Annotated in this window: 50 protein-coding genes (2 of these 50 running past the window's edge); 33 read left to right on the plus strand and 17 right to left on the minus strand. The window is 60.8% G+C overall.

Features of this window, described 5'->3' with window-relative positions:
- Window positions 1–2781, minus strand: the 5' portion of a protein-coding gene (locus tag E4656_RS12885) for a methylmalonyl-CoA mutase family protein (protein WP_135483701.1). 549 nt of this gene lie to the left of the window's left edge; the window shows 2781 of its 3330 coding nt (coding positions 1–2781); its start codon is at window positions 2779–2781; its stop codon lies off the left edge, out of view.
- 374 nt (window positions 2782–3155) lie between these two features.
- Here E4656_RS12885 and E4656_RS12890 point away from each other — a divergent pair, with 374 nt between their 5' ends.
- Complete coding sequence (locus E4656_RS12890) at window positions 3156–3989, plus strand: LEA/WHy family protein (protein ID WP_167856058.1); 834 nt, start codon at window positions 3156–3158, stop codon at window positions 3987–3989.
- Between the two features lie 7 nt (window positions 3990–3996).
- Here E4656_RS12890 and E4656_RS12895 read toward each other — a convergent pair whose 3' ends face one another.
- Both E4656_RS12895 and aceA read right to left on the minus strand, forming a co-directional pair.
- A complete protein-coding gene (locus tag E4656_RS12895) occupies window positions 3997–4206 on the minus strand; it encodes a CPXCG motif-containing cysteine-rich protein (RefSeq protein ID WP_135483703.1) in 210 nt (69 codons plus the stop codon).
- Between the two features lie 161 nt (window positions 4207–4367).
- Window positions 4368–5723: an isocitrate lyase gene (gene aceA / locus E4656_RS12900; protein WP_135483704.1), complete on the minus strand. Its 1356-nt coding sequence runs from the start codon at window positions 5721–5723 to the stop codon at window positions 4368–4370.
- Between the two features lie 163 nt (window positions 5724–5886).
- On the opposite strand from aceA, the gene E4656_RS12905 reads away from it, so the two are divergent.
- Window positions 5887–6843 (plus strand): LysR family transcriptional regulator, encoded by a 957-nt coding sequence (locus tag E4656_RS12905; protein ID WP_135483705.1) that lies wholly within the window; start codon window positions 5887–5889, stop codon window positions 6841–6843.
- Window positions 6844–6879: 36 nt separating this feature from the next.
- Here the strand turns inward: E4656_RS12905 and E4656_RS12910 are convergent, their stop codons facing one another.
- Window positions 6880–9042, minus strand: a complete 2163-nt coding sequence (locus tag E4656_RS12910; RefSeq protein WP_135483706.1) for a malate synthase G — start codon at window positions 9040–9042, stop codon at window positions 6880–6882.
- Window positions 9043–9211: 169 nt separating this feature from the next.
- Here E4656_RS12910 and aceK point away from each other — a divergent pair, with 169 nt between their 5' ends.
- Window positions 9212–10999 carry a bifunctional isocitrate dehydrogenase kinase/phosphatase gene (gene aceK, locus E4656_RS12915; protein WP_135483707.1) on the plus strand — a complete coding sequence of 596 codons (1788 nt, stop codon included), beginning with the start codon at window positions 9212–9214 and terminating at the stop codon, window positions 10997–10999.
- Window positions 11000–11258: 259 nt separating this feature from the next.
- On the opposite strand, the gene E4656_RS12920 is transcribed toward aceK, so the two are convergent.
- Window positions 11259–13742 carry a glycogen/starch/alpha-glucan phosphorylase gene (locus E4656_RS12920; protein WP_135483708.1) on the minus strand — a complete coding sequence of 828 codons (2484 nt, stop codon included), beginning with the start codon at window positions 13740–13742 and terminating at the stop codon, window positions 11259–11261.
- A gap of 447 nt (window positions 13743–14189) precedes the next feature.
- Between E4656_RS12920 and ung the strand changes: the two genes are divergently transcribed.
- Together ung and E4656_RS12930 are read left to right on the plus strand one after the other, a co-directional pair.
- Window positions 14190–14873, plus strand: a complete 684-nt coding sequence (gene ung / locus E4656_RS12925; protein ID WP_135483709.1) for a uracil-DNA glycosylase — start codon at window positions 14190–14192, stop codon at window positions 14871–14873.
- Window positions 14874–15150: 277 nt separating this feature from the next.
- A complete protein-coding gene (locus E4656_RS12930; RefSeq protein ID WP_135483710.1) occupies window positions 15151–15735 on the plus strand; it encodes a hypothetical protein in 585 nt (194 codons plus the stop codon).
- Between the two features lie 40 nt (window positions 15736–15775).
- Here the strand turns inward: E4656_RS12930 and E4656_RS12935 are convergent, their stop codons facing one another.
- Both E4656_RS12935 and E4656_RS12940 read right to left on the minus strand, forming a co-directional pair.
- A complete protein-coding gene (locus E4656_RS12935) occupies window positions 15776–16183 on the minus strand; it encodes a VOC family protein (RefSeq protein WP_135483711.1) in 408 nt (135 codons plus the stop codon).
- A 29-nt stretch (window positions 16184–16212) separates the two neighbouring features.
- Window positions 16213–16845 (minus strand): FMN-dependent NADH-azoreductase, encoded by a 633-nt coding sequence (locus E4656_RS12940; RefSeq protein ID WP_135483712.1) that lies wholly within the window; start codon window positions 16843–16845, stop codon window positions 16213–16215.
- A 145-nt stretch (window positions 16846–16990) separates the two neighbouring features.
- Here E4656_RS12940 and E4656_RS12945 point away from each other — a divergent pair, with 145 nt between their 5' ends.
- From E4656_RS12945 to phoR, 14 genes are all read left to right on the plus strand, one after another.
- Window positions 16991–17914, plus strand: a complete 924-nt coding sequence (locus tag E4656_RS12945; RefSeq protein WP_135483713.1) for a LysR substrate-binding domain-containing protein — start codon at window positions 16991–16993, stop codon at window positions 17912–17914.
- 453 nt (window positions 17915–18367) lie between these two features.
- Window positions 18368–20104: a 2-isopropylmalate synthase gene (gene leuA / locus E4656_RS12950; RefSeq protein ID WP_135483714.1), complete on the plus strand. Its 1737-nt coding sequence runs from the start codon at window positions 18368–18370 to the stop codon at window positions 20102–20104.
- Between the two features lie 104 nt (window positions 20105–20208).
- Window positions 20209–20523 (plus strand): c-type cytochrome, encoded by a 315-nt coding sequence (locus E4656_RS12955; protein WP_135483715.1) that lies wholly within the window; start codon window positions 20209–20211, stop codon window positions 20521–20523.
- A gap of 21 nt (window positions 20524–20544) precedes the next feature.
- Window positions 20545–21861, plus strand: a complete 1317-nt coding sequence (locus E4656_RS12960) for an NAD(P)/FAD-dependent oxidoreductase (protein ID WP_135483716.1) — start codon at window positions 20545–20547, stop codon at window positions 21859–21861.
- Entirely contained in the window at window positions 21861–22904 is a 1044-nt protein-coding gene (locus E4656_RS12965; protein ID WP_135483717.1) for a YeeE/YedE family protein, read from the plus strand. Before E4656_RS12960 ends, E4656_RS12965 begins: the two co-directional genes overlap by 1 nt.
- 130 nt (window positions 22905–23034) lie before the next feature.
- Window positions 23035–23817 carry a thiosulfate oxidation carrier protein SoxY gene (locus tag E4656_RS12970; protein ID WP_167856059.1) on the plus strand — a complete coding sequence of 261 codons (783 nt, stop codon included), beginning with the start codon at window positions 23035–23037 and terminating at the stop codon, window positions 23815–23817.
- A gap of 22 nt (window positions 23818–23839) precedes the next feature.
- Window positions 23840–24718 (plus strand): pirin family protein, encoded by an 879-nt coding sequence (locus E4656_RS12975; RefSeq protein ID WP_135483719.1) that lies wholly within the window; start codon window positions 23840–23842, stop codon window positions 24716–24718.
- 128 nt (window positions 24719–24846) lie between these two features.
- Complete coding sequence (locus tag E4656_RS12980) at window positions 24847–25824, plus strand: PstS family phosphate ABC transporter substrate-binding protein (protein ID WP_135483720.1); 978 nt, start codon at window positions 24847–24849, stop codon at window positions 25822–25824.
- Between the two features lie 406 nt (window positions 25825–26230).
- A complete protein-coding gene (locus tag E4656_RS12985; RefSeq protein ID WP_240753986.1) occupies window positions 26231–28537 on the plus strand; it encodes an ABC transporter permease subunit in 2307 nt (768 codons plus the stop codon).
- Window positions 28538–28552: 15 nt separating this feature from the next.
- Window positions 28553–30229, plus strand: coding sequence for a phosphate ABC transporter permease PstA (gene pstA, locus E4656_RS12990; protein WP_135483721.1), 1677 nt, complete (start codon window positions 28553–28555; stop codon window positions 30227–30229).
- Window positions 30230–30270: 41 nt separating this feature from the next.
- On the plus strand, window positions 30271–31116 hold the full coding sequence (gene pstB, locus E4656_RS12995; RefSeq protein ID WP_135483722.1) for a phosphate ABC transporter ATP-binding protein PstB: 846 nt from the start codon (window positions 30271–30273) through the stop codon (window positions 31114–31116).
- Between the two features lie 203 nt (window positions 31117–31319).
- Complete coding sequence (gene phoU / locus E4656_RS13000; RefSeq protein ID WP_135483723.1) at window positions 31320–32042, plus strand: phosphate signaling complex protein PhoU; 723 nt, start codon at window positions 31320–31322, stop codon at window positions 32040–32042.
- 592 nt (window positions 32043–32634) lie between these two features.
- The gene (gene phoB, locus E4656_RS13005; RefSeq protein ID WP_135483724.1) at window positions 32635–33342 is read left to right on the plus strand and encodes a phosphate regulon transcriptional regulator PhoB; all 708 of its coding nucleotides are present in this window, start codon (window positions 32635–32637) and stop codon (window positions 33340–33342) included.
- Entirely contained in the window at window positions 33332–34645 is a 1314-nt protein-coding gene (gene phoR, locus E4656_RS13010) for a phosphate regulon sensor histidine kinase PhoR (protein ID WP_135483725.1), read from the plus strand. The genes phoB and phoR overlap by 11 nt, the downstream gene beginning before the upstream one ends.
- Before the next feature lie 21 nt (window positions 34646–34666).
- Here the strand turns inward: phoR and E4656_RS13015 are convergent, their stop codons facing one another.
- Window positions 34667–35158: a DUF4442 domain-containing protein gene (locus E4656_RS13015; protein ID WP_135483726.1), complete on the minus strand. Its 492-nt coding sequence runs from the start codon at window positions 35156–35158 to the stop codon at window positions 34667–34669.
- 220 nt (window positions 35159–35378) lie between these two features.
- On the opposite strand from E4656_RS13015, the gene E4656_RS13020 reads away from it, so the two are divergent.
- Complete coding sequence (locus E4656_RS13020) at window positions 35379–36509, plus strand: acyltransferase family protein (RefSeq protein WP_240753987.1); 1131 nt, start codon at window positions 35379–35381, stop codon at window positions 36507–36509.
- An 8-nt stretch (window positions 36510–36517) separates the two neighbouring features.
- On the plus strand, window positions 36518–37564 hold the full coding sequence (locus E4656_RS13025) for a serine hydrolase (RefSeq protein ID WP_135483727.1): 1047 nt from the start codon (window positions 36518–36520) through the stop codon (window positions 37562–37564).
- Window positions 37565–37576: 12 nt separating this feature from the next.
- Here E4656_RS13025 and E4656_RS13030 read toward each other — a convergent pair whose 3' ends face one another.
- Window positions 37577–38458: a DMT family transporter gene (locus E4656_RS13030; RefSeq protein ID WP_135483728.1), complete on the minus strand. Its 882-nt coding sequence runs from the start codon at window positions 38456–38458 to the stop codon at window positions 37577–37579.
- A 189-nt stretch (window positions 38459–38647) separates the two neighbouring features.
- Here E4656_RS13030 and E4656_RS13035 point away from each other — a divergent pair, with 189 nt between their 5' ends.
- From E4656_RS13035 to E4656_RS13060, 6 genes are all read left to right on the plus strand, one after another.
- Window positions 38648–40333 (plus strand): ATP-binding protein, encoded by a 1686-nt coding sequence (locus E4656_RS13035; protein ID WP_135483729.1) that lies wholly within the window; start codon window positions 38648–38650, stop codon window positions 40331–40333.
- Window positions 40330–41031: a response regulator gene (locus tag E4656_RS13040; RefSeq protein WP_135483730.1), complete on the plus strand. Its 702-nt coding sequence runs from the start codon at window positions 40330–40332 to the stop codon at window positions 41029–41031. The genes E4656_RS13035 and E4656_RS13040 overlap by 4 nt, the downstream gene beginning before the upstream one ends.
- A 197-nt stretch (window positions 41032–41228) precedes the next feature.
- Window positions 41229–42215, plus strand: coding sequence for a tripartite tricarboxylate transporter substrate-binding protein (locus E4656_RS13045; RefSeq protein WP_135483731.1), 987 nt, complete (start codon window positions 41229–41231; stop codon window positions 42213–42215).
- A gap of 90 nt (window positions 42216–42305) precedes the next feature.
- The gene (locus E4656_RS13050; protein ID WP_135483732.1) at window positions 42306–42800 is read left to right on the plus strand and encodes a tripartite tricarboxylate transporter TctB family protein; all 495 of its coding nucleotides are present in this window, start codon (window positions 42306–42308) and stop codon (window positions 42798–42800) included.
- 48 nt (window positions 42801–42848) lie between these two features.
- A complete protein-coding gene (locus tag E4656_RS13055) occupies window positions 42849–44423 on the plus strand; it encodes a tripartite tricarboxylate transporter permease (RefSeq protein WP_135483733.1) in 1575 nt (524 codons plus the stop codon).
- A gap of 6 nt (window positions 44424–44429) precedes the next feature.
- Window positions 44430–45509 (plus strand): AbrB family transcriptional regulator, encoded by a 1080-nt coding sequence (locus E4656_RS13060; RefSeq protein WP_135483734.1) that lies wholly within the window; start codon window positions 44430–44432, stop codon window positions 45507–45509.
- Between the two features lie 38 nt (window positions 45510–45547).
- Here the strand turns inward: E4656_RS13060 and E4656_RS13065 are convergent, their stop codons facing one another.
- The 5 genes from E4656_RS13065 to E4656_RS13085 all read right to left on the minus strand — a co-directional run bounded on the left by E4656_RS13065 (window position 45548) and on the right by E4656_RS13085 (window position 50636).
- Window positions 45548–46753, minus strand: a complete 1206-nt coding sequence (locus E4656_RS13065) for a branched-chain amino acid ABC transporter permease (RefSeq protein ID WP_135483735.1) — start codon at window positions 46751–46753, stop codon at window positions 45548–45550.
- A gap of 12 nt (window positions 46754–46765) precedes the next feature.
- Complete coding sequence (locus E4656_RS13070) at window positions 46766–47821, minus strand: branched-chain amino acid ABC transporter permease (protein WP_135483736.1); 1056 nt, start codon at window positions 47819–47821, stop codon at window positions 46766–46768.
- A gap of 12 nt (window positions 47822–47833) precedes the next feature.
- The gene (locus E4656_RS13075) at window positions 47834–48559 is read right to left on the minus strand and encodes an ABC transporter ATP-binding protein (protein WP_135483737.1); all 726 of its coding nucleotides are present in this window, start codon (window positions 48557–48559) and stop codon (window positions 47834–47836) included.
- A complete protein-coding gene (locus E4656_RS13080) occupies window positions 48556–49344 on the minus strand; it encodes an ABC transporter ATP-binding protein (RefSeq protein WP_135483738.1) in 789 nt (262 codons plus the stop codon). Before E4656_RS13080 ends, E4656_RS13075 begins: the two co-directional genes overlap by 4 nt.
- A gap of 74 nt (window positions 49345–49418) precedes the next feature.
- The gene (locus E4656_RS13085; RefSeq protein WP_135483739.1) at window positions 49419–50636 is read right to left on the minus strand and encodes a substrate-binding domain-containing protein; all 1218 of its coding nucleotides are present in this window, start codon (window positions 50634–50636) and stop codon (window positions 49419–49421) included.
- Between the two features lie 159 nt (window positions 50637–50795).
- Here E4656_RS13085 and E4656_RS13090 point away from each other — a divergent pair, with 159 nt between their 5' ends.
- The 6 genes from E4656_RS13090 to E4656_RS13115 are packed head-to-tail and all read left to right on the plus strand — an operon-like array spanning window position 50796 to window position 55537.
- A complete protein-coding gene (locus E4656_RS13090) occupies window positions 50796–51431 on the plus strand; it encodes a TetR/AcrR family transcriptional regulator (RefSeq protein ID WP_135483740.1) in 636 nt (211 codons plus the stop codon).
- On the plus strand, window positions 51428–52246 hold the full coding sequence (locus E4656_RS13095) for an enoyl-CoA hydratase/isomerase family protein (protein ID WP_135483741.1): 819 nt from the start codon (window positions 51428–51430) through the stop codon (window positions 52244–52246). The genes E4656_RS13090 and E4656_RS13095 overlap by 4 nt, the downstream gene beginning before the upstream one ends.
- Window positions 52233–53759, plus strand: coding sequence for an AMP-binding protein (locus E4656_RS13100; RefSeq protein WP_135483742.1), 1527 nt, complete (start codon window positions 52233–52235; stop codon window positions 53757–53759). The genes E4656_RS13095 and E4656_RS13100 overlap by 14 nt, the downstream gene beginning before the upstream one ends.
- Entirely contained in the window at window positions 53756–54190 is a 435-nt protein-coding gene (locus tag E4656_RS13105) for a MaoC family dehydratase (RefSeq protein WP_135483743.1), read from the plus strand. The genes E4656_RS13100 and E4656_RS13105 overlap by 4 nt, the downstream gene beginning before the upstream one ends.
- Window positions 54187–54570 carry a hotdog family protein gene (locus tag E4656_RS13110; protein ID WP_135483744.1) on the plus strand — a complete coding sequence of 128 codons (384 nt, stop codon included), beginning with the start codon at window positions 54187–54189 and terminating at the stop codon, window positions 54568–54570. The genes E4656_RS13105 and E4656_RS13110 overlap by 4 nt, the downstream gene beginning before the upstream one ends.
- A gap of 22 nt (window positions 54571–54592) precedes the next feature.
- Window positions 54593–55537, plus strand: coding sequence for an alpha/beta hydrolase (locus E4656_RS13115; protein ID WP_135483745.1), 945 nt, complete (start codon window positions 54593–54595; stop codon window positions 55535–55537).
- A gap of 7 nt (window positions 55538–55544) precedes the next feature.
- Here the strand turns inward: E4656_RS13115 and E4656_RS13120 are convergent, their stop codons facing one another.
- The 3 genes from E4656_RS13120 to E4656_RS13130 all read right to left on the minus strand — a co-directional run.
- Window positions 55545–56717: a nickel/cobalt transporter gene (locus E4656_RS13120; protein WP_135483746.1), complete on the minus strand. Its 1173-nt coding sequence runs from the start codon at window positions 56715–56717 to the stop codon at window positions 55545–55547.
- The gene (locus tag E4656_RS13125) at window positions 56708–57364 is read right to left on the minus strand and encodes a DUF1007 family protein (protein ID WP_135483747.1); all 657 of its coding nucleotides are present in this window, start codon (window positions 57362–57364) and stop codon (window positions 56708–56710) included. Before E4656_RS13125 ends, E4656_RS13120 begins: the two co-directional genes overlap by 10 nt.
- Before the next feature lie 121 nt (window positions 57365–57485).
- Window positions 57486–57671 carry the 3' end of a sterol desaturase family protein gene (locus E4656_RS13130; RefSeq protein WP_135483748.1) on the minus strand. 696 nt of this gene lie beyond the right edge of the window, so only the last 186 of its 882 coding nucleotides appear in the window; its start codon lies beyond the right edge, outside the window; it ends in the stop codon at window positions 57486–57488.

The raw sequence follows: 57671 nt of genomic DNA on the forward strand, positions 1-57671 counted from the left end.
GGTGGGCGTGGTGATGGCCTCGTCGAAGGCATTGGTGTGCAGGCTGTTGCAGTTGTCGAACAGCGCATAGAGGGCCTGCAGCGTGGTGCGGATATCGTTGAACTGGATTTCCTGCGCGTGCAGCGAGCGCCCGGAAGTCTGGATGTGGTACTTCAGCATCTGTGACCGAGCGTCGGCGCCATAGCGGTATTTCATTGCCCGTGCCCAGATGCGGCGGGCCACGCGGCCGATCACGGCATATTCCGGGTCCATGCCGTTGCTGAAGAAGAAGCTCAGGTTGGGCGCAAAGCGGTTGATGTCCATGCCGCGGGCGCGATAGTACTCGACCAGCGTAAAGCCGTTGGCCAGCGTGAACGCCAGTTGAGTGATGGGGTTCGCGCCGGCCTCGGCAATGTGGTAACCGCTGACGCTGACGCTGTAGAAGTTGCGCACGCCGTGGTTGATGAACCAGTCCTGCACATCGCCCATCAGGTGCAGGGCGAACTCGGTGGAGAAGATGCAGGTGTTCTGCGCCTGATCCTCCTTCAGAATGTCGGCCTGCACAGTGCCGCGCACCTGCTTCAGTGTCTCGGTCGAGATGCGTTGGTAGGTCTCGGCATCCACCAGTTGGTCACCGGTCACGCCGAGCAGCCCCAACCCGAGGCCGTCGTGGCCCTCCGGCAGTTCCCCCTGATAGGTCACGGGCTGGTCGCCGACCAGCCGGCGGATGGTTTTCTCGGCTTGCGGCCATTCGCCGGACGCCTTCAGATGCCTTTCCACCTGCTGGTCTATGGCAGTGTTCAGGAACATGGCCAGAATCATCGGCGCCGGGCCGTTGATGGTCATCGACACCGAGGTCGTGGGCGCACACAGATCGAAGCCCGAATACAGCTTCTTCATGTCGTCCAGAGTGGCGATGGAGACGCCGCTGTTGCCCACCTTGCCGTAGATGTCGGGGCGCTCGGCCGGGTCCTCGCCATAGAGGGTGACGGAGTCGAAAGCGGTGGACAGCCGTGCCGCCGGCTGCCCCCTCGACAGGTAGTGAAAGCGGCGGTTGGTGCGCTCCGGCGGGCCCTCGCCGGCGAACATCCGGGTCGGGTCCTCGCCGCTGCGCCGATAGGGGTAGACGCCGGCGGTGTAGGGAAAGTGGCCGGGCAGATTTTCCTGGCCGCTGAACCAGACCCGTTCGCCCCAGTCCCGGGTCTGGTTGGCGGCGACTTTCGGGATGCGGTTGCCGCTCAGTGTCTCGCGGTAGTTGTCGCCGCTGATGGTCTTGTCACGCACCTGGTACTCGAAGGTGTCGGCCTGTACCGCCTGCATGCGGTCGTCCCAGGTGCTCAGGGCCTCGCGGGCCTCGGGCTGGAGTTGGTTCAGGGCGTCATTGTAGCGCCGGGCCAGTGCCTGCTGGCCCGCGGGCAGGGCGGACGGGTCTGCCGGCTGCAGCGATTCGAGTTCGGCACCCAGCAGGTGCAGGCTTTCGAACAGGTACTGCACCTGGCGCGCCTGTTCGGCCTGCTGGCGCAGGTCATCACGGATGCCTCGTCCCTGTTCGGCAATTTCGGCCAGGTAGCGCTGCTGCTGGCCGGGAATCAGCACATGCGCCTGCGGATCACCCTCGGGCAGATCGCCCGGCCAGTCACGGCCGCTGTGTTCGGCCACCAGCCGGCAGATGCCGTTGAACACCCGGTTCACACCCGGGTCGGAGAAGTGGCTGGCAATGGTGGCATAGACGGGGATCTGTTCATCCGGGCGCTCGAAGTCCACCCGGTTGCGGCGCCACTGCTTGCGCACGTCGCGCAGGGCATCCTGGGCACCCTTGCGGTCGAACTTGTTGATGGCGATCCAGTCGGCCAGGTCGATCATGTCGATCTTTTCCAGTTGACTGGCGGCACCGTATTCGGGGGTCATGACATAGCCCGGTATGTCCACCAGATCGACAATGGTGCTGTCGGACTGGCCGATGCCAGCGGTTTCGACAAATACCAGGTCAAAGTTCTGCTGGCACAGGGTGGTGATGGCGTCACTCAGTTCTTCGCTGGTGGACAGGTGCTGGCGCCGGGTGGCCATGCTGCGGAAAAACACGTTGGGCAGGCGCAGGCAGTTCATGCGGATGCGGTCGCCGAGCAGCGCGCCACCGGTGCGCCGGCGTGTGGGGTCGACGGCCAGCACGGCAAAGCGGCGGTCAGGAAAACTGGTGGCAAAGCGCAGCACCAGTTCGTCGGTCAGGCTGGACTTGCCGGCGCCGCCGGTGCCGGCAAGCCCGATGGTGGGCACCGGGCGGTCACTGCTGGTCGGTTCTTCCAGCCCCTGTTCGATGCGTGACAGCAGGCGCGCCTTCTGCAGGTCTTCATGGGCGTCGGCGGCCAGTGTGTCCGAACGCTGGCGGCGTTTCTGTTCTATGCGTTCGACGGCATCGTCGATCATACCTGGCAGACCCAGTTTCAGGCCGTCATTGGGGTGGTAGATGCGGTCCACGCCGTAGTCTTCCAGCGCGCTGATCTCTTCGGGGGTGATGGTGCCGCCGCCACCGCCGATGACGGCGATATGGTCGGCACCGGCACTTTGCAGGCGGTCGACCAGATAGCGGAAGTATTCGTTGTGGCCACCCTGGTAGGAGCTGAGGGCGATGCCGTCGGCGTCTTCCTGCAGGGCGGCCTTGACGATGTCATCGACACTGCGGTTGTGGCCGAGGTGGATGACTTCGCAGCCGCGCGCCTGGATCAGGCGGCGCATGACGTTGATGGCGGCGTCGTGGCCGTCGAAGAGGCTGGCGGCGGTGACGATGCGCAGTGGATCACTCATGGTGCAAACCCTTGTGAGTGCCAGCAGTGCCCGAGCCAGTGTTCCGGCGCCTGTGATCAGTCCGATGGTTGCGCGAACGGCGTGAACCCGTCCCTGGGGCCTTCGACCGCAGCATCCCTGCTGCGGACGATCGCTTAACCATCGAACTGATCCGGCGCCTCCGACAGTGCTCAGGCTGGCACAGATCATTGTTAGTGTAGGCAATATGGATTCACGCTAATTGACGTTAACGTAAACGTCAATTGGTGGCGTAATGATGATTGGCGCACGCTGTAAACAAGTCTTTATAGACGGGGCCGGGGAAAGTGCCTAGTCTTTGCTCAATACAGGAATGGGCAGGGAGTACCAGCATGGTGTGGAGCAGGATATCGAGCGTGGCAGGGGCCGCAGTGCTGCTGGGGCTGGGCAGTTGTGCCTGGCTCCAGGAAACCACCTGGCAGGATCCGGAGTTTCGGGTGCTGAGTTCGCAACTGGTTGGCCTGACGCCGACCGATGCGCGTCTGGAGACGCGGTTTGAAGTCAGCAATCCCAATGCGTTCAGCATTGCGCTGGGGGCGCTGGACTATCAGTTGTCGGTCAACGACGCTGCGGTGCTGGACGGCCGGCAGGATGAGGGAGCGTCACTGGCGGCCGGTGCGGCCACCGAGGTGATGCTGCCGCTGCGGCTGGATTTTGCCGAAGCCATGGAGCTCGTTTCCGGCCTGCGTGGCCGGGAGTCTCTGGAGTACCGGGTGGATGCGGGCATGACAGTGAATATTCCGGTGGCCGGGCAGCGGCGGGTGCCAGCGTCGATCTCGGGCGAGGTGCCGATTCCCCGCCTGCCCAGTATCCGGGCCTCCAACCTGCGGCTGGATCGGCTGACACTGAGCAGCGCCGACCTGCTGCTGACTCTGGAAGTCGACAACCCCAATATTTTCGAGTTGGTGATCGATCGCTTTTCCTATGAATTTGCACTCAACAACCAGCGCGTGGCCGGCGGTGACGGGCGTCAGCGCGTGCGTCTGCAGGAGCAGGGCCGCGGTCTGATCGAGCTGCCGCTGTCGATTTCACTGACCGAGGTGGGGCGCAATCTCAGTCAGGCCCTGATCGACGGGGAGCCCCTGGACTATGGGCTGTCGTTCGAGACCGATCTGCAGACCGGTCTGCCGGAAATGGGGCGCTTTCCCTTCAGTGCGGTGGAGGAAGGGGTGGTCAACCTGCGGCGCTGAGCCGGGGTCAGTCGCCCGGGCTGTGCACGTCGTCTTCGCGCCGTGCTGCCACATAGGGGGCATGCATGGGGTCGAGATGCACCGCCAGCACCATGGGCTGACAGCAGGTCTGGCAGTCTTCGGTGTATTCCTGCTCGGGAATGGAGGGGTCCAATACCAGAGTTTGCAGGGCATCACAGTAGGGACAGTGAACCTGTGCGGTGTCGGTGTAGTGCATGTTCCGCCTCCGGAAGCCGGTACTGACTGTAGTGAAGCTAGATCGGGCCTGCGGGCAGGTCAAGTGGGACGTCGACGTTACGCCGACAAAAAAGGGGCAGCCAGGCTGCCCCAATAGTGGCGGGAGTGACGGGAATCTCCGGCCCGTTCAGCGCCGCGAGATCAGGCCTCGCGGGCGAACTGGGCTTCCTCGGTAGAGCCGGTCATGGCAGTTACGGATGACTTGCCGCCCTGAATGACGGTGGTCACATCATCGAAATAGCCGGCGCCGACTTCCTGCTGGTGCGAGGCAAAGGTGTAGCCCCGATCGGCAGCTGCAAATTCGCGTTCCTGCACCATTTCCACGTAGTGTTTTATGCCCTCGCCCTGAGCATAGTGCCAGGCCAGATCGAACATGTTGTACCACATGTTGTGAATACCGGCGAGGGTGATGAACTGGTAGCGGTAGCCCATATCCGAAAGCTCCTGCTGGAACCTGGCAATGGTGGCGTCATCCAGATTCTTCTTCCAGTTGAACGACGGCGAGCAGTTGTAGGCCAGCAGCTTGTCGGGGAACTGAGCATGAATGGCTTCGGCAAACCGGCGGGCTTCATCCAGGTCCGGGGTGGCGGTTTCGCACCAGATCAGATCGGCGTAGGGCGCATAGGCCAGACCGCGCGCAATGGCCTGCTCGATGCCGGCATTGACCCGGTAGAAGCCTTCTGCGGTGCGTTCACCCTGAATGAAGGGCTGGTCATAGGGGTCGCAGTCGGAGGTGATCAGGTCGGCTGCGTTGGCATCGGTGCGCGCCAGCACTATGGTGGGCACGCCCATCACATCGGCTGCCAGGCGGGCCGATACCAGCTTCTGCACCGCTTCCTGCGTCGGTACCAGCACCTTGCCACCCATATGGCCGCACTTCTTGACCGAAGCCAGTTGGTCTTCGAAGTGCACGCCGGCAGCGCCGTTGCTGATCATGTTCTTCATCAGTTCATAGGCGTTCAGTACGCCGCCAAAGCCCGCTTCCGCATCGGCCACAACCGGCAGGAAGTAGTCGATGGCGTCTTCTTCCTTCATCTTGCCGTCGCAGATGTTCTTCCACTGGATCTCGTCGGCGCGCTTGAAGGTGTTGTTGATGCGACGCACCACTGTGGGTACCGAGTCATAGGCATACAGCGACTGGTCCGGGTACATGGTCTCGGAGCTGTTGTTGTCTGCCGCGACCTGCCAGCCCGACAGGTAGATGGCTTCGATGCCGGCCTTGGCCTGCTGCATGGCCTGGCCGCCGGTCAGCGCGCCCATGCAGTTGACATAGCCCTTTTTGGCCTGGCCCTTGTAGACCAGATCCCACAGCTTTTCCGCACCACGGCGGGCCAGGGTGTGTTCGGTTTGCACGCTGCCGCGCAGGCGTACCACGTCGGCCGCGCTGTAGGGCCGTTCGACGCCTTTCCAGCGTGGGTTTTCGGCCCAGTCCTGTTGCAGGCGCTTGATCTCGAGTTCGCGCTGAGCGCGGGCAGTCTGGCTGGTTGAGTGTGTCATGTGGAATGCCTCGTTGTTGTTGTCGGTCAACGGTCAGTGTGATCTGCCGTCGGTTGTTGACTGGGACAGCCTCAATGGCTGCCGTCTTCGTTGTATGCTTGCCACGGTACGCTCGGCCCGCTAGTGTCGGAAATTGTCCTTTGCTATGTTCGGTATAACGCCGATGAATATTTCCCGTCACGATCTGAACCTGCTGGTCTATCTGGATGTTCTGCTGCGCGAAAAGAATGTCACGCGGGCGGCAGATCGTCTGAGTATCAGCCAGCCGGCCATGAGCAATGGCCTGAAACGCCTGCGCGAGATGTTCAAGGACCCGCTGCTGGTGCGCACGTCCAGAGGCATGGAACCGACCGCGCGGGCGCTCAGTCTGCAGCCGGTCATCCACGAAATCCTGATGCAGCTGGAATCGACGCTGCAGACGGACGAGGCGTTCTCTCCCGGTACCGAATCCCGCATCTTCCGCATCATGGCCAGCGACTATGCCGCCACCACGCTGCTGCCCGAACTGCTCAGCCGCATCCAGCAGAAGGCACCCCGCCTGATTCTGGACATCATGACGCCCAGCGATGTGGACTTTCGCGATGTGGAAGATGGCCGTATCGACATGGCGATCAACATGTTCGATGACCTGCCGCTGTCGTTCTATCAGAAGAACCTGTGGCAGGACCGGTTCTGCTGCGTGCTGCATTCCGGGCATCCGGCGGTGGAGAAGTTCGATCTGCAGAGCTATCTGACCTCGGACCATGTATGGGTCAACAAAACCGGTTACGGCGTCGGGGTGGGCATCAATCTGGCGGATGTGCAGAACATGGGCTGGGTGGACCGCAGCCTGGAGCAACTGGGCTATCGGCGCCACATCAAGCTGTTTGCGCGCGACTATCATGTGGCCATGCACATGGCCACCAGTGCCGGTCTGATTGCCACGGTGCCGGTGCGTATTGCCGAGCTGTATCGCAACTGGCCGGAACTGACTCTGCTCAAGCCGCCGTTCAAGATTCCCGAAGCCGAGCTGAAGATGGTCTGGAGCCCGCTGCTGCACCACGACCGCGCCCATATCTGGATGCGGCAACAGGTCACCGAAGCGGTGGAGAGCCTGCGGGCCAGTGGGCTGTCACCCTGAACGCAAAAGGCGCCCTGTGGGCGCCTTTTGCGTTGATCAACTGTCTGCTTTCAGTTCCAGACGGCGCCGGTGCAACACCGGCTCCGTGTAGCCGCTGGGCTGCTGGCGACCGGAGAAGACCAGCTCGCAGGCAGCCTGGAAGGCCACGGAACCGTCATGGTCGGCGGCCATGGGCTGATAATCCGGGTCGCCGGCATTCTGGGCATCCACCACAGCGGCCATGCGGCGCAGCGTCGCCATGACCTGTGCCTCGGTGCACAGGCCGTGATGCAGCCAGTTGGCGATATGTTGGCTGGAAATGCGCAGCGTGGCCCGGTCTTCCATCAGGCCGACATTGTCGATGTCCGGCACCTTGGAGCAGCCTACACCCTGATCGACCCAGCGCACCACATAGCCGAGTATGCCCTGGGCATTGTTGTCCAGTTCCTGCTGAATCTCCTCGGCACTCAGTTCGCGGTCCAGCAGCGGAATGGTCAGAATGTCGCCGAGATCGGCCCGGGGGCGCGACTGCAGTTCGTTCTGCACAGCCGCTACATTGATCTGGTGGTAGTGGGTGGCATGCAGGGTGGCGGCGGTGGGTGAGGGCACCCAGGCGCAGTTGGCACCGGCCTGCGGATGCCCGGCCTTGGTCGCCATCATCTCGGCCATTTCGTCCGGCTTGGGCCACATGCCCTTGCCGATCTGGGCATGGCCCTGCAGACCACAGGCCAGGCCGATATCCACATTCCAGTTTTCATAGGCGGTGATCCACGGCTGGCTCTTCATGTCCGCCTTGCGGGCCATGGGGCCGGCTTCCATGGAGGTGTGGATCTCGTCACCGGTGCGGTCCAGAAAGCCGGTGTTGATGAAGATGACCCGCTCCCGGGCCCGTTCGATACAGGCCTTCAGGTTGACCGTGGTACGACGTTCTTCATCCATGATGCCGATCTTCAGGGTGTTGGCCGGCAGCTCAAGCATCTGTTCGATGCGGGCGAACAGGTCCACCGCGAAGGTGACTTCATCCGGGCCGTGCATCTTGGGTTTGACGATGTACAGCGAGCCGGCACGGCTGTTGCGCAGCCGGTTCAGGCGCCTGAGGTCATGCAGCGCGGCCAGGGTGGTGACCACACCATCCAGAATGCCTTCGGGAATCTCCCGGCCCCGGTACAGCACGGCCGGGTTGGTCATCAGGTGGCCGACATTGCGCACCAGCATCAGTGAACGGCCGGGCAGGGTCAGTTCGCTGCCATCCGGCGCGGTATAGGTGCGGTCCTCATTGAGGTGCCGGGTTACCGTGCGCCCGCCCTTGCTGAACGAGGCCGTCAGGTTGCCTTTCATCAGGCCCAGCCAGTTGCGGTAGACCTCGACCTTTTCTTCCGCATCCACGGCGGCTACCGAGTCTTCGCAATCCTGAATGGTGGTCAGTGCGGATTCGAGCACGATATCCTTGACGCCGGCAGCATCGCGGGCGCCGATGGCGTCTTCGGGGTCAATCAGGATTTCTGCATGCAGGCCGTGGTGGCGCAGCAGTAAGGCTGCGGGCTGGTCGGTCGCACCCTGGTAACCGCGAAACTGCTCCGGCGCCTGCAGACCACTCTGCTCGCCATTGTCCAGGCGGATGACCAGTTGGCCATCTGCCACCTGATAAGCGGTGGCCTCGGCATGTGACCCCGAGGCCAGCGGGAAGTGGCGGTCCAGAAAGTCCCGCGCCCAGGCCACCACCCGGTCGCCGCGCACCGGGTTGTAGGTGGTGCTCTTGTCGGCGCTGTTGTCCTCGGCAATCACATCGGTGCCGTAGAGCGCGTCATAGAGGCTGCCCCAGCGCGCATTGGCCGCATTCAGGGCAAAGCGGGCGTTGCGCACCGGCACCACCAACTGAGGCCCGGCCAGGGTGGCGATCTCCGGGTCGACCTGAGTTGTGTTGACGGCGAAATCGTCGCCTTCCGGCTCCAGATAGCCGATCTCGGTGAGAAACGCCCGGTAGGTCGCGGCGTCAATGCTGCCCCGGTGCTGGCGGTGCCAGCCGTCGATCTGGCGCTGCAGATCTTCGCGCCGGGCCAGCAGTGCCTGGTTGCGGGGGACAAAGTCATTCAGCAATTGCGTCAGGTCGGACCAGAGCTGCTCCGGTTCCACGCCGGTGTCCGGAATGATCTCCTGTACCAGCAGGTCATGCAGTTGGGTGGCGATCTCGAGATCACCCTTTTGAATGCGGTCGGTCATGATGGAAACACCCCTTCTTGTTTGTGATGCAGCCTACCGGCAGCGACCGGGTTGAGGCCAATTGTCATGCCGCATACTGGCTATAAACGGGGTGAATGATATCCCGTCTGTCATCACGGATGGGCGGTGGTACACTGCGATCAAACAGCCATGAGCAGACGGGTGCATCATGTCCCGCTTCAATACGTCACCATCCCCTGACCCTGCCGCTGAAGGATCGGAGCCGCTGGAGCGCCAGATCGCCCGGCAGATGCTGGCCGGGTTCGACCACCACTACGAGCGTTTTCGCGCCATCACCGAGCAGGCCCAGACCCGTTTCGAGCAGGCGGACTGGAAGGCGGCACAGGCGGATCACAGAGCCCGCATCAACCTGTATGACGACAGCGTCAATCAGGCCGTGGCGGCCTTGCAGCAGGCGCATCCGTGCATGGATCAGGTGGATACCGAGCTCTGGCGCCGGGTCAAGAAGCAGTTCCGGCGCCTGATGATGCAGCACCAGCAGCCGGAGCTGGCCGAATCGTTCTACAACTCGGTGTTCTGCCAGCTGTTCGAGCGCCAGTACTACCACAACGAATTCATCTTTGTGGAATCCTATGCGGATGATCTGTTGGCAGTACGCGACAGTCATGCCTATACCAGCTATTACCCGCGCATGGACGGCTTCGAGGCCAATATCGACGCCATCCTGAACAGTTTTTCGCTGCAGCAGCCCTTTGCAGACCTGGGGCGGGATATCGAGCGGCTGCGCGACAGCTTCTACAAGCAGTCGGCGGTGGACATCCGACCCGAGGACAACCTGCGCATCGATATTCTCGACAAGCTGTTTCTGCGCAACAAGGCGGCCTATGTGGTCGGCCGCATCGTCAGCAAGGAGGCCACCCAGCCCTGTGTGGTGCCCCTGCTGATCAACGAGAACAATCAGGTCTATATCGATGCGCTGCTGATGGACCCCTCAGATGTCAGCATCGTGTTCGGTTTTGCGCGCAGCTATTTCATGGTGGATGCGGCCGAGCCCTCGGCCTATGTGCGTTTTCTCAGTGAAATCATGCCGCACAAGCGCAAGTCGGAACTCTACAACGCGCTGGGGCTGCACAAGCACGGCAAGACCGTGTTCTACCGGGATCTGCTGCATCACATGCAGGAGACCGCCGACCAGTTCGTGGTCGCGCCCGGGATCGAGGGCATGGTGATGGCCGTGTTCACGCTGCCGTCCTACCCCTATGTGTTCAAGATCATCAAGGACAGGTTTGCGCCCAGCAAGTACAACACCAAGGCCGGTGTGAAGGAAAAGTATCAACTGGTCAAGCAGCATGACCGCGCCGGGCGCATGGCCGACACCCTGGAATATCGGCACGTCGCCCTGCCACGGCATCGTTTCTCGCCGGCCCTGATCGACCACCTGCTGGAGGTGGCGCCGGCCGAGGTCAGCATCGAGGGCGATGACGTGATCATCGGCCACCTCTATATCGAGCGCCGCATGACTCCGCTCAACATCTATCTGGACCAGGCCACGCCGGACCAGGCCCGTGCCGCCATGCTGGACTACGGCCTGGCAATCCGGGAAATAGCCGGTACCAACCTGTTCCCCGGCGACATGCTGCACAAGAACTTCGGTGTGACCCGGGTGCATCGGGTCATCTTCTACGACTATGACGAAGTGTGCTATCTCGACGAATGCAAATTCCGCCGCATCCCCGAAGCCACCACGCCGGAACAGGAAATGGCCAGTGAGCCCTGGTACTCGGTGGGGCCCAACGACGTGTTCCCGGAAGAATTCGGGCCCTTTCTGCTGGGCGGCAACCCGGCGCGCGAAGCCTTCATGGAAGTCCATGGTGAGCTGCTGACCCCGGAGTACTGGCAGGGGCTGCAGCAGCGCCTGGCCGCCGGCCATCTGGAAGATGTTTTCCCCTATCATGAAAACAAGCGCTTCTGCGTGCAGTACGGCGGGTATCTCTAGATGCGCGACAGCGTCAGGCCCTGTTTCAGGTGAAAGACGCACAAAAAAAGCGGCCACTGCCGAAGCAGGGCCGCTAAATTTCGATTTCAGAGGTGCGCCATCCCTGGCGAAGAGCCTGATGCAGTGCGGCAAGGGCACAGCAGGCCAGACCCGTTTACCAACCGCGTGTCCTTGTGCGATCAGGCATCACGACAAGACCCAAGTTAATCTAAATGAGAATTATTTGCAACATTAAAGTTGAACTTTTTTGCTGCAGTCCTCACGCATTGTCTCTGGGGTAGGGTTTCAGCTTCCAGATGCGGTCCACATAGTCCTGAATGGATCGGTCCGAGTTGAACTTGCCCATGGTGGCCGTGTTGATGATGGCGCTGCGCGCCCAGGCCTTCCGGTCACGGTATCGGGCATCCACTTTCAACTGGGCTTCGGCATAACTGCGGAAGTCGGCCAGTACCAGGAAGGGGTCGCCGCCATCGAGCAGGCTGTGCTTGATGGAAGACAGGGCGCCTGGCTGCCCGGGGGTGAAATAGTCCGTATCCAGCCAGTCCACGACGGCCTTGAGCTCGGCATCATTGAGATAGTAGTCGTAGGGATTGTAGCCCCGGCTGTTCAGGGCCTTTACCTCGTCCACGGTCAGCCCGAAGATGAAGACATTGTCTTCTCCGGCCTCTTCGGCAATCTCGATGTTGGCGCCATCCAGAGTGCCGATGGTCAGCGCGCCGTTCAGGGCCAGCTTCATGTTGCCGGTGCCTGAGGCCTCCTTGCCGGCAGTCGAGATCTGTTCCGATACATCGGCTGCCGGAATCATCTTCTCGGCCAGGCTGACCCGGTAATTGGGCAGCATGACCACCTTCAGCTTGCCGCCGACGCGTTCATCGTTGTTGATGCGGTCTGCCACCTTGTTGATGGCAAAGATGATGTCCTTGGCCAGGCGATAGCCGGGCGCTGCCTTGGCACCGAAAATGAACACGCGCGGCACCATGTCATGGTCCGGGTTCTCCAGCAGGCGTCGGTACAGGGCCAGTATGTGCAGCAGGTTCAGGTGCTGGCGCTTGTATTCGTGCAGGCGCTTGATCTGGATGTCGAAGATGGCGCCAGGGTCCACTTCGATGCCGGTCAGGGCCTTGATGACATCGGCCAGCTCTTCCTTGTTCTCGTGCTTGATCTTCATGAACGCATTCTGGAAGCGGGCATCATCGGCCAGATCGGTCAGCTTCTGCAGCTTGTCGAGCCGTACCGGCCAGTCCTTGCTGGCATGGCGGTCAATCAGCTCGGCCAGGCGCGGATTGCAGGCCTTGAGCCACCGGCGCGGGGTGATGCCGTTGGTGACGTTGGTCAGCTTGTGCGGCCACAGGGCATGGAAGTCGGGGAAGAGGTCCGACTTCACCAGTTCGGAGTGCACCTCGGCCACCCCGTTGACCCGGTGCGAGCCGATCACCGACAGGTGTCCCATGCGAACCATGCGGCGGGCACCCTCCTCAATAATGGACAGGCGGCTCTTGACGCCATCATCACCCGGCCACTTCTGTTCCACCTCTTCGGTCAGGAAGTGGTGGTTGATCTCGTAGATGAGTTCCAGATGACGCGGCAGCACCTTCTCGAACAGATGCAGGTCCCACTTTTCCAGCGCTTCCGGCAACAGGGTGTGGTTGGTATAGGAGAACACCTGATGGCACAGCTGCCAGGCATGGTTCCAGTCCATGTCCTTGTCGTCGATCAGAATCCGCATCAGTTCGGGAATGGCCACCGCCGGGTGGGTGTCGTTGAGCTGGATGGCCACCAGCTTCGGGAACTGCGTCCAGTCATCGCCGTGTGCACGCTGGTAGCGGCGCACGATATCGGCCAGTGAGGCGGCACTGAAGAAGTACTGCTGGATCAGGCGCAGTTCCTTGCCGGCTTCTGTTTCGTCGTTCGGATACAGCACCTTGGAAATCGCCTCGGCTTCCGCCTGTTCGATCTGGGCATCCACATAGCCGCCGGCGTTGAACACATCCCAGTCGAAGAAATCGGTGGCGCGGCTTTCCCACAGGCGCAGGATATTCACATTGGCGCCGTTGTAGCCCACCACCGGGATATCCCAGGGTACGGCCTTGATATTGCGCCCCGGATGCCAGACCTTGCGCGCGCGACCGTCTTCATAGACGGTTTCCACATAGCCATACAGCTTGATCTGCTGCACCGATTCCGGACGGCAGACTTCCCAGGGGTTGCCGTATTCGCGCCAGTCGTCCGGACGTTCGATCTGGCGGCCATTGCGAAAATGCTGTTCGAACAGACCGTGTTCATAGTGGATGCCATAACCCACGGCCGGGTAGTTCAGCGTGGCCAGGGAGTCCAGAAAGCAGGCCGCCAGCCGCCCCAGGCCGCCATTGCCCAACGCCATGTCGGGTTCCTGTTCCAGTATGTCGGTCAGGTTCTGACCCAGTGCCGCCAGGGCCTTGTCGGTGGTCTCGAACAGATGCAGGTTGTGCAGGTTGTTCGACAACAGCCGGCCCATCAGAAACTCCATGGACAGATAGTTCACGGCCCTTGTGTCATAGCGGGAGTGGGTCTTCTGGGTGTCGGTAAGCCCGGCCATGACAAACTCGTTGATGGCGGCGGCGGTGGCTTCCCACCAGGCCAGCGCTGAGGCTTTTTCCGGGTAGGTGCCCTGGGTGGTGTGCAGGTGATGCAGAATCTTCTGTTGCAGCGCCTTGGATGTGGCCGGTGCCTTGCGCGAACTGGCCGAACGGGTCTGGGTTGTCATGACGGTATCCTTGAATATTCGGAGGACAATAACCTGATGGTAGTCAAACGACAGCTCCATAGAGGGTGGACGACGGTATTAAGGGGGTGGAAAATGGGGTGGAAAATTGGAAATAGGCACTGGTCCAGTTGCCGCCGGAAGTGGGTGCCGGGTGATCAGACACGCAAAATGCGTCGTATCAGGCCCGTCCCTGGGCCTGACCCTTCGGGCTCGCTGCGCTCATGCAAAATTGCTCCCGGCAATTTTGTCCCTGACAGCTCGACTGCGGCCATCCCTGGCCCGCAGACGGTCAGCTCACCCGGCACCCACTTCCGGCGGCTTCACGAACGGTACCTCGTCTGCCTGTTGTCTACCGTCGACTAATGACTTTTAACTTCCGACTTCCGAAGTCTCTGCTCGCCCAGTAGACTCTGTGCGATCAGATGAGACAGACACAGTGAGCCCGCCATGCCCCACATCGCCGATCAGTTCCCTGCCGCCTGGCGTCCTCTGGCCGAGGATTTTCTGCGCTCGGAGCAGGCGCAGCATCTGTCCGCCTTTCTGGATCAGGAGGTGGCGGCGGGGCAGACCCTGTTTCCGCCAGCAGAGCAGCGCTTTGCGGCGTTGGAGGCGGTAGCACCGGAGCAGGTGCGGGTGGTGATTCTCGGGCAGGACCCTTACCACGGTCCGGGTCAGGCCATGGGGCTGTGCTTTTCGGTGCCGCAGGGCGTGCGGGTGCCGCCGTCATTGCAGAACATCTACAAGGAACTGGCCGATGATATCGGTTTCCGGATTCCCGATCATGGAGACCTGACGCACTGGGCCGAGCAGGGCGTCCTGCTGCTCAACAGTGTGCTGTCGGTGCGGGCCGGCGATGCCGGGTCGCATGCCAACCAGGGCTGGGAGACACTGACCGACCAGTTGGTGCATGGGCTGGCGCGTGAGCGCGAGCATCTGGTGTTCATGCTCTGGGGCAGCTATGCGCAGCGCAAGGCTGCGGGTGTAGACACAGAGCGGCATCTGGTACTGAAAGCGCCGCACCCGTCGCCGTTGTCCGCCTACCGCGGTTTTATGGGCTGCGAGCACTTTTCGCAGGCCAACACCTGGTTGCATGCGACGGGGCAGCCACCCATAGACTGGCAGCTTTTTTAAGGGACCTTGACGGAAGCGGCAGCAACTTGTCACGGAAGCTGGGCGTCCAGTGGGTGATCAACTATGCCGGGAACAAGGGATAAGCAGTTCAACCCGCACAGTAACCATTCAGTCTGCCATGGTGACCTTTCGTCGCATTGGCTGTTTGCGATCAACAGCTCTGGTGAATACTGACTCCTGTCTTCAAAGTACAGGAGCGAAAGACATGCGGGTGGTACGACACACAAGTCAACTCAGCCAGGTGCGCCGAGGGTTCTGCCTGGGCGGGGTAACTCTGTTGAGCACAAGCCTGATTCTGCTCGGTTCGGCAGCCCAGGCCAGCGACGGGAAAAGGGGTTACCAGGACAAGTCAGATCACTATTCCAGTGATCGTGAACGGCGCAAATTCTATCTTGCCGGCTCTGTAGGGCTGGGCCTGTCAGGTTACGACCGAGACGGCAATGCACTGGGTGATGCAGACAATGCAGCACCCTCCGTCGCGACCATCTTCAAGTTGGGTGGGCACCTGACCGATCAGGTAGCACTCTATTGGCACCGGGAAGCGCATTGGTGGGACGACAGCGAGACCGACGAGTATATGGCACATGGCCTTAACGGTGTGGGTCTGACCAGGTATGAGAACAACAGCGCGCCGGGTTGGTACGGGGCGCTGGCACTGGGTGTGGGCAGTGTCCGATATGTCTCGGGATCCGGACTGGACACGGCCTATGGCCCCGGGCTGTCACTGGGTGGCGGCTATGAATTCAATCGTCACCTGGCCGTTGGGCTGACAACGCTGTATTCCTCCACCAGGACATCTGGCAGCGATCGTGTCGAATATGACACCGGGTCCGCAGCCCTGCAGTTGCAGTTTAGGCTCTGAAGTTGCCAGATCAAACCCAACTGATCGAGTAGGTAGTTTTTCATGATGCACCTGCCTGGTTTTCTTCAGCGACTTCTCTGTAGTGTCTGAGTTCGATGATATGGCCGGAAGGATCATCCAGATACAACGCATCGGCATACCCTCTGGCACCTGGCCAACGCCCGGGCGTTCCGCCATTTCGATCATGCGGCGCATTGCCAAAGGCAATGTCATACAGGCGGAGCTGGTGCCAGACCTTTGCAAAGTCAGGGCGCTCCAGTGCAAAGGCCAGATGAATGACATCAGAGGGTCTGTCTTCAATGAGGTCCAGTGTGAATTGATCATTGACTCTGATGACTTCAAACGGCCCGGTCTGTCCTTCATGGGAGAAACCCAGGATGTCTCGGTAAAAGACCAGTGAAGCAGCGGTGTCGAAAACCCGCAGAACGGTGTGGTCAATCGTAATCATGGCTGGCTCCTTTGGGTTCTTGCTGTAACTCAGGCCTCTGCGGCAATCAGTTCAGTGACAACGCTGTCGAGACTTTGACCACCCAGCTGCCTGGCTCGTGACTTGCCTTCGGGACCCATGGAGGTACCCTCTGCCAATACGATGTTCACCTGGTCGACCCCCATGAATTGGAAAGCCGCTTTGAGATAGGACTCCTGAAACTCCAGGTCGCTCGCCGGCCCCGTGCTGTAGACACCTCCGCGGCTGGCTACCACGACAACCAGTTTGTCTCCCGCCAAACCTTGTGGGCCAGTTTCGGTGTAACGAAACGTAATCCCGGCTCGCATGATTCTGTCGAGCCATGCTTTCAGTGTGCTGGGAACAGTGAGGTTGTACATGGGAACACCGACCAGAACGATTTCAGCAGCAAGGAATTCCTGCAACATGGACTCGGTTTCCGTTATCAGATGTTGCTGGCGTTTATCTGTCGGCTTTTGAAAACCGTTGATCAGCGCAAAAACCTCTGCTGTCAGGTGGTCCGGTGGTTGGTTAGCCAAGTCTCGGAAAGTCACCTCAATATCCTTGTTGTTGCTCGTCAGCCTCTCAACTGACTCGTTAATCAGGCTTCGCGAAATTGAATCTGAGCCGAAACTGGAATTAATACAAAGTACCTTGGTAGTCATGGACGCGCTCCTCGGGTTGGCGTTGTTGTGAAAGCCGGACAATTTGTCCAACGAGTGACTTTCAGTATATTTGCATCAATAATGATCAGTAGTGGGTAAAAATGAGCATTACTGTTCCATAAATGAAACAATTGAGGTCTGGCTGGTGACTGATCTGAATGACATGGCACTCTTCGCCCGCGTGGTTGAGCACGGAAGTTTTTCAGCAACGGCTCGCGCTCTGGGCATGCCAAAGGCCACATTGAGCCGGAGAATTGCCCGATTGGAGGATGAGCTGGAGGTTCGTTTATTGAACCGGACGACTCGTAGTCTGCATGTTACGGAGCTGGGATCGGAGTTTCTTCGTCATTGCCAGGCCGTCATATTGGCGGGAGAAGCTGGGAAGGAGATTATCCAAAGGGCAGGAGCGCAGCCAAAAGGTCGAGTGTACCTGACGGCGCCTATTGCCATTGCACAGACGATGCTGGCTCGGCTGTTGCCTGAATTCATGCTGCAGTATCCCGAGATTGACGTACATCTGGAGTCCACGAATCGCGCCATTGATATCATAGCTGAAGGCATAGATGTCGCAGTTCGTGTCAGACATGGCATTGACGACTCCTCACTGATTCTTCGGAATCTGGCCGAGAGCTCCCTGCTCACAGTTGCCAGCCCAGGCTTGTTCACGGCAAACTCGTCCGTGCTGCATCCTCAAGACCTGGTGCGTTTTCCGTCTTTGTCCATGCGGTTTGCTGATGGCAGGCCCCGATGGGAGTTCAGCAGAGCTGGTGAAGATCCAATCAATGTAAGTCACAGGCCCAGACTCGTAACGGACGACATGACAGTATTGCGAGAAGCTGCCGTGCAGGGAGTTGGTGTCGTTGCTCTTCCCGGATTTGTCTGTCGACCCTGGATTGAAAGTGGAGACTTGATCAGGGTATGCCCGGACTGGCAACACCGAGCTGGCCAGATTCATGCCGTTTACCCACACAGGAAAGGATTGTTGCCGGTGGTGCGCTGTCTGGTGGATTTTCTGGCAGAGCGCTTCCCTGTCGTGGCCAAGCAAGAGGGTGTGCGGCCGGACGGTTGATTCATCCGCTGATACTGCTGGAAGATCTGAAGCACCGTTTCCCTGTCATCAGGAACTGACGCATCGGAGGGGTTGCATATAATGCGCCAGGCCGTTAACTTAATAGTCATGACACATTGGCATACCAGACATTACGACGCTCTACGACTGCGACTATCCTGATCGCCCGCCCGGGCCTGTGCCTTTGTTCCGGCGCTCAAGAGAGCGTTTATTGTCAGCCAGGATAGTGAAACATTTCATGAAACAGTTCAGCTCTTCAGCCTTCTCAACTACGGTGCCAGCCGTGGGTGGTTTTGCGTGCCTGCTGTCCTCACTGCTACTACGACTGCGCCGCGGGTACTGAGCCGAGTGTTGGCGGTGCTCAGTAGCCCAAGGTGATTCTGGCCGCCTTGTTCCATTTGTTGACGCAGCATTGGCTGCACTGAAAGACGCAGAGAATTCGAGGAAAACAGCATGTCCGGCATTGAACAGAACGACGGTATCCGAACGGAGATCATTGGCGATGGCTCGGCGGGTACCTTTGACTACCGCAAATATCCCGCCTATCCGAAACCCAAACTGAGTGACCGCACCTGGCCTGATCAGGAAATCACCCGCGCCCCGGTATGGGCCAGTGTGGACCTGCGCGACGGCAATCAGGCACTGATCGAACCCATGACCGTGCAGCAGAAGATGGTGTTCTTCGAACTGCTGGTCGATATCGGCTTCAAGGAAATCGAGATCGGCTTTCCGGCGGCCTCGCAGATTGATTATGACTTCACCCGCCGCCTGATCGAGGAAGACCTGATTCCGCAAGATGTCACCGTGCAGGTGCTGGTGCAGGCGCGGGAAGAACTGATCGAGCGTACCTACGAGTCCCTGCAAGGTGTGCACAGGGCCATCGTGCATGTGTACAACTCGACTTCAACCGTGCAGCGGCGCGATGTGTTCCGCATGGATCAGGCCGGCATCAGGGATCTGGCCGTGCAGGGGGCCACCTGGGTGCAGGAATATGCCAAACGCTACCCGGATACCGACTGGCGCTTTCAGTACTCGCCCGAGAGCTTTACCGGCACCGAGCTGGACTATGCCATCGACGTCTGCAACGCCGTACTGGAAGTCTGGCAACCCAGACCGGAGAACCCCGTCATCATCAACCTGCCGGCCACGGTGGAGATGACCACGCCCAATGTGTTTGCCGACCAGATAGAGATTGTGCACCGCCAGTTGCATCACCGGGACGCGGTGGTGCTGAGCGTGCACACGCACAATGACCGGGGTACCGGCATTGCCGCTTCCGAGCTGGCCGTCATGGCCGGGGCGGACCGGGTCGAAGGCACCCTGCTGGGCAACGGCGAGCGTACCGGCAACATGGATATTCTCACCATGGCGATGAACCTCTATTCGCGTGGTGTGGACCCCGAGCTGGATCTGGCCGACATGGCGCGCATCCAGAAGGTCTATGAATACTGCAATCAGTTGCCGGTACACCCGCGCCACCCCTATATCGGGGAACTGGTCTACACCTCTTTCTCCGGCAGCCATCAGGACGCCATTCGCAAGTGCATGAGCGCGCGCAAACCCGGAGATCTCTGGGATGTGGCCTATATCCCGATCGATCCTACGGATCTTGGCCGCAACTATGAGGCCGTGATCCGGGTCAATTCCCAGTCCGGCAAGGGCGGCGTGGCCTGGTTGCTGGAACGGGAAACCGGCTACAACCTGCCGCGCGAACTGCAGCCGCTGTTCAGTCAGCATGTGCAGAAAGAAGCAGAACGCACCGCCAAGGAAGTTAGGGCGGACTGGATTGTGACCGCCTTCGAGCAGGAATACATGGCGCGCACACCGCTGCGGCTGGGCGACTATCGGCTGTCTTCCACCGAGGCAGGTGATGACCAGTTGTCGGCCGATGTGCATATGGACGGCCAGCAGCAGCGCTGGGTGGGCAAGGGCGACGGACCCGTGGATGCCTGGACCAGTGCGCTGGCCCAGCATGTCGGCTTTGTGGTGGAAGTGGATGATTATGCCGAGCACACCCTGGGTACGGGTTCCGATGCCAGAGCCGTGGCCTACGTCAAGCTGAAAACCGGTGAACGTACCTGGTGGGGCGTGGGTACCGGTGGCGACATTGCCCGGGCGGCCCTGGATGCGGTCAGTGCGGCGGTCAATCGGGAACTGGCCGCACGGGCGGCAGAAGCACAGGTCGCCTAGGCAGCTGGCACAAAAATGCACTAAGCTATAGGGCTTGCACGGACCGTCTGGCGGGCCGCGCAGCCCGGATACGGAACATGATGCCCAGTGGGTAAGGAGTCGCTATGAAAGTCATAACCCCGATACTGTCCTGTGGCCTGCTGACCCTGGGGCTGGCTGGCACCGCAAGCGCTGACAATGTCAGCCTGGATCCGCTGGCCGACTCGGTACTGGCCGGAGGCTGCGCTGGCTGTCACGGCACAGCGGGCGCCCTTGAAGGCCTGGTGCCTGCAATTGCCGGCCGCCCGGCCGATGAACTGGAAACCCTGTTGCTCCAGTTCAAGAACGAGGACGCACAGGCCACTGTGATGAACCGAATTGCCGCCGGCTATACGGACGACGAACTGGCTCGTCTGGCTGTCTATTTTTCGGCCCAGTAAGCGGGACCAAGGAGAACATCGATGTCTGACAAGAAGAATCCACTGGCCACCCTGTCCCGGCGCGGACTGCTGAAAGGCGTGGGCGCCGTGGGCGCACTGCCGCTGTTGAATGCCTGCGGTGCCATGGGCCAGCAGGGTGGTGGTGACGCGCGCGTGGTCGTGATTGGCGGCGGTTTTGGCGGTGCCACAGCGGCCAAGTATCTGAAGCGTGGCAACCCGAACCTGGAAGTCACTCTGGTAGAGCCCAATGAGGTGTTCTACACCTGCCCGTTCAGCAATCTGTACCTGGGCGGTCTGCGCGAGATGAATGAGATCGCGCACAACTACAACGAACTGCGTGAAGTCTACGGGGTGCAGGTCATTCACCAGACGGCGCAGGATGTTGATCCGGTGAATCACACCGTGGTGCTGGGTGACGGCACTACCCTGATCTATGACAAGCTCATCATGTCGCCCGGTATCGATTTCCGCTGGAACGAGCTGGAAGGCTACGATGAAGCTGCGCCCCAGTATGCACCGCATGCCTGGCAGGCTGGTGAGCAGACCCGGCTGCTGCGTCGTCAGCTCGAGGACATGGACGACGGCGGTGTCTTCGTTCTGGTGGCGCCTGCCAATCCTTTCCGTTGTCCGCCCGGGCCCTATGAGCGGGCCAGCATGGTCGCGCACTATTTCAGCCAGCATAAGCCCAACTCCAAGGTGCTGATTCTGGATGCCAAGGACAACTTCTCCAAGCAGGGGCTGTTCACTGCCGGCTGGAACGAATTCTACGGTGATCGCATCGAATGGGTCGGGCTGTCCAATGACGGTCGGGTGACCCGGGTTGATGCCATTCGCCGCGAGGTGGAAACCGAATTCGGTACCCTGCATCAGGCGGATGTACTGAATGTGGTGCCGCCGCAGAAGGCCGGCTTTATTGCCGAGCGTGCCGGTCTGACCGATGACAGTGGCTGGGTACCGGTGAACCCCGCGACCTTCGAGTCCACGCAGGCCGAGGATATCTTCGTGGTGGGTGATGCGACCATTGCCGCGCCGATGCCGAAATCCGGCTTCTCGGCCAGTTCGCAGGGCAAGGTGGCCGCTGCGGCCATTGTGGCTCAGGTGGCCGGTGAAACACCGCCGCCGGCGTACTTCACCAACACCTGCTACAGCCTGATCGCACCGGACTACGGCATCTCGGTGGCCGGCATCTACCGCACCACCAGTGACGGTGAGGTGGAAACCACCAGCAGTGGCCTGAGCCCGTCGGAAGCCGATGCCTCGACCCGGGCGCTGGAAGCCCAGTATGCGCGCGGCTGGTATGAAGCCATGGCCCAGGATGCCTGGGGCACCCGCTATTGATGAGCCATGTCGAAGGGGTGCTGCTGGGTGGTCTGATACTGGGGCTGCTGTTCGGTGCCATCGGGCAGCAGACCGGTTTCTGCCTGCTGCGCGGGTTGAAGAACCAGTGGGTGGCCGGTGACGGCCGCAAGCTGCGTGCCTTTGCCCTGGCCATGGCGGTGGCGCTGCTGGGCACTCAGGTGCTGGCCGTGCTGGCGCCGGTGGATCTGAGCGCCTCGGTTTATCCGCAGCGCAGCCTGTCCCTGCTGCTGCCGCTCGGTGGTGTCCTGTTCGGGTTGGGCATGGTCATGGCCAATGGCTGTGGCGCCCGTTCGCTGGTGCTGCTGGGTACCGGCAATCTGCGTTCGCTGGTGGTGCTGCTCTGTCTGGGCGTGGCCGCCTACATGACGATGTCGGGTGTGCTGGCGAATCCGCGGCTGGCTTTGGAGGGGTCGGTGCAGTTCCGGCTGCCGGCCGGGACCTGGTGGCAGTGGCTGGCCGGTCTGGGCATGAGCCCGACGCTGGCACGGTGGCTGTTTACTGTGGCGCTGGTCACGCTGTTGGCGGGCTTTGCCCTGACTCATGCCGGTTTCCGGCGTTCGGGTCGGGACCTGGCTGGCGGGCTGCTGATCGGCCTGCTCATTCCGGCCGGTTGGTGGGTCACCGGGGTACTGGGAGACGACATCTTTGATCCGGTCCGGCTGGCGTCACTGACCTTTGTGGCACCAGTGGGCGATACCCTGCAGTACCTGATGATTGCCACCGGCATCAGCCTGACCTTTCCGGTTACCGTGGTCGCCGGCATCGTGCTGGGCAGCCTGGCCATGGCCCTGCTCACCGGCGGGTTGCAGTGGCAGGGCTTCGAGTCTCCGCGCCATATTCGTCGGTCGGCTCTGGGTGGCCTGCTGATGGGAATCGGTGGTGTCATGGCGCTGGGCTGTTCCATCGGTCAGGGGCTGACCGGGTTCTCTACCCTGGCCATCAGCGCCTGGTTGGCTCTGGGCGGTATCCTGCTGGGCGCCTGGCTGGGGTTGAAGCCCTTGAAAAACTGGGCGTCGCCCTGATCTTTCCGTCAGGTGAAAGCAATCGATTTCGCCTTTGGTTCCGTATAATGGAGTCTGGTAACGATCCTCGCCGGGCCGAACTCTGATGTCGACCCGGCGAGGATCAGGCAGGCTCTGGAGAACAGTATCTATGCGCAAGTTGCAGTCTTTGTTGGCCTTGTCCCTGTTGGCGCTTCTGGCTCCTGCAGCGCTGGCAGACGGCTCGGGCTGGGAGCGGCATGCGGCAGTTGCCGAAGCAGTGGGGGAAGCGACTCCGCAACTGGGCCAGTTGCGTATGCAGATGCCCAGCGTGTCGGAAGACGGTTCGGCAGTGCCGCTGGAACTCAGCATCGATCATCCAATGTCGGCCGATGAGTACATCGAGAGTATCCGGGTCTTCGCCACCAAGAACCCCAACGCCGAAGTGGTGGATTTCTTTCTGACGCCCCAGATGGGGCGGCCTGAAGTGTCGACGCGAGTGCGTGTCAATGAATCCCAGACGCTGTATGCCGTGGCGCACAGCAGCACCGGCGAGGTCTATGTGGCCAGTGCCGACATTCGGATCACGGTGGGCGGCTGTCTGATGGCCAGTGACGATGATATCGCCGAGTTCGGTCAGCCCCGGGTGGCCATTCCCCGCTCACCCAGTGCCGGCGAGCCGGGCGAAGTGCGTACTCTGGTGACGCACCCAATGGAAACCGGTCTGCGTGAAGGACCGGATGGCGAGATTCTGCCCCGGCGGCTGCTTGACACCCTGGTGGTGGAGTATGAAGGTGATACCGTGCTGACGGTCCGCATGCACACGGCGGTGTCCGAGAACCCCTATATGCGCTTCTTCATGGCGCCAGAGGAATCAGGGCAGGCCGTTTTTCGCTGGACTGAAGAAGACAGCGGCGACACAGTGGAAGAACAGGCGACATTCAACCTGTCCTGAAGATATGCAGTGAGGTGCCGTGATGGGTACAGTCAAGGTCAGTGGGCGCGCTCATGATATGGAAGGCGTGCCGGTGCGGCGGGTCATGCCGCATCGTACCTGTCGGGCCATTGGCCCCTTTGTGTTTCTGGATCACATGGGGCCGACCGAGGTGCCGGTGCAGGTGGCGCCGCACCCGCATATCGGGCTCAGCACACTGACCTGGCTGTTCAGCGGTGAAATGCGGCATCGTGACAGCCTGGGCAATGACCAGATGGTGCGCCCCGGTGAGGTCAACTGGATGACGGCCGGACGCGGCATCGTGCACTCGGAACGCGCCGGAGACCTGTCCGCACCGCTGCACGGCCTGCAGTGCTGGGTGGCCCAGCATCGAGAAGAAGAGCAGGGCGAGTCGTCCTTCCAGCATCTGGCGTCAGCAGCGCTGCCGCGTTTCTCCAGTGAGGGGGTGGACTGGACACTGATTGTCGGCCATTGGCTGGAGCAGCGTTCACCCCTGAACATACAGTGGCCGACGTTTTTCGCCGAAGGGCGGGTGCAGGCCGCAGAGACCTGGCAGTGGCGCTATCCGAGCAGCCATGCGCTGGGGGTCTATGTGGTATCAGGGCGTCTGACGGTGGACTGGCATGATGGTGAAGCCATGACACTGGCACCGGGAGAGCTCGGAGCTTTTCCGCCTCCGGAAAGCCAGGCCGGCCCGGTGGTCTCGGCCGATGTGGGCACCCACTTTGTGGTGCTGGGCGGTGAGCCCTTGCCGGAGCCGCGTCAATTCGACTGGAACTTTGTCAGCAGTGATCCGGCACTGCTGGCGCAGGCGCGTGCGGACTGGATTGCCGAGCGCTTTCCCTCCGTCCCCGGTGACTCGGGACGCATACCACATCCGGCCGAGAAAAGTTCAGGCTGACCCGCTCGGCGACACTGTCACACAGTCAACACAGAGCTGTCATCTACTGGTCACATTGTCTCCCTATAGTCGAATTCGCAACGGGGATTTCCCCAAACTGCCTGCATTCGACTGTGGAGATATACACCATGAAAATGAACACACTACTGCTGTCCGGCATGGTTGCCGGCGTGGCTACTCTGAGCGCCAGTGCCATGGCCCAGGATGTGGACCCGAACCTGCCCGTGTATGAGCGTACCTCTGGTGTATCGGGTAACATCACCTCGATCGGTTCCGATACGCTGAATAACCTGATGACGCTGTGGGCCGAAGAGTTCAACCGCTTCTACCCGAACGTCAATGTACAGATCCAGGGTGCCGGTTCTTCTACTGCACCACCTGCGGTTACTGAAGGTACTGCGACTTTCGGTCCGATGAGCCGCGCCATGCGCGACTCCGAAATTCAGTCCTTCGAAGAGCGTCACGGCTATGAGCCCTACGCGCTGCCGGTCGCCATCGATACGCTGGCGGTTTATGTGAACCGCGACAATCCGATCGAAGGTCTGTCGCTGCCGCAGGTAGATGCCATCTTCTCTTCCACGCGTTTCAGCGATCATCCGGAAGACATCACGCGCTGGGGCCAGGTCGGCCTGGACGGCGCCTGGGTGAACCGTGACATCCCGCTGTACAGCCGTAACGCGGTTTCCGGTACCTACGGTTACTTCCGTGACGTCGCCCTGTTTGGTGGTGACTTCAAGGCTTCCATCAACGAGCAGCCCGGTTCATCATCCGTGGTTCAGGGTGTGGCCGAAACCATCAATGGTATTGGTTACTCGGGTATCGGCTACATCACCTCCGGTGTGCGCGCCATACCGCTGTCACGTGAGCACGGTGGTGAGTTCTTCGAGCCGAACGCGGACAATGCCGCTACCGGAGATTACCCGCTGGCGCGCTTCCTGTACGTCTATGTGAACAAGCACCCGAACGAGCCGCTGGAGCCGTCAGTAGCCGAGTTCGTAAGAATGCTCTACTCACAGGTTGGCCAGGAAGTTGTGGTACGCGACGGCTTCGTACCCTTGCCTGCCAGCGCTGCAGAACGCGTACTGCGCGATCTCGATCTGCTGTAAACGCCATACCCTCAGATTTTCAGGGAGCCCACGGGCTCCCTTTTTTGTGCCCGGCGACTCCAACCCTGCCTCCCAGCTTTTGTAGGCGGTGGCCCTTGGCCACGCATGCGAGAGAAGCCCCGAGACGTCGTATCGCACCGCTTGCAGAATAACCTCTGTTGTAGTGAGCGACGCGAGTCGCGATGGGTGGCGCAGCCGCCCCTTGTTCGGGGCCTCAGGCCCCGTTCGGGACTTGCGTCCCTCGCTACAGATCGAGTGCCTTCTTGAAGTTGTCGCTGATGGCGCAGCCGCCGGGAGTGGGTACTGGGTGCGCAGAGCACCGCGACAGATCTGTCATCAAACCGTCATCAAGGGTGCTTAATCTCCGGGCCATGAGTTCTCAATGCCTTGCAACCGAGTAGCCGCCATGACTGATCTGGTTCGTACCGAGGGCGACAACCTGCCCCCTGCACGCTCTCTGCTTCCTGACGCCGAAACCCGCATGCGACGCCGCAAGTGGCGCATGATTCGGGATGGCATATCTCGCTGGGGTATCACTGCCGCCGGTTTCGGGGTGGTCTTTTCCCTGACCCTGATTTTTGCCTACCTCTTCTACGAGGTCGCCCCGATTCTGCGTGGTGCCCAGGTCAGCCCCCAGATCGAATATGACATGCCCGGCCTGGCCGAAGGGGCCACGGTCAGCCATCTGGTGATGGAGCGCCACCGCACCCTGGGCACGGTTTATGCCGATGACGGCATGGTGACCTTTTTTGCAATCGAGGATGGCTCGGTCAGAGCGGCCTTCCCGACTGGATTCCCGACAGGCACACGAGCCACCTCATTCGCCGCCGCCGAGCTCACCCAGAGTATCACCGCTTACGGCCTGGACAATGGCCAGGCTCTGGTGCTGCAGCACGATTTCGAAAGCAGTTTTCCCGAAGGCACGACACGCCATATAGAACCGAGTGTTCTGCGTCCCTTTGGTGAAGATCCGATTGTTCTGGATGAACAGGCACAGCCACTGGAACTGCTGGCGGTGCAGCAGACCGACAGGGGGGCGACGCGCCTCGGTCTGGCTGGCGTGACCGCCGATCAGCGACTGCTACTGGCTATCCTGTCCACACAGGAAAACATGATGACCGGCGAAGTGACCGTGAGCAGCAACCGCTTCACGTTGCCGGACATTCCCGGTACGCCGGTCAAGTTGTTGCTGGACAAGGGCCTGCGCAATCTCTTTGTCGCCACAGATGACGGCATGCTGCATTACTACGACGTCAGCTCGCCGGCTCAGGCGCGCCTGGTCAACAGCCTGGATGTGGGCGAGGGCGAAGCCATCACCGCCATGGACTTCCTGGTCGGGTCCATTTCGGTCATTACCGGTACCGCCGACGGTCGACTGATGCAGTCCTTCGTGGTCCGGGATGCCGCCAATGAACGCACATTGCGCCCGGTTCGCACCTTTGATCAGCACTCTGGTGCCATTCGCGTCATCGCACCCGAGTATTCACGCAAGGGTTTCATTGTCGGTGACGAGACCGGCACCCTGGGCATTCATTACGGCACCTCGTCGCGCACCCTGCTCAAGAAGTCGATGTACGAGAATGCCTTCGAGAATATTGCCATCGATCCTCGGGTCCAGGCACTGCTGACCGTCGGTGAAACCGGTCGGGTACAGGTATCTACCCTGTGGAACCGGCACCCGGAGTTGTCGTTCAAGGCACTGTGGAATCGGGTCTGGTACGAAGGCCAGGCCGAGCCGGAATTCACCTGGCAGTCCTCGGCAGCGCGTGACGAGGTCGAGTCCAAGTTCAGCCTGGCGCCCCTGACTGTGGGTACCATCAAGGCTGCCTTCTACGCCATGCTCTTTGCCATGCCGCTGGGTTTGCTCGGTGCCATCTATACGGCCTACTTCATGACGCCGAAGCTGCGCGGTGCGGTAAAGCCGGTGATCGAGGTGATGGAAGCCCTGCCTACCGTCATACTGGGCTTTCTGGCCGGTCTCTGGCTGGCCCCCTTCCTCGAAAACCATCTACCGGCGGTGTTCTCCATTCTGGTGTTCATGCCGCTGTCCATGATCGGCATGGCGGCGCTGTGGAAGTTTGCTCCGGAGCTACTGAAACGACTGTTCCCGGCGGGCTGGGAGTTTGTGGTGCTGATCCCGGTCATTCTGCTGATCGGCTGGGTGGCTGTCTACACCAGCCCGTTTGTCGAAATCGCTTTCTTTGACGGCAGCATGCGTCAGTGGCTGACCGACAACAATATCACCTATGACCAGCGCAACGCGCTGGTGGTCGGGATTGCCATGGGTTTCGCCGTTATCCCGACTATCTACTCGATTGCTGAAGATGCGGTATTCAACGTGCCCAAGCACCTGACTCAGGGATCACTGGCCCTGGGTGCTACTTCCTGGCAGACCGTGGTCGGCGTGGTTCTGCCCACGGCCAGCCCGGGCATGTTTTCGGCAATCATGATCGGCATGGGCCGGGCGGTGGGTGAAACCATGATCGTGCTGATGGCCACTGGCAACAGCCCCATCATGAATTTCAACATCTTCGAGGGCATGCGCACCCTGTCGGCCAATATCGCCGTCGAGCTGCCGGAAACGGCGGTGGGCAGTTCCCACTTCCGCATTCTGTTCCTGGCGGCACTGGTGCTGTTCGTGCTGACCTTTGTTCTCAATACCGCCGCCGAAATTGTGCGGCAGCGCCTGCGTCGCAAGTACAGCAGCCTTTAAGGAGCATAACGAATCATGAAGAACTGGTTTCGTAGTGGCACCCCCTGGATCTGGCTGACGGGCGGCGCTGTGGCGCTCTGCCTGGTGATGGTGATCGGTGTCGTAGGACTGATCGCAGTGCGCGGGCTGTCTCATTTCTGGCCGGCGCCCGTGATCGCGGTGGAGATAGAGAACCTGCAGACCGGCGAAATGCGCCGAGTGCTGGGCCCCATCTCCCGCACCGAGACGGTGCCCGCGCAGGTGGCAGCCGATGCTGGCAACTATATTCCCGAAGACCGTCTGGACACGCTCGTGACCCGCTATCTGTTTCGGGTCGGTAATCGGGACCAGTTCGGGGCCGATTTCGTCTGGCACACTGATCTGGGTATGCGCGAATTCGAATATCCGGCGCAGGTTCTGGAGCTGGAACGTCGAGAGTGGGGCAACTTCTATGGCTATCCGGAAGCCCTGCTGGTGGATGGCGAAGAAGTACTCACTGCTGACCACCCGGATTTCCTGCCCGGGTTGAAGGACCTGGTCGAACGCAGTCTGGTGTTGCATGACGATATCCGCCAGATAGAACGGGGCGAGGTGGGCGAGATCAATCGTCAGATGGAGCAATTGCGGCGAGAACTGCGCCGGCTTGATCTGAACGATGTGACCGGCATGGCCCGCACCGAGGAAGAGGCCCGGGTGGCCGCCGAGCGGGCGCGGCTTGACGCGGAATACGACGAGTTGCGGGCCGACCTGGATGAGCTGTATGCCAGCACTCGCCGCGACACGCTGCGCATGCGCATGAGCGACGATCGTACCGTGTCGATTCCGCTGGCGCAGGTCGTGCGTGTGACCCAGCCCAACAACATGTCGGTACCGGCCAAGATGGTCGAATACATGGACCGCTTCTGGACCTTTGTCACCGACGAGCCCCGTGAGGCCAATACCGAAGGCGGTATCTTCCCGGCCCTGTTTGGCACCGTGACCATGGTGATAGTGATGTCCATCATGGTGACCCCGTTCGGGGTGCTGGCGGCCATCTATCTGCGCGAGTATGCCAGGCAGGGGCCTATCACGCGTGCCGTTCGTATCTCGGTCTACAATCTGGCCGGGGTGCCGTCCATTGTGTTCGGGGTGTTCGGTCTCGGCTTCTTCGTCTACTTCCTCGGCGGCAACATTGACCAGCTGTTTTTCCCCGAAGCACTGCCACGGCCGACCTTCGGTTCGCCCGGTCTGTTCTGGGCCTCGCTGACCCTGGCGCTGCTGACCCTGCCGGTAGTGATCGTCTCCACCGAGGAAGGGCTGGCGCGGATTCCCAGCACCATCCGCCAGGGCTCGCTGGCGCTGGGGGCCACCAAGTCCGAAACCCTGTGGAAGGTGGTGGTGCCGCTGTCGACCCCGGCCATGATGACCGGCCTGATTCTGGCCATTGCGCGCGCGGCCGGCGAGGTGGCGCCGCTGATGCTGGTCGGGGTGGTGAAGCTGGCGCCGTCGCTGCCGATCGACGGCAACTTCCCCTATATCCACCTCGAGCGTCAGTTCATGCACCTGGGCTTCCATATCTATGATGTCGGCTTCCAGAGCCCCAATGTCGAGGCGGCACGGCCGCTGGTCTATGCCACGGCACTGGTACTGATCCTGCTGATCATCGTACTCAACCTCACGGCCATCAGTATCCGCAACCACCTGCGGGAAAAGTACCGCAGTGAAACCGATTGACGCACCGGCAACCCGACTTTAACGAATCGAGAGTGAGAACCATGACCGATAACCGCACATACACCCCCCGTAGGGCTTTTGTGAAGGCTGAAGAGCTGAGCAAGCCGCGCGAGAAACTGAACCTGTCGCGGGAAAAAATCAAGCTCGATGTCCAGGACCTGCGCCTGCAGTACGGCAAGGATGAGGCCCTGAAGGGCATCACCCTGGGCATTCCCGAAAAGCGGGTGACCGCCTTCATCGGGCCGTCCGGCTGCGGCAAATCAACCCTGCTGCGCTGTTTCAACCGCATGAATGATCTGGTCGACATCTGCCGCATCCAGGGCAAGATCCTGATGGACAGTCAGGACATCTATGGCCCCAATGTGGACGTGGCGGAACTGCGCCGGCAGATCGGCATGGTGTTCCAGAAACCCAACCCGTTCCCGAAGTCGATCTACGAGAATGTGGCCTACGGTCTGCGCCTGCAGGGTGTGAATGATCGCCGCACGCTGGACGAGGTGGTGGAGAACAGCCTGCGCGGCGCTGCGCTCTGGGATGAGGTGAAAGACCGCCTGCAGGACAACGCCTTTGGCCTGTCCGGTGGTCAGCAGCAGAGGCTGGTGATTGCCCGCGCCATCGCCATCGAACCGGAAGTGCTGCTGCTGGATGAGCCAGCCTCGGCGCTGGACCCGATCTCGACGCTGAAAATCGAAGAACTGATCAACGATCTGAAAACCCGTTATACCATCGTGATCGTGACCCACAACATGCAGCAGGCGGCGCGCGTCTCCGACTACACCGCCTTCATGTACATGGGCGAGATGGTCGAGTACGGCGTGACCAATGACATGTTCACCAACCCGAAAGAGAAGCAGACCAACGATTACATTACGGGACGGTTTGGTTAGATGCTGTCTGGATTGAATGCAGAGAGGCCTCTTCTGGTGCAGGTCTGCCGGGGCTCCCTGGACGGGGAGCTCAAAAACAGGACGTTTTTGTGCTAGCCCCCAGGGATGGGTTTACGGCGTCCCCGGACAGGGAACCCGGCAGGCCCTCTGACATCGGAGCTGACCCGTTCGCAAATTGCGGTAACAAATGCCTGGAGAACACAATGGACGCTATGAACCTGAGTACGCACATCTCCTCCAAGTTCAACGAGGAGCTGGAACTGGTCCGCAACGAAGTCCTGGCCATGGGTGGCATGGTCGAACAGCAACTGCAGGACGCCCTGAATGCAGCGGTAGAGTCCGACTCCGAGTTGGCTCAGGCGGTGCTGTCCTCTGACGTCCGCATTAACGAGATCGAGATGCGTATTGATGAAGACTGCTTCCGCATCATCGCCAAGCGCCAGCCCACCGCCGGTGATCTGCGCCTGATGCTGGTGATCATGAAGGCCATCGGTGATCTGGAGCGCATCGGTGACGAAGCCGAGCGCATTGCCCGGGTGGCTCTGGAGTCCTTCAGCAACAAGCAGCAGAAGGACCTGCTGGGCAATGTCGACAATCTGGGGCGTCACGTCCTGTCAATGTTGCACGACACCCTGGATGCCTTTGCGCGCATGGATGTGGAAGCGGCGCTGAAAGTGCATCAGGAAGACCAGAAGATCGACCGTGAATACGAGGCGCTGATGCGTCTGCTGATGACCTACATGATGGAGGATTCGCGGTCGATTCCGAAGATCCTCAATGTCATGTGGGCAGTGCGCTCGCTGGAGCGAATCGGCGACCGTTGCCAGAATGTCTGCGAGTATGTCATGTACCTGGTCAAGGGCACGGATGTGCGCCATACCGAGTACGACGAGATGGAAGAAAAGGTGCGCGGCGACGGGGAGTAACGCCCTGCGGTTTTTGGATGCCGCCGTGGTCTTGATCAGCGCAAGTCGGACCGTCGCGCCACGTTCGGGATCTTAGCTCAAGCCGCCTTTGGCGGGGTGCACTGACCGCAGACACGCAAAATACGTCATCCCTGACAGCTCGAGCACGGCCATCCCTGGCCGTGCACGGTCTGCGGTCCAGTGCACCTCCACCCGGCGGCCGTGCCTGCAGTGACTTCGTTTAAAACGCACCTTGGGACACTCAAAAGCGATCGGCCACGGGGTGGCCTCCTACGGGGTGTGGCACCGGAAGAGTCGCCTGCCGGGTGCATGCGCTGTGAGACCGTCTGCGCACATGGATGTGCGCAGTCGAGCTGTCATGGACGACGTTTTTTGCGTGTCTCACAGGGCATGCACCCGAGCCCGGCGACGGTCCGACTGGCGCTGATCAAGACCACGGCGGCCCAGGCATCAATCGAACCCTGGCTACGGCCCGACTGGCGCGGCAGGGTGCTGAAGCCAACCTTGCCGGATGACATTCACGTGACGGACTGTCACATTAGTGTCATCAAGCTGCGCTTCAATAAGAGTAGTTGTCAGCGAGGACAGACTCATGTCGGACCGAACCATACTGGTTGTGGATGATGAACAACCCATCCGCGAGATGATTGCCACAGCGCTCGAAATGGCCGGCTACGTCGCGCTCGAAGCCGCGGACGCACGCAGCGCCCACAGCCTGATTGTGGACCAGAAACCGGACCTCATCCTGCTGGACTGGATGCTGCCCAACACCAGCGGTATTGAACTGGCCCGGCGGCTGAAAAAAGACGAACTGACCGCCGAAATTCCCATCATCATGCTCACCGCCAAGGGCGAAGAAGACCACAAGGTACAGGGTCTGGAGGCGGGTGCGGATGACTACATCACCAAACCGTTCTCACCGCGCGAACTGGTCGCGCGCCTCAAGGCCGTGCTGCGCCGTACCACGCCGGTCGGGGTCGAGCAGCCGCTGGAAATCCGCGGCCTGCGTCTGGACCCGGCCAGCCACCGCGTGACCGCCAACGGCAAGGGCATGAACATGGGCCCCACCGAGTTCCGCCTGCTGCAGTTTTTCATGACTCACCTGGAGCGCGCCTACACGCGATCCCAGTTGCTGGACCAGGTTTGGGGCGGTAATGTCTATGTCGACGAGCGTACTGTGGATGTCCATATCCGGCGCCTGCGCAAGGCCCTGGGCGAAGAACACAGCCGCATGATCCAGACGGTCCGCGGAACGGGCTATCGCTTTTCGGAGCAGGTTGAAAACCTGAATGCTGAATGATCGCCGCCAACGCCTGTACGGGCGCCTGGCTCTTTTCTATGCCGCAGTAGCCAGTCTCGGCTATTTTACAGAGCTCTTCTGGCCGCTGCTGACCGGGGTGCTGACGCTGCATCTGTTCTGGTATCTGGTGCAGATGCACTGGCTGATTGACTGGCTGCGGGAATTCGATACCACCGAACCCCATCATGCCCATGGTGCCTGGGCCGATGTGCTCGATTATCTGTGGAGCTTCCGGCGCCGTCAGCGCACCGAGGTGCGCCGGCTGGAAAAGGCCCTGCAGCGGGTGCAGACCTCGGTGGAAAGCCTGTCGGATGGCCTGGTCATCATTACCCGCCAGGGCGAGTTGCAGTGGTGGAACGAAGCCGCCGAGCAGATGCTGGGTTTCCGCGATGGTGATGTGGGCCAGGCGCTGACCAACCTGGTACGCGACCCGCACTTTGTATCCTGGTTCCAGCGCAACCGTCGCCATGGCCAGTACGAGATGCGTCACCCCCGTACCGAGCGTGTGCTGCAGTTCACCAACAATCGACATGCCGCTGGCAACCGCCTGTTGCTGGTACGTGATATCACCCGCCTGCGCCAGCTGGAGCAGATGCGCCAGGACTTCGTCGCCAATGCCTCGCACGAGCTGCGCACACCGCTGACGGTGCTGCAGGGCTATCTGGAAGGTTTCTCCGACAACCGGGACAGTCTTCCTCCGCGTACCCATCGTGCCATTGACCAGATGCAGGGTCAGACTCGCCGCATGGTCAATCTGGTCAATGATCTGATGCTGCTGACCCGACTGGATACGGTCGATGATGCGGGTGATCAGACAGCCATTGATGTCGCTGCGCTGCTGAACGGTATCGTGGAGGACGCCCGCGAGCTTTCGGGCGAGCAGCAGCATAGGATTACTGTGGAAGCGCAGACCGCGGTGCAGCTGTGGGGCAATGGGAGCGAGCTGCGATCAGCCTTCTCGAATCTGGTGTTCAACGCCGTGCACTACACCCCGGAGCAGGGTCGTATCCATCTGCGCTGGTATGAAGACAACGCAGGCGTTTATCTGGCCGTCGAGGACAGTGGTATCGGCATCGAGACGGCCCACATACCCAGGCTGACCGAGCGCTTCTACCGGGTGGACCCGGGCCGCTCTTCTGCCACTGGCGGCACTGGTCTGGGTCTGGCTATCGTCAAGCATGCGCTGGCCCGACATGATGCGCGGCTGGATATTCAGAGCACCCCGGGCACAGGCAGTACCTTTACCTGCTGCTTCCCGCGTGCGCGTATTGCCAGGGCGCCCGCGCGCACTGCCTCCGCCTGAATCTCTCGCGGGTGTCCGTGTTTACTCGGACAGGACATCAGGACGATGATCAGACCGGAGCCGTACGTAGAGTACGCGACGGACCTTGCATACCAGTTCGCCCTGCGGGTCCCGCACATAGGCCACAAATTCGGGGAAGTGCTTGTCACCATTGGCGGTGGCGGCTCGAATCTCGTGCAGATCAGTGTCCTCGATACGAAACTCGGCCGTCAGTTTGCCCTTGCCGGGGGCGATATAGTCGATATCGGCAAACTTGTCCCAGATCAGGTAGCGGTCCCAGCCCAGGCAGCCAAACAGCAGCAGGGCGAACATGGGGTCTGTCAGCGAGAAGAGACTGCCGCCATACTGGGTGTTGTTCACATTGCGGGTCCAGGGGCGCCATTTCAGTTCGACCCGCGCATAGCGAAAGTCCTGGCTCAGTTCGGCAATGCGAATACCGCAGAAGAAAAACGGCGGCCACAGGTTCATGATCCAGCGGAACAGAAAGGCGTGGCGGAAGAACAGGTTTTTCATGCGGTCGGGCCTCGGGCGTCTATGCTGACTATGGGGCCGCATTATAGTGATTGTCGACACCAACAGTCAGTGCCAGCAGCATTGGCAGTGATCAGTCGTGAAACTGGGTCATCAATGTGACCTTTTGAACCGACCGTCGGGTCGGAGATGGCAGACTGAACTGCCTGCGGGCCTGAGCCGTAGGTTGACGGTAGCAAGCAAGAGTTTCGGAAGGATGACCATGAACACGCAACGAACAACAGGACTGTTGGGACCATTGATGGCACCCCCGCAACTGCCGGCGCGGACAGGGCGCATTCCTGCCGTTGACCTGGCTCGCGGCATTGCCGTTGCACTGATGATTCTGAGCCATGGTGTGATAGGTCTGCTGGAGTTTGATGATCTGTCAGCGTGGGGCCAGATACCGGTGCAGTTGATTACCAAGTTTGCCTCCTCGACTTTCATCATGGTCTTCGGCATCGCCCTGGCCGTGGCCTTCATGCCGCGTGTGGGCACTGCCGACTGGCCCAGGCTGAGACTCAAGCTGTGGATCAACGCACTGATTGTCTTCTTCTGGTACAAGGTGCTGACCGTTGCCGAAATGCTGTACCTGTCGCAGCCTGCGGACATCGTCGACACCCTGCTGTATCGCAACTTTCCATCCTTTGTGGAGATCCTCGGTTTCTATGCCATCGCCCTGCTGTGGGTGCCTCTGCTGCTGCCACTTTGGGTGCGGTTGCCGTTGATTGTGCGCCTGCTCAGTCCGGTCGCGCTGGCCGGTCTGCACATGTGGGCGGCCGCCAACTGGAGTTTTGGCGATAATCAGCAGTTGCGGGCCATCTTCGTGGAAGACCCGGATTATTACACCTGGGGACAATTTGCGCGTGGGCCCCTGATTCTGCTGGGCCTGCTGATAGGCGAGGCCCTGCTGCATCACCGCGAAACCCTGATGAGGCGGTGGCGTCTGGCCAGCGGGCTGCTGGTGATCTCGGCCCTGCTGTTTATCGCCTTTGTGGTGCAGGCCGGTTCCGATCTGGCGGCTGATATCGAAGCCGTGGCCCGCAATCAGGGCAAGCACCCGCCGGAACTGTTCTTTATGCTGTTTTCCATGGGCGGCGCCTTTCTGATTCTGGGGCTCAGCATCGGTGGCGGCAAGCTGCTGTCAAAAGTGCTGCTGCCGTTCACGATTATCGGGTCGAATGCCCTGCAGGCCTTTATTTTTCACATTGTTGTCATTTTTATCGGCTTCCGTTACTTGCTGGGCTACTGGCAGGATGTAGAGTACGAGTTCGCATTAATGCTGACCCTCGGCCTGATTGTGGCGACGGCCATCTGGATCAGGCTGGTCGGGTGGATTCAGCAACATCGCTAGGAGGATGCATGACCAACCCCCTGCAACCATTGGTCGGGGTATTGACATTGGCCCTGCTGGCGCCGTTGCCGGCGCTGGCTCTGGACTGGGTCGATCGTCTGGAATCGAGGCTCGAGGTCGTGGACACCGAGTTTTCCGGTGATCTCAGCGTATATGTGGCACACACCGGGTCCGGTGAATCCGTGTCCCTGCGCGGGCATGAGCACTGGTACCTGGCCTCCACCATCAAGGTGCCGGTAGCCATAGAGCTGCTGGCACAGGTCGATGCCGGCGAGCGCTCACTGGATGACCAGGTTGCGCTTGAAGGTCGGGACTATGTGGACGGTGCCGGGCAGACCAACTGGCATGATGTGGGTACCGAGTTCACTCTGGAGCACCTGCTGCAGGAAATGCTGGTTGTCAGTGACAATGCCGCCAGCGATATGGTTATACGTACCGTGGGAATCGATAATGTGAATACCCGCATGGAGGCCCTGGGCCTGGATTTCGTGGGCCCCATTACCTCCCTGGCCGATGTGCGGCGGCGGGTCTATGGCGAATTTCATGATGGCGCCGCCAGTCTGGACGGACCCGGTTTTTTCAGTATCCGGCAGGCGAACAATCCGGATGGGCGCGTAGATGTGCTGGCAGAAGTTCTGGGCGTGAGCCGCAGTGAATTCAGCCAGCCGGATCTGGACAGCGCCTTTGATGCCTACTATCAGACCCCCTACAACTCCGGCACCCTGAGTGCGATGGGCCAGATGATGGCCCGGCTGGTTGAAGGCGAGTTGCTCAGTGCGGACAGCACCGATTATCTGCTGGACCTGCTGCAGACGATAGAAACCGGCGACAATCGCTTGCGGGCCACCTTGCCGGATGACGCGCGCTTTGCCCACAAGACCGGCACCCAGCATCGTCGTGCCTGTGACATCGGTGCGGTGCTGGCGGAAAATGACCGCTCGGCCGTGGTGGTGGCGGTCTGTACACGAGGCCCGCGCAGTACGGCCGAGGCCGAGCGGGCCATGCGCGCTGTGGGTGAGGCGGTAACGGAGTCCGGGGTGCTCGACAGGCTCTAGTGTCCTGTGTGACTAGCCTGCCTGCATCACCACAATCACGCTGAGCAGAATCAGTGCCATGCCGGCCCATTCCCGGCGCTGTATTCGTTCGCGGAACACCCGCAGCGTGATCAGCAGCACGAGAAAGAACTCGACCTGACCCAGTGTTTTCACCAGCGCCGGGTTCTGCAGGCTCATGGCCGTGAACCAGCCCACCGAGCCGATGGCACTGGTCAGGCCGATAAACAGTCCAGGCCGCCAGTGCTGACGAATATCGCGCCAGACCCGGGGCTCGCGCCACGTCATCCAGAGCACCATCAGCGGGATCTGCATCAGTATCATGCTGCACAGCACCACGGCAGCGGCATGGATCGGCGGCAGGTCGAACAGACGGCTGCTGTGATGAATGGCCAGGGCATTGACCGCAAACAGCAGGCCTGACAGCAGACCGAGCAGCGTCGCCGGGGACAGCCAGTTGCGGATATGCACTCGCGCGGGCCAGCTCAGGCAAATAATGCCGGCCATACCAATCAGCACTGCCGTCCAGCCCATGAAGGTCAGAGACAGGCCGAAGAAGAGCGCGCCGAACACTGCTGCCAGCAGGGTTTCGGTTTTGGCCAGGGTGGTGCCGACCGCGAAGTTGTGCCAGCGGAACACGCTGATCAGGGCCCAGGTAGCGATAATCTGGAAGATACCGCCGGCCAGTATCCAGGCCCACACCACGGGCGACGCCTGTTGCACCAGCGCGAAATCCACACCCAGCCAGTACAGATAGAGAGCAACAAACGGCAGCCCAAACAGGTAGCGCACAAAGGTAACGCCGAGAGCGGACATCTGCCCGGACAGCTGCTTCTGTGCCGCCACCCGGATAGCCTGCATGCAGGCCGCCATCAACGTGAAAGCAATCCAGCCCATGGTTCTGTCCGCCCGCCTGTTTCAGACCCTGAAAGTGCAGTATGCCGAGGGCAAAAACATAGCTCCAGGGAATAATTTTTATACCGGTAATAACCAATTGGAATGCAATGGGGCGTTGTTCGGGTGTTGCACTGACGTACAGGCGGGGTAAAGTCAAACCTGCCACCGGACAATATAAAGACAACTATCATGACTACCGGTCAACTTTCGAACTGGCTTTCCTTCGCAAGGACTCGCCACTGGCTGGGCCGCCGCCCCCGATTGCGTCTGCCCACTCAGGTCATACTGCTGGTCGCTTCTCTGGTCGCCATTGTGCTGCTGGCGCAGGCGATCTACCTGAACAACCGCATGGCGGAAGCCATCAGTGAACAGATCGGTCTGCGCGGCCTGGGTGTTGCCCAGACTGTAGCCAATATGCCGGCTGTACTGGAGGCCTTTGATCACCCCGATCCACCCAGCATCCTGCAGCCGCTGACGCAGGACATTCAGCAGGAAGTGGGCTCCAAGTACGTGGTGATAGGCAACCATGAGGGCATCCGCTATTCGCACCCCCGCCCGGAACGTATCGGACTGCCCATGGTCGGAGGAGACAATGATCAGGCACTGGTCCACGGTGAGGCCTATGTGTCCCAGGCCACGGGCTCGCTGGGCGAGGCCATACGCGGCAAGACAGCCATCTTCGATCATGATGGCAATATCATAGGCGTGGTCTCGGTCGGCTTCATGATGGAAACCATCGAGTATGATGTGGCGCGCTACCTGCGCAGCAACTGGATACCGGTGCTGCTGGCGGTGATCATCGGTGTTATCGGGTCGCTGTGGATTGCCCGTCATATCAAGCGCGAGATATTCGGCCTGGAGCCACATCAGATTGCCCAGTTGTTCACCGAGAAAGAGGCTATTCTGCAGTCCATCCACGAAGGTGTGATCGCAGTCAACCAGGAGGGCCACGTCACCATGCTCAATCAGACGGCGCGCCGGGTACTGGGTCTGACCAGTGAAGCCAAGGTGCTGAATCGTCCGGTGACCGAGATCATACCCAACTCCCGACTGGCGACAGTGCTGTCGGCCGGTCGGGGCGATTTTGACCAGGAGGCGGTGATCCGTGGGCGGCCCTACGTGGTGAACCGAGTGCCCATCATCAACGACGGGCAGGTGGATGGGGCCGTGGCCACGTTCAGAGACCAGCAGGAACTGATGGAGCTGTCGCGTGAACTCAACGAAGTCAGCGCCAATGTCGACAGCCTGCGCATTCAGGCGCACGAGTTCTCCAACCGTCTCTATACGATTTCCGGGTTGCTGCAACTGGGTCAGCATCAGGAGGCGCTGGACCTGATCCAGCAGGAAAGCCGGCTGGCACAGGATCAGGTGGCCTATGTGATGGCGCATGTCAGCGACTCCGTGGTTGGCGGCATGCTGCTCAGCAAGATGGCGCTGGCCAACCAGCAGCAGATTGATCTCGATATCGAGGCTGAATGCTCCCTGCAACTGGGGCTCAACCCGGAAGGCCGGGAAGCCCTGCTCAAGGTGGTGGGCAACCTGCTCGACAATGCCTTTGATGCGGTCGGCAGCGAGCCGGGCGAACGACGGGTACGGCTGTTCTTTACCGATATGGGAGAGCAGGTGCTGTTCGAGGTGGAAGACAGCGGCGGTGGTGTGGATCCCGAGCTGATGGATGCCATCATGCAGAAAGGCTTTACCACCAAGCGCGGGCAGCATCAGGGGCTTGGTCTGGCCCTTGTGCGTGAGATCTGTACCCGCCGCGGTGGTGAACTCTATCTGGAAGAGGGTGACCTGGGCGGCGCCTGCTTCGTGGCGACACTGAGCAAGCAACAGATCAGTCAGGACAGCACAACAGACGGAGACAGAGCATGACCCAGCAGTATGGTGTTCTGATCATAGAAGATGATTTCCGGGTGGCGGATATCAACCGTCAGTTCATTGAGCAATCGGAAGGCTTTGTGGTCAGAGGGCTGGCCAAGACGCGCGCCGAGGCGGTAGACATTCTGGAGGCATCCGCGCAGCAGATCGATCTGATACTGCTTGATGCCTACATTCCGGACGTGCAGGGCATGGACCTGATGTGGGAGTTGCGTCGGCGCTGGCGCCACCTTGATATTGTCATGATCACGGCCGCCAAGGAGGTGGAGACCATACAGGAAGCGATGCGCGGCGGGGTGTTCGACTACCTGATCAAACCGACCGAAGGCGAGCGCATGCGGCAGATGCTGTTGCGCTTCCGCAGTGCCCGGGAAGCCCTGTCCGGGCGCAGTGAGATGGATCAGGAGTCGCTCGATGAAGCACTGCATCGAGGCCGGCAGGCGGAGTCCGTGCACACGGACCGTCTGCCCAAGGGGATTGATCGTCTGACTCTGGACAATGTTCGCCAGGCGCTGGAAAGCCTGTCCGCCAGTGTCACTGCGGTCGAGGTGGGCAGCGCGATTGGCGTCAGCCGCTCCACAGCGCGCCGATACCTGGAGTTCCTGGTGTCCGAGCAGGAGGTTACCGCTGAGCTGGGTTATGGAGAGGTCGGACGTCCAGAGCGACGTTACCGAAGGATTGGGCCTGCATGAACAAAATGAACAGAATCATTTTTATGTGACTATTGTCCCTTTTGTGCACAATATTGTCGCACGCCTGTCATGCCTCCTAGACTGAGACCGCTGAACCCATCGGCACAACCGATAACTATACCCATGGGTTTCTGGAGACAGTGCGCCATCCGGTGACTGTCTGAAAAGTCTGACAACAACAATTCCGAGAGGCTGATATGCAAGCTGTAATCAATACTGCAGGCAAATCCCTGCGCGCCGGGCTGCTGACGGTGGCCTGTGCTCTGCTGGCCGCATCCCCCCTGGCTCTGGCTGACGGCCATGGCGACTGGCCGGAGCGTGATATCGACTTCATCATTCCCTTTGGTGCCGGTGGCGGCAGCGATGCCTGGGCCCGCACCATCGGTTCCGGCGCACGTGATCATTTTGGTGTGAACTGGAACCTGCAGAACCGACCGGGCGCAGGCGCGACCCTGGGCTGGGAATATCTGCTGGACCAGCCAGCCGACGGCTACACTGTCTACCTGGGCAGCCCGACGCCGGTACTGACAGCGCTGATGGATGATGACCCACTGGTTGATCCCAATGAACTGAAAGTGGCGGGCTATATTTCAGCATTCCGGTCCCTGATAGTGGCCCAGAATGATGGTCCGATGAGTGACTGGGAGAGCCTGGTTGAACATGCCAGCGAGAGCCCCGTGATCATCGCCGGTACCAGCGCCCTGCTGGTCGGTGCAGCCAATGTCTTCGAGCAGGCCGGCATCGAGGCGATCTATGTGCCTTACAGCTCCACCGGTGAAGCCACCAGCGATTTCCTGGGTGGCCACGTTGATCTGCTTGCTGCTACGGCCTCTACAGCTCTGGGCATCGCCCCGGAAAATGGCACCGTGGTGCTGAACAGCAGTGATATTGCGCTGGCGGATGATGTCGACGAGCAACTGGGAGGCAACATACCGGAAGCTGCCGATTACGGCTTTGACGGCATGCGCTTCCCGCGGCCGATCGGCTTCCACCCGGATACGCCCGATGAAATTGTGGCCGAGTTCTCCGAGCGTCTGGAATCGCTGCTGACCGAGGACGAGAGTGTTCCGGCCATGCTGAACCGCATGGGCGAAGAGGTGATCTTCATGGGTTACCCGGAAGCCAATGAGGACTTTGCCCTGCTGGTCGACCGCATGCGTGGCGCTCTGGACCTGCTGGACTGATAGAGCACCAGCCCAACACGGCAGCAGGGTGTCACAGCAGGCATCCTGCTGCCGGCTTTCAATGGATTCACCTGCGGGAGGTCAGCCGTTATGTCGGCAGGTCGGAATGTAGCGCACTGGTTGCGCACCAATCAGGGGGTTGGAGTGCTGATCGCCATTGCCGCCGCCCTACTGTTTTACTATCTCTGGCAGCAGGACTGGTACCACCGGGTGCAGCGTGACCGTTTCAGCCTCGGGTTTTTCCCCGGCCTGGGCGTGGTTGCCATCTTTGTCTGCGCTGTAGCGATCACTGTGGATCAATGGCGCAAGGAGGTGGCCGCGGACATGGCGACCGTGGGTTGGCTTGACCTGGGCTGGGCGCTGCTGTTTTCCGGTGCCGGTTACATCCTGTTCCAGATGATGGAACTGCTCGGGTTGCCGCTGGCCGCGACGATATTCCTGTTTTTGTTGATGACCCTGCTCGGGGTGCGGCCCTGGTATCTGGCTGCCGGCATTGGAGTCGGGGTAGCCATTATTGTTTTTGTGCTGTTCAGCGTGCTGGGCATACGACTCCCGGGCGGCTTCTTTCCGCTGCTGGGCATTTAGTAAGAGTTCCCGGATTGTCCCGGGGATGAATCCTTCTGGAGTAGAAGCATGTTTCAACCGGAAGCTTTGCTTGAATCCCTGCATCTGGTATTCACCCTGAATACCATGATGTGGCTGGCCATTGGTGTTTTCGTCGGGGTCGGTCTGGGGGCCATACCTGGCCTCACTACTTCTACCGGGGTGGCGCTGATGCTGCCCCTGACGTTCACACTCAACATTGCGGGTGCGCTGGGCCTGGTTATCGGCCTGTACAAGGGTGCGCTCTTCGGAGGCTCGATCTCGGCCATCAGTTTTGCCACACCGGGTGCACCCGACTCGGCGGCAACGGTGTTCGACGGCTACAAGATGACCCAGAAGGGCAAGGGCCGGAAAGCGCTGCTGACGTCTCTGTATTCCTCGGTTACCGCCGATTCGCTGTCTGATGTTGTGGTCATACTGATTGCGCCGGCCATGGCGCTGGCAGCACTGCAGTTCGGACCTTCGGAACGCACCTGGCTGATGTTTCTCGCCATCGCGCTGTTGGGCGCCCTGTCCGGGCGCCATGTGGCCAAGGGCATGATGGCTGCGGCCATCGGGCTGTTTATTGGCACCATCGGCAGTGACCCCATTGCCGGGGCGGCGCGCAACACCTTTGGTCAAGGCTGGTTACGCGACGGTGTCGGCCTGGTGCCGCTGATCATCGGCATTTTCGCCATGAGCCGGATGATCGAGCAGGGCATCGAGATCACCCAGGAATCCAAACTGGGCAAGAAGGTCAAGGGTCAGATGGCGGACCTGTTCGGCAAGGATCAGGAAGGCCTGACGTTCCGCGAGTACCTGAGCAACTGGCGTGAAATGGGTATTGGTCTGGGCATCGGTACCTTTGTCGGCATGCTGCCGGGCCTGGGGGCGACCGTGGCCTCCTTCCTGTCCTATGGCGTCGCCAAACGCTTTCTGCCGCACAAGAAGATCGGCACCGGGGTGATGGCGGGGGTGGCGGCGGCCGAGTCGGGCAACAATGCCACGGCGGGCCCGACTCTGGTGCCGTTGCTGGCCTTCGGCATCCCCGGCAGTGCCACCGCGGCCCTGATCGGTGGTGCCTTGTTGTTGCAGGGCATTACGCCCAGCCCGCGCATGTTCGAGCTGCATGCTGATGTTGTCTACGCCCTGTTCATCATTCTGATATTGGCCAATGTATTCAATCTGGTCATTGGGCGCGGGTTCGCCTTCTTCTACGCCAAGTTGGGCGCTGTGCCCAAACCGATTCTGGTGCCCACCATCATGGTGCTGGCCATCATTGGGAGTTACGGGGCGTCGGGCAATCCCTACGACGTGGGCGTCATGCTGTTTTTCGGTGTGTTCGGGTTTGCCATGCGCAAGTTCGGGGTACCGGAAGCACCGCTGGTGATCACCTTCCTGATCGCACCCATGCTGGAAGAGAACCTGCGCCGCGCCATTCTGATCAGCGGTGGCGACTGGGTGCCGGGGCTGTTCAACAGTCCGCTCAGCCTGACCCTGATGGCGCTGGCCGTTGCCGTGCTGATTCTGTCCTATCGCATGAAGTTCTCTGAAAAACTGGATGACATGCAACATCAGGAGATGGAGGAGACAGCTGAAGAGGACAGTGCGAAAAAGTCGCAATGAGTCGTGATGAATAGAGCCACGCCCGGGGAGAGGCTGATTCATGGCATGAAGGCTGCTCTCGGCAGCCTGGTCGTCGCTGCCCTGGGGGTGGGCATATTCACCCTGCTGGGTATCCCTCTGCCGTGGCTGCTGGGCAGTCTTACAGCCACCATGCTGGCCAGCATGGTGGGCTGGGGATTCCGATTGCCACTGGTGTTCCGGCGGACCGCCATGGTGATTCTGGGTCTCTATGCCGGCAGTGCACTGGACCGCGAACTGTTGTCCGGTCTGCTGGAGTGGCCCCTGACCATGACGGCCATGCTGGTCCTGGTGATACTGTCCACCTGGGCGGCCAGTGAGTATCTGCAGCGCCGGGCAGGCTTCGATCGCGCCACCGCCCTGATGGCGGCCGTGCCCGGTGCCCAGTCTGTAGTGCTGGTCAGTTGCAGCCGGCTTGGCGCCGACGAGCGACAGGTGCTGCTCGGTCAGATCACCCGGGTGATCACCGTGATCTACGGTGTTCCCCTGTTGCTGATCACGCTGGGGCCCTGGCTCGATATCGATATTGCTGACAGTGAACGCGCAATGGGCGCGAGCTGGCCTGCCTTCAATGCCACACACTGGGCCATGACGGTCGGCTTCGCCGTGATTGGCTACCTGCTGGCGCGCCTGCTCAGGTTGCCGCAACCCCTGCTGCTGGGCCCCCTGTTCGGCGTTGCCGCGCTGCAGATGGCACAGTTGCCGGCGACAGAGATGCCGGAACAGTCTCTGCTGGCAGCGCAATTCCTGTTGGGCGCATCAATAGGTTCCCATTTCAGCCACATCGGCTGGCGTCAGGCACTGGGGATTCTTGGCCATGGCTTTGTGGCCATGCTGATTACGCTGACTCTGGCGCTGCTGATGACCGGCCTGCTGGTCATGGTCACCGACTTTGATCCGGCAGCACTGTTTCTGGCTTTTGCGCCGGGCGGACTGCCGGAGATCATGCTTCTGGCGATGGCGCTGGACATCGACCCGGCTTTTGTCGTGTTTCATCACCTGTTCCGGTTCGTCGCCATCGCCCTCTGTTTGCCGTGGGTGGTGACACGCCTGGCCGGCCGGCAGTAGCCGGTTTAGGCGGCTACTGCCGGCAAACAGACCTGAGCTCAGGTCAGACGCTCCCTGGCGCTGCTTTCGGCCTGACGTTCGGCGACCGCCTGCTGTACTTCGCGCCGCCGGGCCCAGATGCGCAACTGACCGACGATGCCGGAGGGAAAGAAGTAGACGCTGGCGACAAACAGCAGGCCGAACCAGAGCAGCCAGTGCGAGGGTTCGATCAGAGACCCGACAAAACCGCCGACATTGACGGCCTCGCTGAGGGCGCCCAGCACGTCCTGCAGATAGTTCTGTGCCACCACAAACACCACGGCACCGATGATGGCGCCATACAGCGTGCCCATGCCGCCGAGTACACACATCAGCAAGATGAAGATCATCAGCTCGAAATTGAGTGTGTTCTCCGGGTTCACATAGCGATTGAACAGCGCGAAGAGGGCCCCGGCAAAGGTGGTCAAAAGGGCGGACAGAATGACCACGGCGGTGCGATAGAGCACGGTCCGGTAACCCAACGCCTGAGCGCGGAACTCGTTCTCGCGGATGGCCTGCAGAACCCGGCCGAAGGGCGAATTTACCAGACGCAGCAGGAACAGGAAGATCACCCCGGCGAACAGGAACAGCGCATAGTACATCAGGGTGCGGCCGGTGAAACGGACGGTAAAGAACGCATCACGGAAACCGTCCACCAGATTCCATGGTTGGGTGAAGAGCACACCCAGAAAACCGAACAGATCAAACCCGGTGACGCTGTCCAGTGGGCGAAACGCCGGGCCCAGTTCTCGCGGCACCCTTACCCGCAGGCCGTCTTCACCCCCGGTGATGTGATACATCTGTGTCACCACACTGAGAAAGGCAAAGGCCACGGCCAGCGTCACCAGGGCGAAGAAGATCGCCTTGACGCGCAGCGACAGCAGGCCCAGCAACAAGGCCAGGGCCGCGCTGAGCAGCAGTGCGCCCAGGATGCCGATAAAGATGGCGCCGAAGCCGGAACCGAAGTGGCCGATGCCCAGAGCTACACCGTAGGCACCAATGCCGAAGAACATGGTGTGGGCAAAGGACACGATATGGGTATAGCCCAGCATCAGGTCATAGGCCGCGACCACAATGATGAACACACAGATCATGCCCAGAGTGGCAAAGGCGCGGGTACCCGGAAACAGGAACGGACCCAGGGCCAGTGCGATCAGAATGGCGATCAGCGCCACCGACAGCACGCGGCTGCGGGGCAGGTCGCCGGACAGTATGGATTGCAGCATGATGTCCTCTCCTTAAACCTTGATCACCGGAATCAGGCCCTGCGGGCGCCACATCAGCACACCCACCATCAGGCCCACGGTGGCGACGGCCGCCAGCCGGGGTTCGATATAACCGATATAGAGGTTGATCAGGCCGACCAGCAGGGCGCCATAGAAACAGCCGCGGATGGAGCCCAGGCCGCCCAGAATGATGATGACGATGACGGAAATCATCAGTTCTTCACCCATGTGCGCCGTGATGATCTCCCGATACATGCCCCACATGGCGCCACCAAGGCCGGCCAGCGCCGAGCCGGCGATAAACACCCCGAGGAACAGCAAGCCGATGCGATAGCCCTGGATCTCGACCATTTCGCGGTTTTCCACCCCGGCACGCACGAGAATGCCGAGACGCGTGCGATCGATCACCCAGAGCATCAGGCCATAGACGGTCAGACCCAGTAGCAGCGCGACCATGCGGAATTTCTCCATCACCAGGCCGCCAATCAATGGCACCCAGTCCTCGATGACAAAGGCACCACGCAGGGCACCGGGTCGGGGTACCGGAATTTCATTGGCGCCCCAGGTCACTTCAATCAACTGAATCAGCACGATGGAGCCACCGACCGTGACCAGAATCTGTTTCAAATGGTCGCCGTACACCGGCTTGATCACGATCACTTCAAACAGCCAGCCGACCACACCGGCCACTGCCATGGCGGCGAACAGCGCCGGCAGGATGGCCAGCAGATTCCAGCCCAGCGAGGGCGACACCGTATAGACCCCCAGGGCCCCGGTCAGCATGACCGCGCCGACAAAGGCGCCCAGTGATATGAAGGCCCCGTGCGCCAGATTGAGCACACTCATCAGGCCGAAGGTCAGTGTCATCCCGGAAGCCATCAGAAACAGCATGGTCCCCATGGCCATGCCGCTGATGGTCAGCACGAACCAGGTGGCCGGGTCCATGGCCAGAAAGGCCAGAAAAAGCATCAGCCCGAGCAGCACCAGATGCGGCTTGTCGGACTGCAGTTTCAGCAGCCGGTCGCGCCACAGCGCCCATGGACCGACTGAGGGGTTGGCTTGCGACATGATCGAAGCTCCTTATTGATGTGCGCCCAGGCCAAGGCCCAGCAGGTCCTGCTGGAGTGTCGAGTCCTGCGCCAGTTCGGCCATGGTGCCGCTGTGCACCACCTGGCCATCATTCATCACCGCCACGGTCTGACCGAGACGGCGGGAAAAGCTGAAATTCTGCTCCACCAGCAGAATGGAGACCTCACGGGCCTTGAGTTCTTCGAACGCGGTCGCGAGATCATCGATGATGGCGGGCGCCAGGCCCTTGGTGGGTTCATCTACCAGCAGCAGATCTCTTGGTTCGACCATGGCGCGCGCTATGGCCAGCATCTGCTTCTGGCCGCCGGACAGGTTGCCGGCCGGACGGTCCCAGAATTTTTTCAGTGGCGGAAACAGATCGAACAGCCAGTCCAGCCGAGACTGATCCAGTGGTCCGTGCGTGCCGGCCAGTACCAGGTTTTCACGCACCGTCAACTGGCCGAAAATACCCATGTTCTCGGGTACGAAGGCAATGCCAGCGCGCGCGATGCGGGACGTGGACCAACTGGTGATCTCCTTGCCGTTGAATGTGACCGAACCGCGCGGAACTTTCGTCAGGCCCATGATGGTACGCAGCGTGGTGCTCTTGCCGGCGCCGTTGCGGCCAAGCAACACCGTCAGTTCCCCACGCGGCACCTGCAGCTCTATGCCGTGCAGAATATGGTACTGGTCAATGTCGGCATGGACGCCAGTCAGGGTGAGTATGGGCTCACTCATGCGGAGGCCTCCTCGGTCGGGGCATCGGCGCTGGTGCCCAGATAGGCCTCCTGCACCACCGGCGACGCGATGATTTCAGCCGGCTCACCGTCGGCAACAAGCTGGCCGTGATGCAGCACCACAATGCGATCCGAGAGGGAGCGCACCACATCCATCTTGTGTTCCACCAGCAGAATCAGCTTGTCGTCCTGTTTCTTGAGGTTGGCAATCAGGTCCAGAATTACTGGTACCTCATCCACGCTCATGCCGGCGGTGGGTTCATCAAACATGAATACGTGCGGCTCCAGTGCCATCAGCAGGGCGACTTCGAGCTTGCGCTGGTCACCATGCGGCAGATAGGAGACTGGTGTGTCGGCCCGGTGGCCCAGGCGCACGAAATCCAGGTAGTGGCGGGCTCGGTCTTCTATGTCCCGGCGCAGACTGGCGCGCTGCCAGAAAACATGGCCAATGCGGTAGCGTGAGGCGACCGCCAGACGCACATTTTCCAGTGCGCTGAGATTGGGAAACAGATTGGTCAACTGAAAGGCACGGCCCAATCCCTTGTCGGTTCTGGCTTCGGTCGAGAGGTTGGAAATGTCCTCACCCGCCAGCAGAACCTGACCGCTGCTGGGCGTCAGTTGGCCCGAAATCAGATTGAACCAGGTGGTCTTGCCGGCCCCGTTGGGCCCGATAATGGTCGTCAGCGTGCCGGCCTGAAAGGCGCAGCTCACTTCATCGACGGCCACATGGCCCCCGAACTGTATGGTCAGGGACCGGGTTTCAAGTACGGCTTGTTGGTCTGCCATGATGTGCTCCTGCCCGATACTGCGGGGTCTGCCACAACTGTGGTCAGACCCCGATACGAAATGGACGAACCGGATTACTGGTTCAGAATCGGAATATCCATGTCTTCCAGGTCGATCACACCGCGCAAGTGCGGCACACCGGCGGTCACCGTGCGATCGGAGAACCAGTCGGAGCGCTCTTCCACCACATTCTCGAAGTGATACATGGCCTGCAGTGCCTGATGGTCTTCCGCCCGGATATGCATGCGACCCTTGGGTGTCTCGAAGTCCAGTCCGCGCAGTGCGTCGATCAGGTCTTCCACATCGGTAGAGCCCCCAGACTTCTCGATGGCGGCTGTAATGGCCATGGCCTGAGCGAACCCCTGAGCGGTAAAGAAGTCGGGTGCTTCGTTGTGCTGCTCGAAGTGCTGTTCCACGAACCAGTCGTTTACCTCGTTGTCGGGCAGTTCATAGTAGTAGAAGGTCGCACCCTGCATACCGGGGAAGTCGGCATAGTTCACCAGGGCCGGCAGGATGTTCCCGCCGCTGGTCAGCTGAATGCCATAGCGTTCCGGCTGCAGATCCTGAATGCGGCCCAGCGGATTGGCGGCACCGGCCCAGATGGAGAAGATGTACTTGCCTTCCTCGCAGCCTTCACGACCTTCGAGTGAGTTGAACAGGCGCTGAGCGGCGGCGGTAAAGTCCGTCGCATCGGTGGGCAGATACTCTTCATGCACGATCTCGCCGCCTTCAGCCTCCATGGCCTGCCTGTAGGCGGCAACGCCGTCACGGCCGAAGGCATAATCCTGGGCAATGGTGGAAACACAGACGCCCGGCTGGCCAATGGCCACCGCGTTGGAGATGGCATCCTGCGATGAATTGCGGCCGACGCGGAAAATGTAGCGATTCCATTCGGCGCCGGTGATGGCATCAGCGACACCCTCCGGCATCATGATGCGCTCGTATTCCTCAGCGATGGGCAGCATGGCCAGAGCCACACCGGAAGCCACTGTACCGACGACGATGTGCGCATCATCCTCGGCATAGGCCTCTTCTGCCAGGGCGCGGGCCCGGGCGGGATCATTCTGGGTGTCCTTGCGCAGCAGTTCCAGGTCTCGCCCCTGAATCTGCATGGTGCCGTCGGTGGCGTATTCGAAACCGAGACGCAACCCGACATTGAGTTGTTCTCCATAGGCGGCCAGCGGGCCGGAAAACTGGGATACATGGGCAACGCGAATGCTGTCGGCCTGGGCAGAAAGGCCCAGTGTCAGTGCGGCGCTGCCGGCGGCGAATGCAGTGAGAAGCCTCTTCATGGTGGTGCTCCTTGTCGTGTTGTCTATTTGTTGTTGTCACGGGTTGGCAACCGGCCTGTCATCTTGTCTTTGTTGGCTTGACAGAGTCGGTACAGCGCCATAACCTATATGAATAATGATTCATGTTTCATAAAAATACAACCACGGGAATCATTTTTTATGACTGCCAATGAACAAGGCGCCGGGGAAACAGCGATCCAGGGGCCACGCAAACCCAAGACCGCCCGCGGCAAAAAAACACGGGCCAAGATCCTGCGCGCTGCCGAGGAGTGCTTCGGCACTCTGGGTTACCACCAGGCCGGCATTACCGACATCACGCGTTATGCCGGAGTCGCACTGGGCTCCTTCTATTCGTATTTTTCCGGCAAGGAGGATGCGATGCGCGAGCTGGTGCGGGAGATGGGGTACAACCTGCGGGCGCACCTGGCGCAGAATGTTGCTGGCGCCACTGATCGGGTGGATGCCGAGGTGCGCGGGCTGCGGGCTTTCCTTGAATACATACGTGACCACCCGTGGATGTACCGGATTCTGCAGGAAGTCCAATTCGTGGATGAGGCGGTCTACCGGGAATACTACGATACCTTCAGTGAGCATTATGCGCGGCTGTTGAGCGAAGCCACCCAGGCCGGCGAACTGCGCCCCGGCAACAACCAGGTGCGCAATTGGGCACTGATGGGTATGGGTCATTTTCTGGGTATGCGCTTTGCGCTCTGGGAGCAGGATGTACCCATGGATGAAATCATAAAGACCATGGATGACCTGTTGCGCCATGGTTTGGCCAGGTCCGATCAGTGAGCACCGGTCTGGCAGACAAGGGGCTGGTGCACAGCGAGTTGCAGGACGACACGCTGCGTCTGACGCTGAATCGTCCGCAGCGCCACAATGCACTGGTGCCGGAGCTGCTCAAGGCGCTCAATCAGCACCTGCAGGAGGCACAGCGGCTGCAGCCCCGCTGTCTGGTGCTGGCGGCGGGCGGTCGCTCTTTTTCGACCGGCGGCGATGTGCAGGCGTTTTACGAGGTGCCACGAGCTCAGCGACCTGCTTATGCGCGCGCCCTGGTGGGCGACCTGCATGAAGCCATGCTGCGCCTGGTTCAGTTGCCCTGTCCGGTCATCGCCCGGGTGCAGGGTATGGTCACCGGCGGCAGTTGTGGTCTGCTGCTGGCTTCTGACCTGGTGGCCATGCATCAGGATGCCCACTGGGCGCCCTGGTATACGGTAGTCGGTTTTACCCCGGATGGCGGCTGGTCGACCCTGATGGCCGACTGCATCGGACGCCACCGCACCCTGGCCGTGCACCTGCTCAACCGGCCCATTACGGCGGAAAAAGCAGTGAGCTGGGGGCTGGCAGATGCTGCGCTGTCGAGTACAGAGGCGCTGGACCAGACCCTTGCCGACTGGACAGCGCAACTGGCCTCGCGCTCGGGCACCGCCATGCAGACGACGCTGAAGCGCCTGCGTCCGTCGGCTGACCAGGTCCGGGCAGCACTCGACATTGAGCTTGAAGACTTCGTCGCCCAGATTGGCACGGCAGAAGCCGAACGCAGAATGCAGAGCTTTCTGGGTAAAACCTCCCCTCACATCGACGAGGCAGACTATGGAGCAGTTTGATCTGACGGCGCACCGGGCGCGCATCGCGCCGGAGGCCACTGCATTGGAGGATCTGGCCAGCGGCCGGGTCTACAGTTACGGCGCGCTGAATGAGCAAGCGGCCCGTGTGGCTGCGGCGGCGCTCGAGCATTGGGGTTTGCAGCCGGGTGACCGGCTGGCGTATCTGGGCCACAGCAGGGCCGAATTTTTTGCCCTGCTGTTCGGTTGCGCCAAGGCAGGGCTGATACTGGTGCCGCTGAACTGGCGCCTGGCGGTGCCGGAACTCGAAGGGTTGCTGGAAGACGCTCGGCCGGGGGCGCTACTCTATACCGCCGATTTTGCCGAGCCCGTCCGGACGCTGCAGCCGCAGTTTGCCGATATGGTTGCCGTGGCGATGGACTCCGAGCAAACGAGTGGCGGCGCGATACGGCCGCGCCGCTATGCGGCGGATCTGGAAGCTGTAACGCCGGATCTGCAGCCGCATACGCCGCGCGATCCGGACACACCCTGGTATCTGCTCTACACATCGGGTACGACCGGGCGCCCCAAAGGCGTGGTCCAGACTTTTCGCATGATGCTGGCCAACTTCTACAGCATTGGCCTGAGTATCGAGGTTCGTCAGTCCGATGTGCTGCTGAATGTCCTGCCCATGTTCCATACGGCAGGCATCAATCTGTATTCCACCTGTGTGCTGCTGGTCGGCGGCACTGTGCTGGTGGCGCCGGGCTTTGATCCGGAGCAGGCGCTGCGGGTGCTGGAAGAACGTGCCACGCTCTTTTTCGGTGTGCCCGCCGTATATCAGGCGCTGCTGGATCAGCCGAATCTGGATGGCCAGCGCCTGCAACGGGTCCGTTCCTGGGGCTGCGGCGGTGCCCCCCTCGCATTGCCGGTGGCGGAGCGGTTTGTCGAGATGGGTATCCGGGTGCGTACCGGCTACGGCATGACAGAAACCGGGCCTGGGGTCTTCCTGCTGGAAGAGTCTCAGGTGCTGGATCGTCTCGGCTCGGTTGGTCGTCCACTCCTGTTGGCCGAGGTGCGAGTCGTGAATGCAGCAGGCGAGGATTTGCCGGCCGAAGAGCCGGGAGAACTCTGGATTCGCGGACCGGGGGTGACGCCCGGTTACTGGCAGCAGCCGGAGGTGACCCGGCAGGCCATCAGCGAAGAGGGCTGGCTGCGCACCGGAGATGTCGCCTGCTATGACGCCGAAGGCTATTACCGCATTGTGGACCGCTGGAAGGACATGTTCATTTCTGGCGGTGAAAACATCTATCCGGCCGAAGTGGAGCGGGTGCTGGAAACCCATGACGCGGTCAGCGAAGTGGCTGTGGTCGGCGTGCCGGACGAGCGCTGGGGCGAAGTGGGACGAGCCTTCATCGTGCTGGCGAACACCCGGCCCGCACCGCAAAAGGCGGCCCTGCAGGCCTGGTGCCGGGAGCGTCTGGCCGGCTACAAGGTGCCGCAGCATATCGACTATGTGGACGCGCTGCCGCGCAATGCCCTGGGCAAGATCACCAAACAGGAGTTGCGCCGATGACCTCTGTCGACCGAGCTGACCCGATTGTAGAGCAGTTTGAACTGTCGCAGTCCGATTTTGATGCCTTTGCTGACCTGAGCGGCGATGCCAATCCCATTCACATCGATCCGGACTTTGCGGCAGACACGGTTTTCGGCGCCACGGTGTCTCACGGGATGCTGCTGTTCAGCCGGCTGCGTGGCGCGCTGGAGCGTCATTATCCCGGCTGCCGGTTGATTGGCCAGGAATTGGTATTCCGCCACCCGGCCTATGCGGACAGCCCGCTGCGGCTGGTGCTGACGCCGCGCGCCGTCCCTCCCGGCGAGCCGCTGCTGACTCTGGGTGCAGAGATCATCCGGGATGATGGCCAGCCTTGCCTTGAAGGCGACTGCCGTCTGGTTCGTCAGCGTCTTGCCAGCCCGGTGCAGACTGGCGAGGAGGTCAGATCATGAATACTCAGTCTGCCAGCCTGTTTGATCGGCTGTCGCTGGAGCAGGCAGCGCATCTGCAGCGCACCTTTACCCCTGAGCAGGTAACCCAGTGGTGTCGACTGGCCGGCGTGGAGCGCTGGCCGGATCAGGTGCCCGAGCCACTGATAGCCGGACTGTTTTCCTGCCTGCTGGGCATGGAACTGCCAGGCCCGGGGACCATGTACCTGAAACAGCGTCTGGATTATGTGCAACCCGCCCGCTTGGGTGAACCACTGACTGCCAGCGTGACCATTACCCAGTTGCGACCGGACAAGGCTCTGGTCGATCTGGACACCCTTTGTACCGGGGCCACGGGACAGATCATCTGTCGCGGTCAGGCGCTGGTGCTGTACCGACGTTGAAGGGAAAGCAGGGAACAGAATCATGACAGCACTCAATGCCCAGTTGGAAGACTGGTTGGAGCGCCTCAATCGTCTGGTAGCGCAGCAACGGGCCCAGGGCTCCACACCTACCGCCGTCAACGCACGCGAGGGTCTGGCCAACATGACGGCGACGCTGGTGACCGCGAGGCCGACCTTGCCCAGAGTCGTTGATGCACTGGTAGACGGTGGGCGTTATCCGGTGCCGGTGCGGATCTATGACCCCGCGCCCGAGCAGGACAAGGCCGTCTGTCTCTATATCCATGGCGGAGGGCACACGGCCGGCGGGATTACGGTCTATGACCCCATCTGCCGCAAACTGGCCGTGGCCAGTCAGCGTCTCGTTGTGTCTGTGGAGTACCGCCTGGCGCCGGAGTGTCCGTATCCTCAGGGTCTGCAGGACTGTGTGGATGTGGTGCGTCATCTGTGGCCCACCCTGGATGACAAGGGCTTTTGGTATCAGCCTGAACTGGCGGTGGCGGGAGACTCCGGGGGCGGCGCTCTGACGGCGACACTCTGTGCCGAGTTGCAGCATGAAGAGGAGGCTCTTGTTCAGCAGCAGATACTGATCTACCCGAATCTGGACTACACCCTGTCATATCCGTCGATCCACGAGCTGGCGAGTGGTTACCTGCTGGAGCGGGAACGTATCCGCTGGTACTACGATCAGTATTTCCAGAAAGGAGAAGATCGGGCGGCGGCCTCACCATTGTACATGCCGATCACACCAGGGTTACCCGAAACCCTGATTATCACGGCAGGGTTCTGCCCGCTGAAAGACGAAGCCATTGCCTACCGGGATGCCTTGCAAAAGGAAGGTGTGCGCTGTACGCACAGACATTTCCCGACTTTGCTGCATGCCTTTCTCAACATGGAAGACCTGGTGGAGGCTGATTGTGCGGAAGCCTACCGGACGATGGCGGCCTTCATGCGGCGCAGAGCAGACTGACGGTCCCTTAGAGCAGGCCGAACGGTTGCTGTGTCGTGATGCTGGCGAGCAGCAGGCTGCATCCCAGTGTCAGTAGCACCAGTCCGCCAATGCCGGTCAGGCCAATGCCGAACCCGGAGAGCACCCGGTCGTTGAAGTTGAGGAAGCGGTTGGCAGCAGAGCGAGCGGTGACGGCCAGAGTGGCCAGGATGGATACCGTCAGCGCTGTGCCCAGTGACATGGCGATCACGCCCAGTACGCCGGCCCACCAGAGCCCCAGCAGGTTGGCTACCACCAGCACCAGCACCGCGCCTGTGCAGGGTCGGGCACCGATGGAGAGCACCAGCCCCAGGTTCTGGAAGGCCGAATTGCCGGCGATCTGGTCCGGCGCGACGTGGTGCTGCTTACCACAGGTGGGGCAGGCTTCTCCGGGCGCATGTGTGTGCGCTGCCAGCACGCTGCCGCCCTGTGTCCGGGCATTGTCAGTCGACAGCGTACTGAATTGCATGGTCAGGCTTGCATTCGGCTCGGCATGTCGCTGTGCTGCTGCGCGGTGCGCTCGGTGCTCGCGATAGGTTGACCACAGCGGTGTGCCGGCTCGCCACAGCAGAATCAGGCCCAGGGCGGCGATGAGGGCAAAGCTGAGCCGCTCGATGACCTGGATGCTGGACACTGCCTCCCGGGCCAGCATACCGAGGCCGAACACGACCACCAGCACCAGTACGATGGCGGTCAGACCCTGCATCAGGGCGGCGGCAACCGACAGCAGGATGCCGCGTTTCAAGTCGGTAGGCTGGGTCAGCATATAGGTGGTGATGACCGCTTTGCCGTGGCCCGGGCCTGCGGCATGAAATACACCGTAGAGAAAACTCAGCGTGATCAGCGCCCAGACCTGAGCCCAGGCCCGGTTGTTGTCGAGGTCCTCCATGCTGCGAGAGAGGGCCCGGTGCAGCGTACGTTGCTGCTGCATGATCCAGAAGGTGAACTGCTGGAGGGGCGACGGCAGGGCACGCGAGGCAGACTGACTGGTTTCGATGGGCTGTGCGATCGGTTGTTCCGGCAGGGGTTCGACTAGAGGAGCAGACTCGCCATCTCCTGTGCCCGGGTCCGAAGTCAGCCCGGGCAGGTTGGCGCTGGCCAGCCCGGCCATCAGGCTGAGCATCAGGCAGCTCATGACAAGAAGTGTTCGTTTCAGTCGCATTGGATAAACACCGTCTCCGCAAAGTGTTGTCCGAGGTCGGGGTCTTCAGGCACGCCCTCTTCATCAACTTCCACCGCCCGCTGTAACTGCTCGGTTGTAGGCTCGGGTTTTTCTATTTCATAGCGGCACTGACTGCCGCCGGTATTCAACAGGATGCCGTCTGTTTCTGCATGCAGCATCTCGATATAGTAGGTCGGCTCATAGACCCGATAGCTGAATCCATGGCGCTGCAGTTGCTCTGCTGTCACGGGTTCGGCCAGTGGCAGGACAAAATGAAACTCGACCCGGCTGGCTTCAGGCTGGAGGTCAAACTCGTCAACGTCCGCCAGCGACAAGCGGTCCCCGTTGGCTCGAACCCGGGTGTAGAACTCATGACGGCTCAGGTTGGTGATGATGTCGTCCAGCAAACGCGCCTTGCCTTCGGCGCCGCCACGGTCCATCTCCTCGATCAGCACCACACTGTAGAAGGTGTCAAAACGCCAGCGTTGCTCGAAAGCCACCAGATTACCACTGCTGTCAAACTGCGGCGCCATGTAGATATCCACCGAGACATGCGGGTGTGCCCATACCACCATGGGCAACCAGGCTAGAGCCAGCAGCAGGCCCGACCGTAACAGCGTTCTGAGGGTGAAATTGGATCGAATCATCTTGCGTTGAGACTACCTGTAAGCAGCGGGCGTCATTAGATCATTTATCTGGCTGACGCCCAAGAGGCCTTGCAGTAAAGTTTACGCCTGTGGAACCGTTAAACAAGGCGTTTTGCGCCGCTCAGTGATCAGTGTGAGACCTGGGTGACGGTGGTGGTTCCGGCTGCCAGCCGGGTGGTCGAATCAGGTGATTGAGGCGGTGCGACCAGGTCTTGCCCGGTGCCGTGGCATCCGCCAGCATATCGCGCCATTCGTGAAAGGTCAGCGTGATGGGGTTGTGGGTCCGTACCGGTTTGGTGATGCCGTA

The sequence above is a fragment of the Natronospirillum operosum genome, from assembly GCF_004768465.1.
Classification (GTDB): Bacteria; Pseudomonadota; Gammaproteobacteria; order Pseudomonadales; family Natronospirillaceae; genus Natronospirillum; species Natronospirillum operosum.

Excerpts from the sequence above, each read along its gene's own strand:
- phoR (WP_135483725.1), top strand. The coding sequence starts at position 33,332 with ATGCTGAATGATCGCCGCCAACGCCTGTACGGGCGCCTGGCTCTTTTC.
- E4656_RS12985 (WP_240753986.1), top strand. The coding sequence starts at position 26,231 with ATGACTGATCTGGTTCGTACCGAGGGCGACAACCTGCCCCCTGCACGC.
- E4656_RS13035 (WP_135483729.1), top strand. The coding sequence starts at position 38,648 with ATGACTACCGGTCAACTTTCGAACTGGCTTTCCTTCGCAAGGACTCGC.
- E4656_RS12970 (WP_167856059.1), top strand. The coding sequence starts at position 23,035 with ATGCGCAAGTTGCAGTCTTTGTTGGCCTTGTCCCTGTTGGCGCTTCTG.
- leuA (WP_135483714.1), top strand. The coding sequence starts at position 18,368 with ATGTCCGGCATTGAACAGAACGACGGTATCCGAACGGAGATCATTGGC.
- pstA (WP_135483721.1), top strand. The coding sequence starts at position 28,553 with ATGAAGAACTGGTTTCGTAGTGGCACCCCCTGGATCTGGCTGACGGGC.
- E4656_RS13020 (WP_240753987.1), top strand. The coding sequence starts at position 35,379 with ATGAACACGCAACGAACAACAGGACTGTTGGGACCATTGATGGCACCC.
- E4656_RS12920 (WP_135483708.1), bottom strand. The coding sequence starts at position 13,742 with ATGACAACCCAGACCCGTTCGGCCAGTTCGCGCAAGGCACCGGCCACA.
- E4656_RS13105 (WP_135483743.1), top strand. The coding sequence starts at position 53,756 with ATGACCTCTGTCGACCGAGCTGACCCGATTGTAGAGCAGTTTGAACTG.
- E4656_RS13025 (WP_135483727.1), top strand. The coding sequence starts at position 36,518 with ATGACCAACCCCCTGCAACCATTGGTCGGGGTATTGACATTGGCCCTG.
- E4656_RS12955 (WP_135483715.1), top strand. The coding sequence starts at position 20,209 with ATGAAAGTCATAACCCCGATACTGTCCTGTGGCCTGCTGACCCTGGGG.
- E4656_RS13080 (WP_135483738.1), bottom strand. The coding sequence starts at position 49,344 with ATGGCAGACCAACAAGCCGTACTTGAAACCCGGTCCCTGACCATACAG.
- E4656_RS13060 (WP_135483734.1), top strand. The coding sequence starts at position 44,430 with ATGAATAGAGCCACGCCCGGGGAGAGGCTGATTCATGGCATGAAGGCT.
- E4656_RS13055 (WP_135483733.1), top strand. The coding sequence starts at position 42,849 with ATGTTTCAACCGGAAGCTTTGCTTGAATCCCTGCATCTGGTATTCACC.
- E4656_RS13100 (WP_135483742.1), top strand. The coding sequence starts at position 52,233 with ATGGAGCAGTTTGATCTGACGGCGCACCGGGCGCGCATCGCGCCGGAG.
- E4656_RS13065 (WP_135483735.1), bottom strand. The coding sequence starts at position 46,753 with ATGCTGCAATCCATACTGTCCGGCGACCTGCCCCGCAGCCGCGTGCTG.
- E4656_RS12975 (WP_135483719.1), top strand. The coding sequence starts at position 23,840 with ATGGGTACAGTCAAGGTCAGTGGGCGCGCTCATGATATGGAAGGCGTG.
- E4656_RS13070 (WP_135483736.1), bottom strand. The coding sequence starts at position 47,821 with ATGTCGCAAGCCAACCCCTCAGTCGGTCCATGGGCGCTGTGGCGCGAC.
- E4656_RS12965 (WP_135483717.1), top strand. The coding sequence starts at position 21,861 with ATGAGCCATGTCGAAGGGGTGCTGCTGGGTGGTCTGATACTGGGGCTG.
- aceA (WP_135483704.1), bottom strand. The coding sequence starts at position 5,723 with ATGACACACTCAACCAGCCAGACTGCCCGCGCTCAGCGCGAACTCGAG.
- E4656_RS13030 (WP_135483728.1), bottom strand. The coding sequence starts at position 38,458 with ATGGGCTGGATTGCTTTCACGTTGATGGCGGCCTGCATGCAGGCTATC.
- E4656_RS13015 (WP_135483726.1), bottom strand. The coding sequence starts at position 35,158 with ATGAAAAACCTGTTCTTCCGCCACGCCTTTCTGTTCCGCTGGATCATG.
- E4656_RS13075 (WP_135483737.1), bottom strand. The coding sequence starts at position 48,559 with ATGAGTGAGCCCATACTCACCCTGACTGGCGTCCATGCCGACATTGAC.
- E4656_RS13125 (WP_135483747.1), bottom strand. The coding sequence starts at position 57,364 with ATGATTCGATCCAATTTCACCCTCAGAACGCTGTTACGGTCGGGCCTG.
- E4656_RS13120 (WP_135483746.1), bottom strand. The coding sequence starts at position 56,717 with ATGCGACTGAAACGAACACTTCTTGTCATGAGCTGCCTGATGCTCAGC.
- phoU (WP_135483723.1), top strand. The coding sequence starts at position 31,320 with ATGGACGCTATGAACCTGAGTACGCACATCTCCTCCAAGTTCAACGAG.
- E4656_RS13090 (WP_135483740.1), top strand. The coding sequence starts at position 50,796 with ATGACTGCCAATGAACAAGGCGCCGGGGAAACAGCGATCCAGGGGCCA.
- aceK (WP_135483707.1), top strand. The coding sequence starts at position 9,212 with ATGTCCCGCTTCAATACGTCACCATCCCCTGACCCTGCCGCTGAAGGA.
- pstB (WP_135483722.1), top strand. The coding sequence starts at position 30,271 with ATGACCGATAACCGCACATACACCCCCCGTAGGGCTTTTGTGAAGGCT.
- E4656_RS13045 (WP_135483731.1), top strand. The coding sequence starts at position 41,229 with ATGCAAGCTGTAATCAATACTGCAGGCAAATCCCTGCGCGCCGGGCTG.
- E4656_RS12905 (WP_135483705.1), top strand. The coding sequence starts at position 5,887 with ATGAATATTTCCCGTCACGATCTGAACCTGCTGGTCTATCTGGATGTT.
- phoB (WP_135483724.1), top strand. The coding sequence starts at position 32,635 with ATGTCGGACCGAACCATACTGGTTGTGGATGATGAACAACCCATCCGC.
- E4656_RS13110 (WP_135483744.1), top strand. The coding sequence starts at position 54,187 with ATGAATACTCAGTCTGCCAGCCTGTTTGATCGGCTGTCGCTGGAGCAG.
- ung (WP_135483709.1), top strand. The coding sequence starts at position 14,190 with ATGCCCCACATCGCCGATCAGTTCCCTGCCGCCTGGCGTCCTCTGGCC.
- E4656_RS13040 (WP_135483730.1), top strand. The coding sequence starts at position 40,330 with ATGACCCAGCAGTATGGTGTTCTGATCATAGAAGATGATTTCCGGGTG.
- E4656_RS12935 (WP_135483711.1), bottom strand. The coding sequence starts at position 16,183 with ATGATTACGATTGACCACACCGTTCTGCGGGTTTTCGACACCGCTGCT.
- E4656_RS13085 (WP_135483739.1), bottom strand. The coding sequence starts at position 50,636 with ATGAAGAGGCTTCTCACTGCATTCGCCGCCGGCAGCGCCGCACTGACA.
- E4656_RS12910 (WP_135483706.1), bottom strand. The coding sequence starts at position 9,042 with ATGACCGACCGCATTCAAAAGGGTGATCTCGAGATCGCCACCCAACTG.
- E4656_RS13115 (WP_135483745.1), top strand. The coding sequence starts at position 54,593 with ATGACAGCACTCAATGCCCAGTTGGAAGACTGGTTGGAGCGCCTCAAT.
- E4656_RS12980 (WP_135483720.1), top strand. The coding sequence starts at position 24,847 with ATGAAAATGAACACACTACTGCTGTCCGGCATGGTTGCCGGCGTGGCT.
- E4656_RS12940 (WP_135483712.1), bottom strand. The coding sequence starts at position 16,845 with ATGACTACCAAGGTACTTTGTATTAATTCCAGTTTCGGCTCAGATTCA.
- E4656_RS12895 (WP_135483703.1), bottom strand. The coding sequence starts at position 4,206 with ATGCACTACACCGACACCGCACAGGTTCACTGTCCCTACTGTGATGCC.
- E4656_RS12960 (WP_135483716.1), top strand. The coding sequence starts at position 20,545 with ATGTCTGACAAGAAGAATCCACTGGCCACCCTGTCCCGGCGCGGACTG.
- E4656_RS13050 (WP_135483732.1), top strand. The coding sequence starts at position 42,306 with ATGTCGGCAGGTCGGAATGTAGCGCACTGGTTGCGCACCAATCAGGGG.